At 57.3% G+C, this 57,671-nt stretch carries 52 protein-coding genes, 1 tRNA gene and 1 pseudogene (1 of these 54 running past the window's edge); 36 read left to right on the top strand and 18 right to left on the bottom strand.

Annotation, left to right across the window (positions count from 1 at the left end; genetic code table 11):
- The 3 genes from D9K61_RS23990 to D9K61_RS23980 all read right to left on the bottom strand — a co-directional run.
- A protein-coding gene (locus tag D9K61_RS23990; RefSeq protein ID WP_120635744.1) for a cbb3-type cytochrome c oxidase subunit I crosses the window boundary here: on the bottom strand, positions 1-7 show its 5' end (the start). The gene continues 1,361 nt to the left of window position 1, outside the view; the window shows 7 of its 1,368 coding nt (coding positions 1-7); it begins with the start codon at positions 5-7; its stop codon lies beyond the left edge, outside the window.
- A 15-nt stretch (positions 8-22) separates the two neighbouring features.
- Complete coding sequence (locus D9K61_RS23985) at positions 23-472, bottom strand: cytochrome c (RefSeq protein ID WP_120635743.1); 450 nt, start codon at positions 470-472, stop codon at positions 23-25.
- Between the two features lie 105 nt (positions 473-577).
- Complete coding sequence (locus D9K61_RS23980) at positions 578-1,774, bottom strand: NnrS family protein (RefSeq protein WP_120635742.1); 1,197 nt, start codon at positions 1,772-1,774, stop codon at positions 578-580.
- Positions 1,775-2,016: 242 nt separating this feature from the next.
- On the opposite strand from D9K61_RS23980, the gene D9K61_RS23975 reads away from it, so the two are divergent.
- The 22 genes from D9K61_RS23975 to D9K61_RS23870 all read left to right on the top strand — a co-directional run bounded on the left by D9K61_RS23975 (position 2,017) and on the right by D9K61_RS23870 (position 25,524).
- The gene (locus D9K61_RS23975; RefSeq protein ID WP_120635741.1) at positions 2,017-3,693 is read left to right on the top strand and encodes a cytochrome D1 domain-containing protein; all 1,677 of its coding nucleotides are present in this window, start codon (positions 2,017-2,019) and stop codon (positions 3,691-3,693) included.
- Between the two features lie 141 nt (positions 3,694-3,834).
- Positions 3,835-5,625: a NapC/NirT family cytochrome c gene (locus tag D9K61_RS23970; RefSeq protein WP_120635740.1), complete on the top strand. Its 1,791-nt coding sequence runs from the start codon at positions 3,835-3,837 to the stop codon at positions 5,623-5,625.
- Between the two features lie 56 nt (positions 5,626-5,681).
- Positions 5,682-6,089 carry a plastocyanin/azurin family copper-binding protein gene (locus tag D9K61_RS23965; RefSeq protein ID WP_120635739.1) on the top strand — a complete coding sequence of 136 codons (408 nt, stop codon included), beginning with the start codon at positions 5,682-5,684 and terminating at the stop codon, positions 6,087-6,089.
- A 214-nt stretch (positions 6,090-6,303) separates the two neighbouring features.
- Positions 6,304-7,065: a uroporphyrinogen-III C-methyltransferase gene (gene cobA / locus D9K61_RS23960; protein WP_120635738.1), complete on the top strand. Its 762-nt coding sequence runs from the start codon at positions 6,304-6,306 to the stop codon at positions 7,063-7,065.
- A complete protein-coding gene (locus D9K61_RS23955; protein ID WP_254055859.1) occupies positions 7,058-7,432 on the top strand; it encodes a cytochrome c in 375 nt (124 codons plus the stop codon). Before cobA ends, D9K61_RS23955 begins: the two co-directional genes overlap by 8 nt.
- Positions 7,429-8,574, top strand: coding sequence for a cytochrome D1 domain-containing protein (locus tag D9K61_RS23950; RefSeq protein ID WP_120635737.1), 1,146 nt, complete (start codon positions 7,429-7,431; stop codon positions 8,572-8,574). The genes D9K61_RS23955 and D9K61_RS23950 overlap by 4 nt, the downstream gene beginning before the upstream one ends.
- Before the next feature lie 3 nt (positions 8,575-8,577).
- Positions 8,578-9,567, top strand: coding sequence for an AsnC family transcriptional regulator (locus tag D9K61_RS23945; RefSeq protein WP_120635736.1), 990 nt, complete (start codon positions 8,578-8,580; stop codon positions 9,565-9,567).
- On the top strand, positions 9,564-10,013 hold the full coding sequence (locus tag D9K61_RS23940; RefSeq protein ID WP_120635735.1) for an Lrp/AsnC family transcriptional regulator: 450 nt from the start codon (positions 9,564-9,566) through the stop codon (positions 10,011-10,013). The genes D9K61_RS23945 and D9K61_RS23940 overlap by 4 nt, the downstream gene beginning before the upstream one ends.
- On the top strand, positions 10,010-10,504 hold the full coding sequence (locus D9K61_RS23935) for an Lrp/AsnC family transcriptional regulator (RefSeq protein ID WP_120635734.1): 495 nt from the start codon (positions 10,010-10,012) through the stop codon (positions 10,502-10,504). The genes D9K61_RS23940 and D9K61_RS23935 overlap by 4 nt, the downstream gene beginning before the upstream one ends.
- Before the next feature lie 4 nt (positions 10,505-10,508).
- On the top strand, positions 10,509-11,723 hold the full coding sequence (gene nirJ / locus D9K61_RS23930) for a heme d1 biosynthesis radical SAM protein NirJ (RefSeq protein ID WP_120635733.1): 1,215 nt from the start codon (positions 10,509-10,511) through the stop codon (positions 11,721-11,723).
- Between the two features lie 76 nt (positions 11,724-11,799).
- Complete coding sequence (locus tag D9K61_RS23925; protein ID WP_120635772.1) at positions 11,800-13,323, top strand: nitrite reductase; 1,524 nt, start codon at positions 11,800-11,802, stop codon at positions 13,321-13,323.
- A complete protein-coding gene (locus tag D9K61_RS23920; RefSeq protein ID WP_120635732.1) occupies positions 13,280-13,543 on the top strand; it encodes a hypothetical protein in 264 nt (87 codons plus the stop codon). Before D9K61_RS23925 ends, D9K61_RS23920 begins: the two co-directional genes overlap by 44 nt.
- A gap of 146 nt (positions 13,544-13,689) precedes the next feature.
- Entirely contained in the window at positions 13,690-14,154 is a 465-nt protein-coding gene (locus D9K61_RS23915; protein ID WP_254055858.1) for a DUF2946 family protein, read from the top strand.
- A gap of 44 nt (positions 14,155-14,198) precedes the next feature.
- Positions 14,199-16,322 (top strand): NosR/NirI family protein, encoded by a 2,124-nt coding sequence (locus D9K61_RS23910; RefSeq protein ID WP_254055861.1) that lies wholly within the window; start codon positions 14,199-14,201, stop codon positions 16,320-16,322.
- A 12-nt stretch (positions 16,323-16,334) separates the two neighbouring features.
- Positions 16,335-18,242, top strand: a complete 1,908-nt coding sequence (nosZ, locus tag D9K61_RS23905; RefSeq protein WP_120635730.1) for a TAT-dependent nitrous-oxide reductase — start codon at positions 16,335-16,337, stop codon at positions 18,240-18,242.
- A gap of 3 nt (positions 18,243-18,245) precedes the next feature.
- Positions 18,246-19,502: a nitrous oxide reductase family maturation protein NosD gene (locus D9K61_RS23900; RefSeq protein WP_120635729.1), complete on the top strand. Its 1,257-nt coding sequence runs from the start codon at positions 18,246-18,248 to the stop codon at positions 19,500-19,502.
- Entirely contained in the window at positions 19,492-20,385 is an 894-nt protein-coding gene (locus tag D9K61_RS23895) for an ABC transporter ATP-binding protein (RefSeq protein ID WP_120635728.1), read from the top strand. The genes D9K61_RS23900 and D9K61_RS23895 overlap by 11 nt, the downstream gene beginning before the upstream one ends.
- On the top strand, positions 20,382-21,203 hold the full coding sequence (locus tag D9K61_RS23890) for an ABC transporter permease (protein ID WP_120635727.1): 822 nt from the start codon (positions 20,382-20,384) through the stop codon (positions 21,201-21,203). The genes D9K61_RS23895 and D9K61_RS23890 overlap by 4 nt, the downstream gene beginning before the upstream one ends.
- Positions 21,200-21,715: a nitrous oxide reductase accessory protein NosL gene (locus tag D9K61_RS23885; RefSeq protein ID WP_120635726.1), complete on the top strand. Its 516-nt coding sequence runs from the start codon at positions 21,200-21,202 to the stop codon at positions 21,713-21,715. The genes D9K61_RS23890 and D9K61_RS23885 overlap by 4 nt, the downstream gene beginning before the upstream one ends.
- Positions 21,712-22,614 carry an FAD:protein FMN transferase gene (locus tag D9K61_RS23880; protein WP_120635725.1) on the top strand — a complete coding sequence of 301 codons (903 nt, stop codon included), beginning with the start codon at positions 21,712-21,714 and terminating at the stop codon, positions 22,612-22,614. Before D9K61_RS23885 ends, D9K61_RS23880 begins: the two co-directional genes overlap by 4 nt.
- 482 nt (positions 22,615-23,096) lie before the next feature.
- Positions 23,097-24,395: an MBOAT family protein gene (locus D9K61_RS23875; protein WP_216825844.1), complete on the top strand. Its 1,299-nt coding sequence runs from the start codon at positions 23,097-23,099 to the stop codon at positions 24,393-24,395.
- 55 nt (positions 24,396-24,450) lie between these two features.
- Positions 24,451-25,524 carry a hypothetical protein gene (locus tag D9K61_RS23870; protein ID WP_162947010.1) on the top strand — a complete coding sequence of 358 codons (1,074 nt, stop codon included), beginning with the start codon at positions 24,451-24,453 and terminating at the stop codon, positions 25,522-25,524.
- A 637-nt stretch (positions 25,525-26,161) separates the two neighbouring features.
- Here D9K61_RS23870 and D9K61_RS23865 read toward each other — a convergent pair.
- Positions 26,162-26,251 (bottom strand) — tRNA-Ser (locus tag D9K61_RS23865).
- A gap of 252 nt (positions 26,252-26,503) precedes the next feature.
- Between D9K61_RS23865 and D9K61_RS23860 the strand changes: the two genes are divergently transcribed.
- The 4 genes from D9K61_RS23860 (at position 26,504) to D9K61_RS23845 (ending at position 30,786) form a co-directional block, all read left to right on the top strand.
- A complete protein-coding gene (locus D9K61_RS23860) occupies positions 26,504-27,553 on the top strand; it encodes a patatin-like phospholipase family protein (protein WP_120635722.1) in 1,050 nt (349 codons plus the stop codon).
- A 104-nt stretch (positions 27,554-27,657) separates the two neighbouring features.
- On the top strand, positions 27,658-28,671 hold the full coding sequence (locus D9K61_RS23855; protein ID WP_120635721.1) for a catalase: 1,014 nt from the start codon (positions 27,658-27,660) through the stop codon (positions 28,669-28,671).
- A 4-nt stretch (positions 28,672-28,675) separates the two neighbouring features.
- Entirely contained in the window at positions 28,676-29,392 is a 717-nt protein-coding gene (locus D9K61_RS23850; protein WP_120635720.1) for a hypothetical protein, read from the top strand.
- Entirely contained in the window at positions 29,389-30,786 is a 1,398-nt protein-coding gene (locus D9K61_RS23845) for a hypothetical protein (RefSeq protein WP_120635719.1), read from the top strand. The genes D9K61_RS23850 and D9K61_RS23845 overlap by 4 nt, the downstream gene beginning before the upstream one ends.
- Before the next feature lie 8 nt (positions 30,787-30,794).
- On the opposite strand, the gene D9K61_RS23840 is transcribed toward D9K61_RS23845, so the two are convergent.
- The 9 genes from D9K61_RS23840 to D9K61_RS23800 form a co-directional block, all read right to left on the bottom strand.
- The gene (locus D9K61_RS23840) at positions 30,795-33,980 is read right to left on the bottom strand and encodes an AAA family ATPase (protein ID WP_120635718.1); all 3,186 of its coding nucleotides are present in this window, start codon (positions 33,978-33,980) and stop codon (positions 30,795-30,797) included.
- Positions 33,981-34,115: 135 nt separating this feature from the next.
- Entirely contained in the window at positions 34,116-35,039 is a 924-nt protein-coding gene (locus tag D9K61_RS23835; protein WP_120635717.1) for an SMP-30/gluconolactonase/LRE family protein, read from the bottom strand.
- A gap of 175 nt (positions 35,040-35,214) precedes the next feature.
- Complete coding sequence (locus D9K61_RS23830) at positions 35,215-36,009, bottom strand: hypothetical protein (protein ID WP_162947009.1); 795 nt, start codon at positions 36,007-36,009, stop codon at positions 35,215-35,217.
- Positions 36,010-36,129: 120 nt separating this feature from the next.
- On the bottom strand, positions 36,130-37,023 hold the full coding sequence (locus D9K61_RS23825; RefSeq protein ID WP_120635715.1) for an RDD family protein: 894 nt from the start codon (positions 37,021-37,023) through the stop codon (positions 36,130-36,132).
- On the bottom strand, positions 37,020-38,015 hold the full coding sequence (locus tag D9K61_RS23820; protein ID WP_120635714.1) for a stage II sporulation protein M: 996 nt from the start codon (positions 38,013-38,015) through the stop codon (positions 37,020-37,022). The genes D9K61_RS23825 and D9K61_RS23820 overlap by 4 nt, the downstream gene beginning before the upstream one ends.
- Positions 38,015-39,277 carry a DUF58 domain-containing protein gene (locus tag D9K61_RS23815; RefSeq protein ID WP_254055857.1) on the bottom strand — a complete coding sequence of 421 codons (1,263 nt, stop codon included), beginning with the start codon at positions 39,275-39,277 and terminating at the stop codon, positions 38,015-38,017. The genes D9K61_RS23820 and D9K61_RS23815 overlap by 1 nt, the downstream gene beginning before the upstream one ends.
- A 17-nt stretch (positions 39,278-39,294) precedes the next feature.
- Positions 39,295-40,251 carry a MoxR family ATPase gene (locus tag D9K61_RS23810; RefSeq protein WP_120635713.1) on the bottom strand — a complete coding sequence of 319 codons (957 nt, stop codon included), beginning with the start codon at positions 40,249-40,251 and terminating at the stop codon, positions 39,295-39,297.
- Positions 40,241-41,545 carry a hypothetical protein gene (locus D9K61_RS23805; protein ID WP_120635712.1) on the bottom strand — a complete coding sequence of 435 codons (1,305 nt, stop codon included), beginning with the start codon at positions 41,543-41,545 and terminating at the stop codon, positions 40,241-40,243. The genes D9K61_RS23810 and D9K61_RS23805 overlap by 11 nt, the downstream gene beginning before the upstream one ends.
- On the bottom strand, positions 41,542-42,240 hold the full coding sequence (locus D9K61_RS23800) for a DUF4129 domain-containing protein (RefSeq protein WP_120635711.1): 699 nt from the start codon (positions 42,238-42,240) through the stop codon (positions 41,542-41,544). Before D9K61_RS23800 ends, D9K61_RS23805 begins: the two co-directional genes overlap by 4 nt.
- A gap of 317 nt (positions 42,241-42,557) precedes the next feature.
- Here D9K61_RS23800 and D9K61_RS23795 point away from each other — a divergent pair, with 317 nt between their 5' ends.
- Together D9K61_RS23795 and D9K61_RS23790 are read left to right on the top strand one after the other, a co-directional pair.
- A complete protein-coding gene (locus D9K61_RS23795) occupies positions 42,558-44,555 on the top strand; it encodes a hypothetical protein (RefSeq protein ID WP_120635710.1) in 1,998 nt (665 codons plus the stop codon).
- Between the two features lie 152 nt (positions 44,556-44,707).
- Positions 44,708-45,955, top strand: coding sequence for a hypothetical protein (locus D9K61_RS23790; RefSeq protein ID WP_162947008.1), 1,248 nt, complete (start codon positions 44,708-44,710; stop codon positions 45,953-45,955).
- Between the two features lie 7 nt (positions 45,956-45,962).
- Here D9K61_RS23790 and D9K61_RS23785 read toward each other — a convergent pair whose 3' ends face one another.
- Complete coding sequence (locus D9K61_RS23785) at positions 45,963-46,904, bottom strand: YcaO-like family protein (RefSeq protein ID WP_162947007.1); 942 nt, start codon at positions 46,902-46,904, stop codon at positions 45,963-45,965.
- Positions 46,905-46,972: 68 nt separating this feature from the next.
- Here D9K61_RS23785 and D9K61_RS23780 point away from each other — a divergent pair, with 68 nt between their 5' ends.
- Together D9K61_RS23780 and D9K61_RS23775 are read left to right on the top strand one after the other, a co-directional pair.
- Complete coding sequence (locus D9K61_RS23780; RefSeq protein WP_120635707.1) at positions 46,973-47,284, top strand: hypothetical protein; 312 nt, start codon at positions 46,973-46,975, stop codon at positions 47,282-47,284.
- Positions 47,285-47,316: 32 nt separating this feature from the next.
- Entirely contained in the window at positions 47,317-48,936 is a 1,620-nt protein-coding gene (locus tag D9K61_RS23775) for a hypothetical protein (protein WP_120635706.1), read from the top strand.
- A gap of 10 nt (positions 48,937-48,946) precedes the next feature.
- Here the strand turns inward: D9K61_RS23775 and D9K61_RS23770 are convergent, their stop codons facing one another.
- The 3 genes from D9K61_RS23770 to D9K61_RS23760 form a co-directional block, all read right to left on the bottom strand.
- Positions 48,947-49,330, bottom strand: a complete 384-nt coding sequence (locus tag D9K61_RS23770; protein ID WP_120635705.1) for a carboxymuconolactone decarboxylase family protein — start codon at positions 49,328-49,330, stop codon at positions 48,947-48,949.
- Positions 49,331-49,445: 115 nt separating this feature from the next.
- Entirely contained in the window at positions 49,446-50,537 is a 1,092-nt protein-coding gene (locus D9K61_RS23765) for an aromatic ring-hydroxylating dioxygenase subunit alpha (RefSeq protein WP_120635704.1), read from the bottom strand.
- Complete coding sequence (locus D9K61_RS23760; RefSeq protein ID WP_120635703.1) at positions 50,534-51,421, bottom strand: MurR/RpiR family transcriptional regulator; 888 nt, start codon at positions 51,419-51,421, stop codon at positions 50,534-50,536. The genes D9K61_RS23765 and D9K61_RS23760 overlap by 4 nt, the downstream gene beginning before the upstream one ends.
- Before the next feature lie 68 nt (positions 51,422-51,489).
- Here D9K61_RS23760 and D9K61_RS23755 point away from each other — a divergent pair, with 68 nt between their 5' ends.
- The 6 genes from D9K61_RS23755 (at position 51,490) to D9K61_RS23730 (ending at position 57,393) form a co-directional block, all read left to right on the top strand.
- A complete protein-coding gene (locus D9K61_RS23755) occupies positions 51,490-53,943 on the top strand; it encodes an FAD-dependent oxidoreductase (protein ID WP_120635702.1) in 2,454 nt (817 codons plus the stop codon).
- Positions 53,943-55,025 carry an alcohol dehydrogenase family protein gene (locus D9K61_RS23750; RefSeq protein WP_254055856.1) on the top strand — a complete coding sequence of 361 codons (1,083 nt, stop codon included), beginning with the start codon at positions 53,943-53,945 and terminating at the stop codon, positions 55,023-55,025. The genes D9K61_RS23755 and D9K61_RS23750 overlap by 1 nt, the downstream gene beginning before the upstream one ends.
- Positions 55,022-55,600: a dimethylsulfonioproprionate lyase family protein gene (locus tag D9K61_RS23745; protein ID WP_120635701.1), complete on the top strand. Its 579-nt coding sequence runs from the start codon at positions 55,022-55,024 to the stop codon at positions 55,598-55,600. Before D9K61_RS23750 ends, D9K61_RS23745 begins: the two co-directional genes overlap by 4 nt.
- Before the next feature lie 100 nt (positions 55,601-55,700).
- On the top strand, positions 55,701-55,985 hold the full coding sequence (locus tag D9K61_RS23740; RefSeq protein ID WP_254055855.1) for a cupin domain-containing protein: 285 nt from the start codon (positions 55,701-55,703) through the stop codon (positions 55,983-55,985).
- Positions 55,982-57,088 carry a mandelate racemase/muconate lactonizing enzyme family protein gene (locus tag D9K61_RS23735; RefSeq protein WP_120635700.1) on the top strand — a complete coding sequence of 369 codons (1,107 nt, stop codon included), beginning with the start codon at positions 55,982-55,984 and terminating at the stop codon, positions 57,086-57,088. The genes D9K61_RS23740 and D9K61_RS23735 overlap by 4 nt, the downstream gene beginning before the upstream one ends.
- Positions 57,085-57,393, top strand: a complete 309-nt coding sequence (locus D9K61_RS23730) for a hypothetical protein (RefSeq protein ID WP_254055854.1) — start codon at positions 57,085-57,087, stop codon at positions 57,391-57,393. The genes D9K61_RS23735 and D9K61_RS23730 overlap by 4 nt, the downstream gene beginning before the upstream one ends.
- Here the strand turns inward: D9K61_RS23730 and D9K61_RS23725 are convergent.
- Positions 57,374-57,601 (bottom strand): annotated as a pseudogene (locus D9K61_RS23725) (IS5/IS1182 family transposase); the annotation flags it as partial. The gene D9K61_RS23730 and the pseudogene D9K61_RS23725 sit on opposite strands and share 20 nt — an antisense overlap.
- Positions 57,602-57,671 lie beyond the last annotated feature (70 nt).

Raw genomic sequence — 57,671 nt, 5'->3', positions numbered from 1 at the left:
ATTTCATTGTCTCGTTCCCTTCTCAGCCGGCGTCGTTCGGCGGCCAGTCCTGAGCGTCGATATTGTCCGTCCAGATCAGAAAGTTGGTCAGGTCGCGAATTTCTTCGTCGCTGAGGTTGAATTGCGGCATCTGCCGGCGACCGGGAATTTCGGTCGGCTGCGCCTCCATCCAGCCTTTCAAGGCTTCAAAGGCCGATTCCGGGTCGTCCAAAACGTCCCAACGTGTCATCACGTTGCCGACCTCGGGGGCAAAGTAAGCCCCTTCACCCAGAATCGTGTGGCAGTTGATGCAGGCGCGTTTTTCCCAGACATGCTTGCCGCGGATGACGCTGTCATCCAGTTTCGCCGCGTTCTCGGAATTGACGATATACAGATGGGAATGGGCCGATAGGGCCACAAAAATTAGAATGAAGAACAGTGACCCGCCATAGAAAATATTGCGAGCCATGCTCTTTGTCATGACTTCTCGCATCGCGCTCTCCTTTGCGCCGATTAGCTATTAGAAGCACAATGGCGACGGGGTGGCGTGACCGCCTTAACGAAAGTCAAGACAGGTCGCAGGAAACCAATTGTCCGGTCAGGACTGCGAGGCCAAGCGCGATCCGGTCAGTGCCGGCCACATGGCAATCAGGTACAGCGTGATGGCCGCAATCCACAGCCCGTCTGCCATCAACATTGCGGTCAGGTAGCCATTATCCAACCCCGATCCAACCCACCTGAGCACAGCCGCGGCAGCCATCAGCCCATATGCTGCGGCCATCGGCGGCGGCGCGACCAAAGATCGACCCGTATGACCCAGCGCGGCGCGGCTCATCATGGCCAGGGTCATGCCGCCAACGCAGCCAATGCCAAGAACATGCAACGCAGCGACTTCATTGCCATAGCCTAATACTGCCAGCCCCCACAGCACCAACCCCAGCGCCAACATGCCAAGACCCAGATGCAGAGCGATCAGAATCGGCTGACTCAGGGCCCAACCCACTCGCCAACGCGCCATTCGCACCGCTTGAACCGTTCCCAGCGTTACAGCCAGCACGCCGGTAAGACCGGCTGTACCGACCATCAGAGCGCTCAGTGGCAGGACCAAGGCCAGCACCATTGCGGGCTTGTTCAGACGTGCCATTGATACCGGCCAGCTTGCTTCGGGTTCACCAGCCCGCTTCATCGCGTTGCGGGTAAATGCGGGTGTGATCCGACCGCCCAGAATTGCGATCATGGCGCAAAGCGTCAGCAACCCGGCGCGCAGGCCGGTCTGTAGCGTCTCATCCGTTGCACCGATCCATTCCAGATGGGTCATCAGATTGGCGAGCCATATGAAGGTGAGAAAAGCCAGAAACACCAAGTTCTGCGGTTTTGGTCGGCGGATCAGCTGGCTGGCGATTTTGGCAGCGAGAACCGGCACAAATGCCAAATCGATAACAGCCACCGCCGCCGGTGGCAAAGACGCCGAAAACCACATCGCAAGCCGCCCCGCGAACCAAAGCGCAGCGGCCAGAGTGATAAAGCCCACGCGCGCCTCGGGGCTGCCGGTCCAATTAGGGACGGCGGTTAGAAAGAACCCACCCAACGCAGCGGCGGCATATCCAAAAATCATCTCGTGGGCGTGCCACATCGGTGGGGTCATTGCAAAAGGCGCCGCCTCGAAGGGCACCGTGCCCGTCTGCATTGCCAACCACAGACCCCAGGCACATCCGGCAAACAAACCGTAAAGCCCGGCAGACAAGAAAAAAATGCGAAAGCCTTCTGAGAAAAGGCGTGAGATTGCCGCTGGCATATCCGCTCTCCCTGGGTCGGAGTGTGTTTGATCCAGACCTAGCAGCGCAGGTTCGCCCGGCACTTAACCAAAATCAAAAGGGCGAAAATATGTGTTTGAAACACAGGTTTTCGCCGCCTTTTTCGCGCAATTGATGGGGTTTCTTCGCAGGTTTCTGCCCCTCTCGTTGACTTTGGTCAAGGAGCGGGCGCTGCGCCTGCCGCACCTTCTGCCTTGCCTCACCACGCAAATGGAGAGTGATCATGTCACTTGGAATCAGCTACAACAAAACGGGCCGCGCCTTCGGGGTCGGTTTGGCAATGTTGCTGGGCAGCGTCGCTGCGCCAGCCTTAGCCGAAGAGCCAGCATTGAGCGACGAAGCCTTTGAATCGTCCAAACAGCTTTACTTTGAACAATGCGCAGGCTGTCACGGCGTTTTGCGCAAAGGTGCCACAGGTAAAAACCTGGAACCACATTGGAAAAAGACCGCAGCCGACGGCACTGTGACCGAAGGTGGGACCCTTCAGTTGGGTCAGGAACGCCTTGAAAAGATCATCGCCTGGGGAACCGAGGGCGGCATGAACAACTTCTCGGACATAATGTCCGAGCAGGAAATCAAGGATATGGCGACATACATCATGATGGATGCGCCCAAGCCGCCAGAGATGTCGCTTGAGCAAATGATGGCGACCCGCAAGGTTTATGTCGAAGAAGAAGACTACCCGACCGAGCCACTGCATGGCCGCAACTGGGAAAACTTCTTTGTCGTTATCGAACGTGACGTGGGCAAGGTGGCCGTGATCGACGGTGACACCAAAGAGGTGCTGACGCATATCCCGACCGGCTATGCGGTGCATGTTCTGAAAGCGTCCGAACACCATGCGCTGGAAGAGCCCGAACAACCCGGTCGTTTCTGGTACACCATGGGTCGAGACGGCAAGATGACCAAGATTGACCTTTGGCAAACGCCGGACAAGATGTTGGTTTCCGAGGTCAAGATTGCCTATGACGCCCGCGATGTCGCGGTGTCCGGCGACGGGAAATACGTTATCGGTGGGGGCTATTGGCCACCTCATTTCGCCATCGTTGATGCCCAGACAATGGAACCGGTCAAGGTTGTATCGACCCGCGGCGTGAACGTGGACGGCGATTACGTGGAAGAGGCCCGCGTGGCTGCCATCTACACCACTCCGAACGAGCCGACATGGATTGTTGCGGTCAAGGAACTCGGCCAGCTATGGCAGGTGGATTACACCGACCTCGACAATTTGCGGATCGACAAGATCGACAGCGCCAAGTTCCTGCATGACGGGTTTTTTGATCCCACAGGACGGTACTTCCAGATCGCGGCAAACGCGTCGAACAAGATGGTCGTCGTCGATACCGAGACCCACAAGCTTGAGGCGATGATCGACACCGCTGCGTTGCCACACCCCGGTCCGGGCGCCAACTGGAATGATCCGAATTGCGGTCCGGTCGCTGGCACGACGCACCTTGGCGTCGGCACCGTGACGGTCTGGGGCAATGATCCGGAAAACCGCCCGGATGATGCCTGGAAGATCTGTTACGAGGTCGAAACCGACGGACCCGGTCTGTTTGTCCGCACCCATCCGAACTCGGACTACATCTGGGCGGATCAGACCAAACACCCCGAGCCTGAAGTACAGCAATCGGTGCAGGTCATCTCGAAAGAGACCGGCGAGATAGTGAAAACCATCCAGATCACCGAAGACGAAGGCAGCGCCGCTGTTCACTTCGAATTCAATGCGGATGGCACCGAGGTCTGGGTCTCTAAATGGAACCTGTCGGATTCGTTGGAACCCAACGGTCAGATCGTGATCTTCGACGCCAAGACACTGGAAGAAATTGGTCGCATCGAAGGACTCTACGCTCCGACCGGTAAGTTCAACGTCTACAACCGGTCGAACCACGTCACCTGACGGGTTTGAAAGTAACACCGGAAAGGGCGGGCCCATCGCCCGCCCTTTCTTTGATTTCTGGGCCCAGTCCCGGCGAACCATCAGCCCAATCCACCGGTATGCCAATCACGGCAGCCAAGACAGCCAAAACGGAGCCCGGATATGACCCAGCCCGAACCGGATAAGAAAAAACCGATCTGGCGTCGGTATTTCCTGTGGGGAATGCCCGTGGCCGGGATCGCCGCGGCTTTTGCCGCTGGCATCATCTTCTGGGGCGGTTTCAACACCGCCATGGAAGCCACCAACACCAAGGAATTCTGTATCTCGTGCCACGAGATGCGCGATTTCGTCTACGAGGAATACACCGGCACGATCCATGACGTGAACCGGTCTGGCGTGGGTGCGGTCTGTTCCGACTGCCACGTGCCCAAGGACTGGACCCACAAGATGATCCGCAAGATCAAGGCATCTAAGGAGCTGTATGGCAAGATGGTCGGCACCATCAACACCCGCGAGAAATTCGAAGCCAAGCGCGTGCATCTGGCGATGAACGAATGGGAGCGGATGAAAGCCACCGACTCGCGCGAGTGCCGAAACTGCCATGACTTTGAATCGATGATGCCCGAGTTTCAGAAACCGCGCGCCCGTCAGCAGCACCTAAATGCGATGCAGGTCGGCCAGACCTGTATCGACTGTCACAAAGGAATTGCGCATTCGGACGCCCGTGAACGGGCCGACGAAGAGTATCTGGAACAGCTTGAGACCCCGAACCCAGACTTCATCCGCGAAATCCCGGCCGAATATCTGGCCAGCCTTGAGAGGATCGAAACCAAAGAGGCTGCCGCAGCCGAGGTGGAAAAAGCAGCAAAACAAGCACAACAAGAGGCTGTGCAGGCTCAGATCGCAGCTGCCGTTGATGCGGCAGTGGCCGAAGAACGCGCCAGTGCTGCTGGTGAAGAGGCCGCAGCACCCGCAAGCGGTGGCGACGGTGATGTTGGCGTTGATATCGACTGGAGAGCTGTGGTCAGCGCGGATCTGAAGTTGTTTTACCCCGGTCAGGCCTCGTTTGAATGGGTGCAGAACGGCAAGTTCCACGGTGGCGCGCGTCCGTTGACCAAAGGTGGCGACCAATGCACCACATGTCACGCCAAAGAGCTGGATATGATCGGCAACAAGATCGTTGCAGGCGGTGAATTGGAACCGACCCCGATCCCTGGCAAGCGCGGTGTGATCGACGCGACGGTACAGGCGGCCCATGACGACGAAAACCTCTATATCCGTCTGCAATGGCCCGATGCGGGTCACAACCCGGCGCCTTTTGTCGATGGCGGCAAGATGGACCCGGACAACCAGATCAAGGTCGCCATGATGATCTCTGGCACCGGGATCGAGATGGGCGATCAGGTAGGTTGCTGGGCTTCGTGTCATGCGGACAACACCTATATGCCCTTCGCGCCCGAGGCGGACGCAATTGCTGCCAATGGTGATGTCGCGGGTCGCATGACGGCTCAGGACACGGTGACCAAATACATCAGCGAAAGTCGTACCGAGGTTGAGGTCAAAGGTCGCCGTGGCAAGGCGCTGGGTGGTTGGGACAAACTGCAGGCCGAAGCGCAGATTGAGCAGTATCTGACGGACGGCACATTCCTCGACCTGATGCGCGTTTATGCAGATGGTAGCGCCTCAAATGGCTATCTGCTGGAACAGCGCGTGGTCAATGAGGGCGAGATTGCCGCTTCCGCCGAGCTGTCCGGGGGGATGTGGACCGTTGTGTTTACCCGTCCGTTGATCTCTGGCGCGCCCGGCGATGTGCCGCTGGAACCCGGGCAGACCTACACCGTTGGCTTTGCCATTCACGATGATTTTGCCGCTGCGCGGTTCCACCACGTGACGCTGGATACCAGCCTGGCGCTGGATGACGACAGCGCCTTTGTCAATGTGATCAAACAATAACGGATTGGGGCCAGACCATGCGGCCCCAACCCATTTTCGGAACGGAGACTTGGACCATGACACCCCACCGGCTTCTTTCGGCGTTGCTGCTCGTAGCTGCCCCCGCCTTTGCCGCGGATGACGACGCGGCGGCCATCTGCACCGAAGCCGAAGAACGTTATGCCGAGATGTTCGGCCAGCCCTCGTCAGCAGTTGGCGAGGCTGAGGTGGTATTGATGTACAAGTACAACTTCTGCCCCGCCGAACTGACGGTGCAGGCAGGGACCACGGTGCGCTGGGTCAATGTGGACAAACGTACCAGCCACAGCGTGCTGTTGAAAGATGGAAGCGAACCCGAAAGCGATCGGCTGTTCCCGGAAGAATTCGTGGAAATGACCTTCCTTACACCCGGTCAGCAGAACTATCTGTGCGGGCCGCATTGGGAGACGCAGAATATGATCGGGATGATCACGGTCGAACCCTGACCATAGGGCAAAATGACATGCAATATCAAAGGAGCGCGGGTGCAAATCCGGCGCTCCTTAACTTTAGTCAAGGAGGCCGCGCAGATATTGCGCCACCCTCAGGCCATGACACGCCCGGTTCACCCAGCAACGTCCCAGTTTCGCATCGGATCCGCAGGTGGGATCTGCCGGACCTCCCGGGTTCAGAAGACATTCAGAACAAGCGAGTTTACACATGAGTGGTAAGGTTTTTCTGATCGGTGCCGGTCCAGGTGACCCCGAGCTTTTGACCCTGCGCGCGCTGCGGATGCTGCAACAGGCCGATGTGGTGGTCTATGATCGTCTGGTCTCGGACGACATCCTTGCCCTGCATGCGGACGCGGCGCAGCTGATCCCCGTTGGGAAAGCCCCGAAATGCCACACCGTCCCGCAGGATCGCATCAACGAGATTTTGCTGGAACAGGCCCGCGCTGGGCACAATGTAGCCCGTCTGAAAGGCGGCGATCCGATGGTTTTTGGTCGTGGTTCGGAAGAGGCCGCGTATCTGATCGCGCGCGGTGTCGCAGTCGAATATGCCCCTGGCATTACGGCCGCGCAGGGAGCCTCCAGCTCGACCGGAGTGCCTTTGACACATCGTGGTCTGGCAACATCGGTTCAGTTTGTCACCGGGCATCGACAGGCTGACAAGGTTCTTGATCTTGATTGGAAGCGGTTGGCTGATCCCGACTCGACGGTTGTGATCTATATGGGCGTCGCTAACATCGGCCAGATTGCCGTGGGTTTGATGACGGAAAACCTGCCCGGGTCCACCCCGGTTCTGGCCGTCAGCAACGCAACGACCCCGGATGAATGCCGCCTGGTGTCGCGTCTGGACCGGATCGCCACGGATGCACGCACGGCCGCGCTCAGGGCACCAACGCTGTTCATCATTGGTGATGTGGTCTCGCTATATGCGCAACAGCCTGTTGCCCGGATTTTGGAACAGGCCCATGGCTAGCCTTGCTCATATCCAGTTGGGGTTGCGCTCTGCCGCGCCTGCCGGTGGCACTGGCTGGACCCTGCGCGCCTTTCTAACAACAGCCGTGCTTGTCGCGACCTCGGCCTTTGCCGCTGACGCTTTGGATCCCAACGCCCTGAAGCGACTTGTTCATCAGGATTGTGGGTCATGCCACGGCCTGTCCCTGAAAGGGGGGCTTGGCCCTGACCTTCGGGCTGAAACACTGGGTCACTATGACGCCGAGGTACTGACCGGAGTGATCCTGGACGGCATCCCTGACACTGCGATGCCCCCATGGCGACCTCTGATCAGCCCGGAAGAGGCTGAATGGATCGCACGCTACCTTCTGCAACCGGAGGCACAATGAAACATCTTATCCTTGGCCTTGTCACAACCCTGATGATGACTGCCGCCCATGCAGAACCCACCGCGACCGGAGATCTGGGGCTGGTGATTGAACGCGCCAAGGGCTCGGTCCTGCTGGTTGATCAGTCCGACCGCGCAGCACTGGCGCGCATCAAGGGCTTGGGCGACCTGTCCCATGCCTCTTTGGTCTATTCACCCGATCAACGCTTTGCCTATGTGTTCGGGCGCGATGGCGGGCTAACCAAAGTCGATATCGTCACTCGGCAAATCGCCAACCGTATCGTGCAATCCGGCAATGCCATCGGCGGCGCCATTTCGGATGACGGCACGTTGGTCGCGGTATCAAATTATGAACCCGGCGGGGTCCGTGTATTTGACGCCGATACGCTCGAAATGGTGGCTGACATCCCGACCGGAAGCAAAACTATTGGCTTGGTTGATGCGCCGGGCCGTCGCTTTGTGTTCACCATGTGGGATACAGGCGAAACTTGGATCGCCGATTTTGCCGCGGGCAAACCCGAGATCACCAAGATCACGGATATGGGCGAACACCCCTATGACGCGCTGATCACCGCCAATGGCCGCACCTATATCACCGGCCTGTTCGGTGAGGATGGTCTGACCGCGCTTGACCTGTGGGCGGATAGTCCTGAACCGATCCGCGTGCTGCCCGGCTACGGACGCGGACAAAAGGAAATGCCCGTCTACAAGATGCCCCATCTGGAAGGTTGGGCGCTGACCGGCCGCGAATTCGTTCTGCCCGCCGTCGGCCATCGCGAAATCCTCTGGATCGACGCTGGCACATTGACGGAAACCGGGCGCACTCAAACCCATGGACAGCCGGTCTTTGCCATGGCCCGCCCCGATGGGCGGCAGGTTTGGGTCAACTTTGCCCATCCTCTGAACGACACGATCCAGGTGATCGATTCCGTCAGCAAGAAGATCATCCATGAGTTCAAACCCGGCCCCGCTGTGTTGCATATGGAGTTCACGCCGCGTGGTCATGAGGTCTGGATCAGCGTGCGGGACGCCAACAAGGTCATGATCTACGACACGCAAAGCTTTGAAAAACTGCGTGAAATTGAGGCGGACAGTCCGTCCGGCATATTCTTCACCGCCCGCGCGCACAGAACGGGGCTATAATCGATGCATCATATCACCGACCCGATCGACCGCCGCCTACTGGATGAATTCCAGCGCAATTTCCCTGTCATTGAGCGCCCTTTTCAACCGTTGGCTGATGCCCTCGGTTTGGATGAAGTCGGTGTTCTTGATCGCCTCGCCCGTATGCGTGCGACGGGGCGGATCACGCGAGTGGGCGCAACGATCGCACCGGGTGCCGTTTCCGCCAGCACTTTGGCCGCCGTCGCCGCGCCGGATGAGCGGCTGGAAGAGGTCGCCGCTCTGATCGACGCCGAACCAGGGGTAAACCACAACTACCAGCGCGAGGATGATTGGAACCTTTGGTTTGTCGCCACTGGCCCGGACCGGGCGCATGTGGATGAGACGTTGGCGCGGATCGAAGAAAGGACCGGGCTGCATGTTCTGGATCTGCGGCTGATACGCCCGTTCAATGTGGATCTGGGCTTTCGCATGTCCGGCACATCCCATGATGTACCGCGGCCGCGCAAGGTGGATCGCACTGTCATGCAGGACGGCGACCGTTCGTTGTTGCAGGCGCTCAGTTCCGGTCTGCCTTTGGTCGTCGATCCCTATGCCACGCTGGCCCGGTCATTGGAACGGAACGCAGATGATGTGATGGGACGGATCAAAGCGCTGCATGTGGCGGGCATCGTCTCGCGCCTAGGCGTGATCGTGCGACACCGCGCCTTGGGCTGGTCGGCCAATGCGATGGTAGTCTGGGACATGCCATCCGAACAGGTCTCGGTCGCGGGACCCGTCCTTGCGGCACATCCCGGTGTCACACTGTGTTACGAGCGGCGTCCGGTCGAAGGCGTCTGGCCCTATCGATTGTATTCCATGATTCACGCCCGCTCGCGCAGCGAGGCGCGGCAGGTGCTCGCAGGGGCCGCCGCCCTGCCAGAGATGTTCGGGGCGCAGCACAAGGTCCTGTTCTCAACTCGTTGCTTCAAACAGACCGGCGCGTTGATCAAACACGATGAGGCTGCAGCATGACGTTAGACAGAACCGACCGCGCGATCCTGAACCGGATGCAGGATGATCTGCCGCTGGTATCTAACCTGTATGGTGCTATTGCCCAGGAGCTGGGCATATCCGAAAGCGAGCTGCTCAGCCGTCTGACTCGCTTGCGCGAAGATCGTGTGATCACCCGGTTTGGTCCGTTCTTCGATGCCGCTGCGATGGGCGGCGCGTTCTGCCTGTGTGCCATGGCGGTGCCCGATGAAGATTTCGAAACCGTCCTGACCAAAGTCAATGCGCATCCCGAGGTGGCGCATAATTATGAACGCACACATCGGTTGAACATGTGGTTCGTACTGGCCACCGAAACCGCCAAAGGGATCGGAGATACAGCCAAAGCAATCCAAATGGAAACAGGGATAGAGGTTCTGCAATTCCCCAAACTTCAGGAATTCTTCATCGGCTTCAGGGTAGCGGCATGATCGACGCGAAAGACAGACAGATTATCGAGGCGCTACAGGGCGGTCTGCCCTTTGTACCCGCGCCTTTCGCGCAGGTGGTCGAAACACTTGGAATGGCCGAGGACGCGCTGCTCAGTCGTCTGGCAGAACTTAAGGCGCGTGGCGTAATCCGTCGCATCGCTGCCGCACCCAATCACTACAAGCTGGGCATGACCTCGAACGGAATGACCGTTTGGGACGTGGCTGACGACCAGATCAGCGAATTGGGCACGCATATCGGCGCGTTGCCCTTTGTCACCCATTGCTACGAACGCCCGCGCGCTTTGCCGGACTGGCCCTACAACCTGTTTGCCATGGTGCACGGCACCAACCGCGCCGAAGTCGAAGAGAAACGCAACCAAATCAGCGCCATTTTGGGCGGAGCCTGTCGCGCCAAGGACATTCTTTATTCCACGCGCATCCTGAAAAAGACCGGGTTGCGCCTGAAAACAAACGAACAAGTGAAAGGCTGAGACCATGTTCCGCCTGACCGAATACATGCATCAGCTGGTTACCCCGACCCCGGTGCGCAAGCGCCGCCCCGGCCCGGTGAAACCGGTGGTGATCTGGAATCTGACCCGACGCTGCAACTTGAAATGTCGTCACTGTTACACCGTCTCGGCGGATGTGGCGTTCCCGGGCGAGCTCAGTCATGAGCAAGCCATGGAAACCCTTGAGGATCTTGGCCAGTTTCGCGTCCCGGCCTTGATCCTCTCGGGTGGGGAACCGCTGGACCGGTTCGATTTCTTTGACATCGCCAATCGTGCCCGCGATCTGGTGCCGATGCTGGCGCTGTCGACCAACGGCACGCGAATTCACGGCGAAACCGCCGATAGGATCGCCGAGATTGGCTTTAACTATGTCGGCATCTCGCTGGACGGGATTGGGGCCACCAATGATTGGTTCCGAGGTGTCGAAGGTGCTTTTGCCGACGCCTTGCGTGGCGTGCGCGAATGCAAAAAGCGCGGCATCAAGGTTGGCCTGCGCTTTTGCCTGACCGGGGGTACGCAACATCACCTGCCTGATCTGCTGCAGCTGTGTGATGACGAAGGCGTTGACAAGTTCTACCTGTCCCATTTGGTCTATGCCGGGCGTGGCGACAAGAACCGAGGCGAGGATGCCGAACACAGGCGCACCCGTAAAGGTCTGGATCTGTTGCTGGAACGCGCGTGGGAGGCCGCCTCGGGCGGGCGACCACTGGATATCGTGACCGGCAATAATGATGCTGATGCAGGCTATTTCCTGAATTGGGTCCGCGCGCACTTCGATGCCGAGAAAGAGGCGCATGTGCGCGAACATCTTGCCCGTTGGGGCGGCAATTCCAGCGGCCTGGGCGTGGCGAATATCGACAATCTGGGCCGGGTTCACCCGGACACCTACTGGTCGGATTATACCGTCGGCAATGTGAAGACCGCTTCGTTTTCCGAACTTTGGACCGGTGATGACCCGATGCTGGCCCTGCTGCGCACCCGTCCACGTCCGCTGAAAGGGCGGTGCGGGGCCTGTCAGCTCAGGGATGTTTGTGGCGGCAACACCCGCATCCGGGCCTTGAAATTGACCGGAGATCCCTGGGCCGAAGACCCGGCCTGTTACCTGTCAAATGATGAAATCGGTGTGGATGATGCAGATGAGCGTCTGCAGGTCACGCCTTTCCGGGGGAAACGTCATGATCCGGCGCATCAGTTCTTTTGACACCGTCTGCTCCGTTCGGTCTACTGCCATGCGTGTGGCGCGCGCAGGAGCCTCCGGCGGGAGTATTTTCAAAAAGATGAACGTCGGGGCGGTGTGCGCGATCCTGAGTGCGGGCGCTGTCTGGGCGGATGCGCCGTCAGATTTTGCCGAGCACTGCGCCTCGTGCCATGGGGAGAATCGTTTGGGCGGTGTTGGCCCGGCGCTGATCCCTGAGACGTTGAAGCGGATGCGTGGCCCTCGTGTGGCCTCAGTGATTGCAGAGGGGCGTATCGCCACGCAGATGCCTGCGTTTTCGCATGAGTTGGACGTGCTGCAAATTGAGGAACTGGCAGGCTGGTTGAAATCGCCGTTGGAAACCAACCCTGAATGGGGCGAGGCCGAGATCATGGCAAGTCGCATTCTGGACGAAGATTACGCTTTGGTGGATGCGCCGGTCTGGACTAGTGACCCGATGAACATAACGCTGGTGGTTGAAACCGGAGATCATCATGTCAGCGTTCTGGACGGCGACACGTTCGAGGTTCTTGACCGGTTCGAGACGCCCTTTGCCGTCCATGGCGGGCCGAAATTCAGCGCCGATGGGCGCTATGTCTTCATCATGTCGCGCGATGGTTGGGTGCAGAAATATGACATCTGGGCGCTGCAACAGGTGGGCCGTGTGCGTGCGGGCCTGAACAGCCGCAACATCGCCATGTCGGGCGATGGCAATTGGCTGGCTGTGGCGAATTACCTGCCCAACAGCCTGACATTGCTGTCGACCGAAGACCTCTCCGTCGCCGAAGTCATCGACATCAAAAGCAAGAAGGGCAAACCCAGCCGTGTCTCGGCTGTTTATCAGGCACCGCCGCGCGAGAGTTTTGTGTTGGCGTTAAAGGATGTGCCCGAGATTTGGGAGGTTTATTACGGCGACAACCCACCTCAGTTCGGGCTGGGCCATGATTTCCGCATTGAGGGGCAGTTCAAGAACCCAAATCCCTTTCCAGTGCGCAAGATCACCACGCCCGACTATCTGGACGATTTCTTTTTCGACCAGAGTTATGAATACGTCATGGGCGCGTCTCGCGACGGAAATGGTGGGCAGGTCATCGATCTGGTCATCGGCCAGAAAGTGGCTGATCTGGACCTGCCGGGTATGCCGCATCTGGGATCGGGCATCACATGGCGATATGGCGATACCACCGTGATGGCCACGCCGCATCTGAGCGATGGCACCGTTTCCGTGATCGACATGGAGACATGGGAAACCGTCAAACGGATCAAGACTTTAGGGCCCGGGTTCTTTATGCGCAGCCATGAAAACTCACCCTACGTCTGGGCTGATGTGTTCTTTGGTCCCAACAAGGACGCGATGCACGTGATCGACAAGCAGAGCCTTGAAATCGTCAAAACGCTGCGCCCTGCGCCCGGCAAAACCGTGGCCCATGTGGAATTCACCAAAGATGGTCGCCACGCGCTTGTGTCGATCTGGGAAGATGACGGCGCGGTGATTGTTTATGACGCACAGACGCTGGAAGAAATCCGCCGTCTTCCGATGCGCAAACCGTCTGGAAAGTACAATGTCTGGAACAAGATCACATTCTCAGAAGGCACCAGCCACTGAGGGCAAATGGCCGGTCTGGAGATTGGCCATCTTGCTCTATCCGGCGACGGCATTGACCGTGGCCATCAACCTGTTTCTGGCGGGGCTCATCCTGCATGGCTTGGGGTTCAGCGTGCTCGCTCCGATCACCGCGCTGTGGTGGTGCCTACCCTTGGGCGTGCCTGCATCCTGGCTGGCCGGGCGTTGGGTGCGTGGGTTGATGGATGAGGCTGACGAGTAGGCCTGCGCTCGCGGTGCCCTGCGATATGGCACTCGCAAAACCCGTTTGCATAAAAAACCGGTGATTTGAAAACACCTGACCTAAGTCAAGTTAGCCAAAGCAAGAATCCCTTAGGACTCGGGAACAGTTACCGAGTTGGATTCTCAATGCTGGCCAATGCCACAATACATGACCTCTCTGTCCGTGCCTTTCATGCGGCGTGTGGTTTGGCGGGCATCTTCCTCTTGCTTTTGCAAACGTTTGGCCCGGCGCTGGCGAGCCCCGGGGAAAGCATGTGGATAGAAATCTGCTCGGAGGCAGGTGCGGTCTGGGTTGAGGTCGATCTTGATGAAGAAGGCCAGGACCCGACTAAGCCCTGCCCGAAATGCGCCGACTGTACTTTATGCGCTGTAACAGGGGTTGTTCCGGTCCCGGACGTCCCTGATTTGGCGCGTATTGAGTTTATACATCACGTGCAAAGCCGGCATGAGGACGTGTTCGTCTCATACAATTCGGCTCGGCTCTGGCCCGAAACCCGCGGGCCCCCGCGTGAGCCAGAAATCAAAACCGAACGCGCCTCGCGCGCGTCCAAGGCGTTTACCCAAGTTTCCGGAGGTGCGCCGTGGTCGTAAGTCGCGCAACCCATTTTCTGCTGGCCTTCATCTTGTCCTGCCTGATGGCGCTTGGTGCCCATGCCGACAGCCTCGCCAGCTTCCTGCCCGAGATTGAACCCGTCGATCTGGCCCCCGGTGCCGATGCCTTTGGTCCCGTGCGCGAGGATGTGCCCGTTGCGCCCGTTCTGAAGGCAGGTGAAACGGTTGCCTGGGCTTTCCTGACTTCTGATTTTGTCGGCACCACCGGGTATTCGGGCAAACCGATCCATGTGGTCGCTGCGATTGACGCAGATGCTGTTCTGGCCGGTGTGCAACTTGTCAAACATTCGGAACCTATTGTTCTGATCGGTATCCCCAATTCGCGCATGGTTGAGTTGACCGAAGGCTATGCCGGGCTCGACCTGAAAGTCGAAGCCGAGACCGGCGGTGAGGGGCATGACCTCGACATCATCTCGGGCGCGACCGTGACGATCATGGTGATTGATGACAGCCTTGTGCGCGGTGGCATCAAAGTGGCCCGCGCGCTGGGTCTGGGGGGGTTGTCCCCGTTGCAGGCCGATGGGCCGAAGCGCGAAATCGACACGGCGCAGGATGCGACCTATGACTGGGCGACGCTGTCAGGGGATGGATCGATCCGGCGGTTGACGCTGGATGTCGGACAGGTCAATGCCGCGTTCGAGGCTACGGGCGATCAGCGGGCCATCAAACGTCCCGAACCGGGCGCGCCGGACGACACCTTCATCGACATGCATCTGGCATTGGTTTCTATCCCCTCGGTCGGGAAATCCCTGTTGGGTGAGGCCGAGTATCAGAACCTGACCGAATGGCTGGACGACGGTGAGCAAGCCATTCTGGTGCTGGGGCGCGGGGCTTACAGCTATAAGGGCTCGGGTTATGTGCGCGGTGGGATCTTCGACCGCATACAGCTGATCCAGGGCGACAATTCGGTGCGATTTTTTGACAAACAACAAGAGCGTCTGGGCAGGGTTTCTGCCCCCGATGCGCCCAGTTTCACCGAGCTGGATATTTTCAAGATCCCCACCGAGGCGGAGTTTGATCCGGCCGAGCCATTCCGTCTGCAACTGCTGGTGCAACGGGCCGTGGGCGCCGTTGAAAAGACGTTCCTGACCTTCGATCTGGGTTACAAATTGCCCGAGCAATATCTGTTGCCCGTTGCCGCCCCCACTGTGGTGGATGATGCCACCAGTGAAGCCGCCGCCAAGGCCGCCCTATGGCAGCGCATCTGGAAAGATCGCACGGTCGAGATCGCCGGTTTGGGCGTCATGTTGTTGGTGTTGTCTGCCACTTTCTTCTTTCAGTTCCACGCGACGATGAATGCGCGGGTCTTCTACTGGTTCCGCATCGGATACCTGACGATGACCCTGTTCTTCATCGGCTGGTACGCCAATGCCCAGCTGAGCGTGGTGAACCTGATGGCGCTGGCGGGCAGCTTGCGCACGGGGTTCTCATGGGATGCCTTCCTGCTGGATCCGCTGGTCTTCATCCAATGGTTTGCTGTGGCTGCCGCCTTGCTGTTCTGGGGGCGCGGCGCCTATTGCGGCTGGCTGTGCCCGTTTGGTGCCCTGCAAGAGCTGACCAACAAGATTGCGCGGGCGTTGCGCGTGCCGCAATGGACGCTGCCATGGGGGCTGAACGAACGCCTGTGGCCTGCGAAATACATGATCTTTCTGGGGCTTTTTGGGTTGAGTTTTGTCTCGATCCCGCTGGCCGAAAAATATGCCGAGATCGAACCGTTCAAGACCGCGATCATCCTGAAATTCATGCGCGACTGGCCTTTTGTTGTCTTTGCGCTGACCCTGCTGGGGATCGGGTTGTTTGTTGAGCGTTTCTACTGCCGCTACCTTTGCCCGCTGGGCGGGGCGCTGGCGATCCCGGCCCGCATGCGCATGTTCGACTGGCTGCGCCGCTACAAGGATTGCGGCACCCCCTGTCAGACCTGCGCAAATGAATGCCCCGTTCAGGCGATCCACCCTACCGGTGAGATCAATCCGAACGAGTGCGTCACCTGCCTGCATTGTCAGGTGCTCTACCAGTCCGAGGACAAATGTCCCGTCGTTATCCGCCAGCTCAAGCGGCGGGCCAAGACAGGGTCGGTCGATCTCAAGACCCCACTCGGACAACCACCGGCGAACCATCCGAACGCCAAACCGCAATCCGTTTCCTAAAGGAGAAACACCATGTCGGAACATGACAAGAAACTGAACGTCACACGCCGGGGCATGCTGGGTGCAACCGCAACCGGCGCTGTGTTGGCCGGGACCGGTCTGGGGTCAACCCTGATGACCGCAAAGGAAGCCAGCGCTGCCGCCAATGCCAATCTGGAGCCCGGTGAGTTGGACGAGTATTACGGCTTCTGGTCCTCGGGTCAGACCGGTGAACTGCGTATCCTTGGCTTCCCTTCCATGCGCGAGCTGATGCGGGTGCCGGTCTTCAACCGCTGCTCGGCCACCGGTTGGGGCCAGACCAACGAGTCGTTGAAGATCATGACCGATGGTCTGCTGCCGGAAACCAAGGAATTTCTCGCCAAGCGTGGCCTGAAAACCTATGACAATGGCGACCTTCACCACCCGCATATGTCGTTCACCGATGGCACCTATGATGGCCGCTATCTGTTCATGAACGACAAGGCCAACACCCGCGTTGCCCGCGTGCGTTGTGACGTGATGAAATGCGACAAGATCACCGAGATCCCGAACGCCAAGGCGATCCACGGTCTGCGCCCGCAGAAATTCCCGCGCACCGGCTATGTCTTTGCCAATGGCGAAGATGAAACGCCGCTGGTCAACGATGGCACCGTGCTGGACGATCCGTCGCAATACGTGAACATCTTCACCGCGCTGGACGGTGACACCATGGAAGTGGCGTGGCAGGTGATCGTGTCGGGCAACCTGGACAACACCGACTGCGACTATCAGGGCAAATACGCCTATTCGACCTCATACAACTCGGAAATGGGTATGAACCTCGCCGAGATGACCGAGAACGAGCTGGACCATGTCGTTGTCTTCAACCTTGCGGAAATCGAAGCGGGGATTGAGGCCGGCGACTATCAGGAGCTGAAAGGCGTCAAGGTTCTGGACGGCCGTAAGGGGCAGAACAAGAAGTACACCCGTTACATTCCGATCCCGAACTCGCCGCACGGTATCAACACAGCGCCGGATGGCAAGCATGTCTGTATCAACGGTAAGCTGTCGCCGACCGTTTCGATCATGGACGTCACCAAGCTGGACGCGCTGTTTGAAAGCGATGCCGATCCGCGGTCGTGTATTGTCGGCGAACCGCAGCTGGGTCTTGGCCCGCTTCACACCGCCTATGACGGTCAGGGCAACGCGTTCACTACGCTGTTCCTGGACAGCCAGATCGTGAAGTGGAATCTGGAGGACGCGATCAAGGCTTATGGTGGCGCGGATGTGGATCCGATCATCTCGAAGGTCGATGTGCATTATCAGCCTGGTCACAACTCGACCACCATGGGAGAAACCAAAGAGGCTGACGGCAAGTGGCTGATTTCGATGAACAAGTTTTCGAAGGACCGGTTCCTGAACACAGGCCCGCTGAAGCCCGAGAACGAGCAGCTGATCGACATCTCATCCAATGAGATGAAGGTGGTTCACGACGGGCCGACCTTTGCCGAGCCGCATGACTCGATCATGGTGCGCGCCGACATCGTCAACCCGGTCAACATCTGGGATCGCAACGACATCACCTGGGAAGACGCCCGCAAACAGGCCGAGGCCGATGGCGTCGATCTGGAGGACGGCGCCGAGGAACCCATCCGGGACGGCAACAAGGTGCGGGTCTATATGACATCGCAGGCCCCAACCTTCAGCCTTGAGAAGTTCACCGTCAGACAGGGTGACGAGGTCACGGTCTACATCACAAACCTGGATGACGTGGACGATGTGACCCACGGCTTCTGTCTGGGCAATTACGGTGTGGCGATGGAAGTTGCACCGATGGCGACCGCTTCGGTCACCTTCACCGCAGACCGTCCGGGCGTGCACTGGTTCTATTGCCAGTGGTTCTGCCACGCGCTGCACATGGAAATGCGCGGCCGGATGCTGGTCGAACCGCAGGGAGCATAACCCATGCGTTGGCCCCTGCTCATACCGCTCCTACTTGGCTCGCCCCTTTGGGCGGCGGATTGGGATGTGCCCAACCGGGCGGGGGCCATCAATCAAACACTGGCGCAGACGGCGGATGGGGACACCCTTCGCCTGAGCCCCGGTGTTTACACCGAAACGCTGGTTCTGGACCGGCCCGTCACCATCGACGGGTTGGGACAGGCCACCATCGACGGACAAGGCGCGGGCAGTGTCATCACCGTGACCGGTCCGGGCGTGACCCTACGTGGTCTGACGGTGGTCGGCTCAGGCTCTGGCCATGACGGGATCGACAGCGGTATCCAATTGACCAAGACGGCCACAGCGCCGGTGGTTGAGAACAACGTGCTGCTGGGCAATCTTTATGGCGTCGACGTGCACGGGGCCAAGGACAGCATCGTGCGTGGTAATCGGATCGAAGGGCGCCAGGATCAGCGGATGAATGATCGTGGCAACGGCGTCTATGTCTGGAACGCGCCGGGCACGGTGGTTGACGGCAATGACATTCGCCATGGGCGTGACGGGATCTTTGTGAACTCGTCTAAAAAGAACACATTCACCGGCAACCTGTTTCGCGATCTGCGGTTTGCGGTGCATTACATGTATGCCGACGATTCAACCGTCAGTGACAATGTCTCGATCGGCAATGATCTGGGCTATGCGGTGATGTTTTCGACCAATGTGCGGATCGCCGACAATGTCTCGATCGGGGATCGTGAACATGGCGTGATGCTGAACTATGCCAACAAGAGCGTGATCACCGGAAATGTGGTGAAAGGTGCAAAAGAGAAATGCACCTTCCTGTATAATTCAAACAAGAATGAGTTTACCGACAACTGGTTCCAGGGATGCGGCATCGGCATCCACTTTACCGCCGGGTCCGAGCGGAACCACATCATCGGCAATGCCTTTGTCGGCAACCGGACACAGGTAAAGTACGTCTCGACCAAATGGGTCGAGTGGTCCGAAGAGGGGCGTGGTAATTACTGGTCCGATTTTGCCGCGCTGGATGTGGATGGCAACGGGATCGCCGATGCCCCTTATCGCCCCAACGACAGTATGGACCATGTGCTGTGGACCCAACCCGCAGCCAAACTGTTGCTCGGCTCGCCTGCCGTGCAACTGGTGCGCTGGTCGCAATCGGCTTTCCCGGCCCTGCTGCCGGGGGGTGTGATTGACAGCAACCCCCTGATGCAAGCCCCTGAACCCCCAGCTATGAAAAAGGTGCCTCATGACGGATAAGGCCCTGACGATAAACCATGTCAGCAAGACCCGCGGCCCGCTTAGCGTTCTTGACGATATCACCCTGTCGCTTGCCCCCGGTCAGCGCGTTGCGCTGCTGGGCCATAACGGCGCGGGCAAATCGACCCTGATCAAATCCATCCTTGGGCTTACACCCATTCAGGACGGCGCCATTCAGATTGGAACAGCCCGCCCCGGCAGCGCCCAAGCGCGTCGGGATACAGCTTATTTGCCTGAGGCGGTCTCGTTTCATCCTGCGCTGACAGGTCGCGAGCAGTTGACGCTGTTCGCGAAACTGTCCGGATCAAAAGCGGATGTGACCGGCCTGTTGGAGCGTGTTGGTCTGAGCGATGCGCTGGACCGTCGGATCGGAACCTATTCCAAGGGGATGCGGCAACGTCTGGGTCTGGCGCAGGTCCTGCTGGGTCAGCCGAAAGTGGCGCTGTTGGACGAGCCCACGTCAGGGTTGGACCCGATCTCGCGGCAGGACCTTTACGCCATCATCGACGAACTGGCTGCCCAAGGCACTGCGGTGCTGATTGCCAGCCATGCGCTGACCGAAGTTGAGGCCCGCACCGACCGGATCGCGATCATGCGCAAAGGCCGGATGGTGGCTGATGACACGCTGAACAATCTGTCGGCGCTGGCTGGTCTGCCGATCCGCCTGAAGGTGCGTGCCAGCGCCAATCCGGATGCTTTGGCTGCTGAACTGGGCGGCAGCCGGATCAACGGCGCCTCGGTCGAGTTGCTCTGCACCCCAGATGACAAGATGGTGGCTCTGCGCCGGATCGCCGGGTTGGGCGACGCGGTGGCGGATGTGGAAATGACCCCGCCCAAGCTGGAAGACCTCTATCGCCACTATGCACAGGAGGAGAGGCTATGACCCGCTTTTTCGCCATAACCCGCACCGAGATGCTGATCCTGCGCCGCAACCGCTGGCTGCTGGTCGCCACGCTGATCATGGTGCTGTTTGCCTTGGCGCTGACCTTTGCGGGGAGTGCGCCAACCGGCACCTTGGGGGTCGATATGCTGACTGTCTCGGTCGCGTCGATGACCACGCTTTCGGTCTATCTTGCGCCTCTGCTGGCGCTGATGATCGCTTTCGACGCCATTGCAGGCGACGTGGATCGGGGTAGCCTGTCGTTGCTGTTGTCCTATCCTGCGGGACGCGGAGAAATCCTGCTGGGCAAGTTCACCGCGCATTTGGCGGCGCTGGCCTTTGCTATGACTGTCGGCTTTGGCTCTGCCGGTGCGGTGGCCGCGTGGTTCGGTGGCGCGGGGCCGGAAAGCCTGATGGCTCTGGCCCGTCTCATCCTTACATCCATCCTGCTGGGCGCCGTGTTCCTGGCACTGGGATACCTGCTATCCGCCTTGGCGAGGGGTGCCACGGCAGCGGCAGGTTTGTCGGCCGGGCTGTGGCTGGTCTTTGTCGTTCTCTATGATCTGGGGTTGTTGGGAGCCGTGGTCATGGATGAGGGCGGCACCTTCACCCAATCCGTCTTTCCATGGGTGATGGTGGCGAACCCAGCCGACGCGTTCCGTTTGTGGAACATCGCAGCAACCGAGGGCGTTGCGATGGCCTCGGGCATGACCGGGGCCGCGCAGGCCCTGCCGGTCTGGGCCGCGCCCGCCTCGCTGCTGATCTGGCCTGTGCTGGGGTTTGCGCTCGCCCGCCTCGCGTTCCGGAAGGTTGAGCCATGAAACACGTTGCCCTGATCGCTTTGGTCATGCTGGCGGCCTGCAAAGAGGAGAAGACCGCTGCGCCTGATCCCGTTGATCTAACTCCAGATGCGCTGAGCTTTTTCTGCCAGATGAATATTGCCGAACATGGCGGGCCAAAGGGTCAGATCCATCTTGAAGGATATCCACAGCCGCTATTCTTTGCACAAGTGCGCGATATGTTGGCCTATTTGAAAAGCCCCGAACGCGATGCAGATATCACGGCTGTTTATGTCAGCGACATGGGTATCGCACCCAACTGGCGGCAACCGGGCATCTCCAACTGGATTGCCGCAGATGAGGCCAGCTTTGTTGTCGGGGCAAATGTAGCGGGGGGTATGGGCGCGCGCGAAGTTGTACCGTTTGCCGATCCAGAGGATGCCTTAGCATTCATCGACCAGTATGGCGGAATTGCTCTGCCTTTGTCCGACATTCCCAATGCCGAAGTTCTGGGTCCAGTGGACTTGGATTTGCAGTTGGAGACACCCGCATGATTCACCTGTCCCGCCGCCGTTTCCTGTTCATGTCCGCGGCTTGTGTCGCCTTTCCCGCAGGCGCCACGCCAGCGCCAACCGCCCGGTGGCGAGGGACTGCGTTAGGTGCATCCGCCAGCCTGCGGCTGGACGGTCTGACCGAGACCCAGGCCGCACCGATCTTTGCAGCGGTCGAGGCCGAAGTGACCCGTCTGGAAAACATCTTCAGTCTGTACAGGCCCGACTCAGAGCTGTGCCGCTTGAACCGGGATGGTCACTTGCTCGCTCCAGCGCCGGAACTGCTAGATGTATTTGGTCTGTGCACTGCATTGTTTGAGGCCACAGACGGTGTTTTTGACCCCACAATTCAACCCCTCTGGGCTGCATTGGCAACCGGAGCGCACCCGGACCGGGTTACCGCGGCCAGAGATACAGTTGGCTGGAATCGCATGTCTGTTCAGACAGATCAGATCCGTCTACCGCAACCTGGCCAATCGGCACTGACTTTGAACGGCATCGCGCAAGGCGCAATAACCGATCGCATCGGCGCACTGCTGTCGTCTTATGGCTTACGTGATGTTTTGGTGAACATGGGAGAGATCGCGGCCCATGGGCAGCGCGCTGACGGCCAAGACTGGCGCGTTGGACTGGCGGGACCCGAAGGCAAAGTTCAAAAGACAATCTCACTTCGGGACAGAGCCGTCGCAACTTCGGATCCCAGCAGCATGATGCTAGCAGATCATCAAGGCCACATACTCAACCCAAACGGAAACGAAGGTTCGAGACATGTTGTGTCCGTCTCTGCGCCCAATGCAGCCTTGGCTGATGGCCTGTCCACGGCCTTGTGCCAGCTTCGAAAACACAGGATGAAAGCTGTAATTGCGGCATTCTCCGGAACGACGCTGGAGATGGTTGTATGAGGATTGACTAGCATCCGAAGGTTGCGCATTTTCGCACCTGTTTTGTTCATTGACCCAAGTCAGCACAAGCGCCATATCTCCTCGCTCGTTGGTGCATTGACAGCGCAAACGTTCTCGGGTCAGCGCGAGCTGTCAGGCTGCTCCAGAATAACCAGAGTCACTACGTTGCCGCCATGATACAACCAGGCGAAGTATCCATACCGAGGATTAACTTATCGCTCGCCGTCCTTTAAGAGCCTGGTTTGGCAAATCATATACTCAGCGTGTCCTGATACACAGACTGGGAAATACTAAGGGCGAGAGTACCGGTGCTATTCAGTTCTCCAGAATTCATACTTGTGTTTCTTCCAATTTCGCTTGTCGGCTTCTACCTGCTTACAAATCAACGGTTAGTATTCGGAGCAAAGCTCTGGTTGGTTCTATGCAACTTGTTCTTTTACGGCTTCTGGAATCCGGTTTACTTGCCGCTGCTGCTTGGTTCGATGCTGGTCAATTATGTTCTGGGCGTCGAGCTTGGGCATGATCGTGCGCGCTTGGTTCTAACCCGAAAACGGCTTTTGGTTATCGGTATAGCGTTCAATTTGGGAGCGTTGGGTTACTTTAAGTATACTGATTTCCTCGTCGGGAATCTGAATGCGCTCGCTGGTTCGAACTATGCTCTGCCAGGCATTGTTTTGCCGTTAGCGATCAGTTTTTTCACGTTTCAGCAGATTGCGTATCTTGTTGACAGCTACCTCGGGGAAACGACGGAATTGGATCCGTTGAACTACATGATCTTTGTATCGTTCTTTCCGCAGCTGATAGCTGGGCCAATTGTGCATCACAAAGAGATGTTGCCGCAATTTCGGTCCATGCGGAACATCCGTCCAAAAGCCAAGAACATCGTGGCCGGGTTGTTCATCTTTTCCGTTGGGTTGTTCAAAAAAGTCGTGATCGCTGATACTTTCGCGATTTGGGCAACGGCAGGTTTCGATAGCGGCCAGGTGTTGGATTTTTGGGGGGCGTGGGCAACCAGCCTGTCTTACACATTCCAGCTCTATTTTGATTTCTCCGGCTACTGCGACATGGCGATAGGCGCGGCTCTGTTCTTCAATATCCGGCTGCCGCTGAATTTCAACTCACCGTACAAGGCACTGGATATACAGGATTTCTGGCGCAGGTGGCACATTACGCTCGGGCGCTTTCTTCGGGACTACCTCTATATTCCTCTGGGTGGCAATCGCGTGGCAGAAGTCGGTGTCTATGCAAATCTGATTGTTACATTTGTACTTGGTGGCATCTGGCATGGAGCAAGCTGGATGTTTGTTATATGGGGTGCGTTGCATGGGATTGCTCTAGCCATTCATCGGCTCTGGCACACACTGGGGTTCAAAATGCCGGCGGCGCTCGCCTGGCTAACGACTTTTGTGTTTATCGTGGTGTGTTGGGTCTTCTTCAGAGCGACGACGCTTGACGATGCACTTAGAATACTGTCAGGCATGGTGAATATCTCAGGTGCGTTCGGCGAAGCGAGCGCTTCGTTTACGACCGAGCAGCTATCTTGGGGCGGCACCTTCCTGGACAAAATCATGATGTTTCTGCCAGCAGGTCTGGCTGTTTATATCATGCAGTTCAGTGCGATCGGATTGGCTCTTTTGATCACAGCTCAGCGCAACGGGGTTGAGATGATGGACACAGGTATCACCACGAAAAAACTCGCTTGTGCCTCGTTGCTTTTTGCTGCTGGCCTCTACGCCAGCCTCATCGCCAAATCTTCTGTCTTCCTCTACTTCAACTTTTGATCAGGTGGTCCAAATGAATAGAGTAATTTGGTTTCTGGTATCCGTTGCACTGATGATGGCAGCGCTTCCAGCTTATAACATTTACTATTTCATCAATAATGAATCCGGGCAGTCATCCGGGCATTGGTGGGACAGATCAAACCTGTACAACATCGATGACTGGATCGGGCTTGTGTCACGCCCTCTGTATGAAGCTGGCATCAGTACAGATCCGGCGCAGGTAATTGTGGGGCAAAAGAACTGGTTATTTCTTGGGGATGGGTACGAAAATTCGGTGTCAACGCGCAGGAACGGCCCGCCCGAAGGTTTCCAAACACATGCCGAGGGCATCGTGGCAGCGCAATCCGCATGGAATGAATGGCTTTCGGACCAGGGTGTCGAGTACTTCCACACGATCATTGGGCCTAATAAGAATTCAGTTTATCCGGAGTACCTGCCGGGCTGGGCAAACACTGGTGAACCAACGTTGCTAAGCATCATCATGGCGACTGATGGAGCCGAGAAACATATCTACGATCCCACCGTATTGCTTGCTTCAACGGGACCTGTGCTGGGTGGAGAGCTATATTTCGCTCGCGATACGCACTGGACAGAAGCAGGCGCGCAACTTGCGACCAAAGCCCTTCTCGAACGTGCAAAACGTCGACTCCCCGGACTGGTGTTGCCTGTTTTGGATCAGGAAGAATCTGATCCCGTGTCATGGTTAGGGGATTTAGCCGCGTTCCTTCATCTTGAAGGGCATATTCCCAACCAAAATGTGTACATCCCACGTGTGATTTATCCTGAGTCGGTCGATACGGAGCAGTTCGATCTCGAAACCGGAGAACTGAGACAAAGTGGTGGAAACCCGCCTGTGGCCAATCAGCAAACGCCACTTCTTATCCAGTCAGACAACGCACTGAATAATAAACGCGTTCTTTGGATGCGAGACTCTTTCGGTCACGCCATGTCTCCTTACATGGCTACGGCCTTTTCGGAAACGGTTCAAGTTCACTGGGCGGCTGCGTTAGAGAACGACGCACAGTTATTGGTTGAGCTTGTCGAAACCTGGAAACCCGATCTGGTTTTTTTGACGGCTGTCGAACGATCTACGACCCATGAATTCTTGCTGACGATGCCACCGGACTAGTTCTGGATGCAATCATCATCTTCAGAACGCTAGACACAGTTTTTGTCCTTCAGCCTCCGCATTTGATTTGGTTCAAAGTTTTGTTTGGGGGTTGCGGGTAGTCCGGGTGCCACAACAAATTACGAACTGAGCAGCTATTGCACACTGATCGTGACCGTCTGGTGAAGGCGGTGGCTTTTCTACCGCCCTCAGAGCCTTCGAACGTCCACTTCTTTCGCCCGTTGGCCACGGATTTGATGGCTCGCTCGGCCGTGTCGTTGTCTGATTTTCCGGAGATTTTGGGTAATTGAGAGTGCGGCCATTCTTTGCGGCCATCGGAGATCGGCTTGGCTTTTGTTTACCGCAAAGTGACCCGCTCTGCTGGGAGCTTGCCATGCGCTTCTTTCTCTCGGAACAAGTTGTTAATCCTGAATAACCGCTCGCCTGCACCCACCCGTTGCAACCAGTGCGGTGGTTGATGGGATGTTCGCCGTTGAGTGCGTCTGTTTTCCTTGAACGTCCTCTCCATTCAGTCATCGCGAATGAAGAAAATGGACTCACCGGAGCTGCACACAAGTCGGTAGTGGTTTTTGGAGTGAACCTTGTTTGGTTTTGCTTCCATATTCCAATATGAAATCAATATCTTGCCATCGGTAGGTGGCGGAGACGAAGGGATTCGAACCCTCGAGACCCTTCCGGGCCTACTCCCTTAGCAGGGGAGCGCCTTCGACCACTCGGCCACGTCTCCGCCGATGGGTATATCCGCGCATGTAACCGAGATACAAGGTCGATTTTCCCGCCGCGTGTATTTTTCCGCGAAGCCGTAGCAGACCGTTTCGGTGACAGTCGCATTCAAGTATTCTTGCGTGGCGTTTCGTTTTCTTCATGATAGCAGCAAGAAAATGAATCGTAGCAGTCAGTTTGGTCCATCACATGTTTTCGCCGGAAGGGTGGCTTGGTGGAAGGATCGAGTTGGTGGACGTAGTATGGGGCATGTCGGATGGCATTCAAGCTGGTTTCCTGCGATGGGGGCGGGATTAGAGGGTACCTGACGTGTTTGATTCTGCAGAGCCTGCATGAAGAGACGCGTTTTCTGGATAAGGCGGATGGGTTCGCCGGGACGTCTACGGGTGGCATGATTGCAGTTGCTCTGGCGGATGGTCGATCACAGGGTAAGGACATGTCTGCGCTGGTGGGTAAGCTGGCTGCGCATTACCGCGACGATGCAGATAAGCTTTTCCGTGAGAACGAGCGGACCTTTCTGGACAAGGCTTTGGATGACGTTCTGCGAAAGCTCAAGCTGGGTGGCGGTCCGGGGATCACGGCGGCGCAGTACAACTCGACAGGTCTTGCAGAAATCGGAGAGAGCCTTGTCGCGCATCGAACGCTGGAGACACTGGACCCCGAGATTGTTCTGGCAGTCAATACTGTGTGCCTGCATCGGGACGATAAGGTTGGCTGGTCGCCGTTCACGGTAACCAATCAAGATCTAAGACACGAGCACTGGCTGGATATGAGTGCCGTCAAATTGTTGGATGTGGCCATGGCAAGCTCGGCGGCGCCGACCTACTTTCCGCCTCATCTGATCACTGCGGATGGCGTCGATTATGGCTATTTCGCGGATGGGGGCACTTTTGCCAACAACCCGGTGATGAATGGGATCAATGTCGCGATTGCCGCAAATCGCGCAGGTGGTTTGGAAGATATCGAGGCCCTGTCCATCGGGACCGGTCAGCAACCGACGGATATTTCAGAAGAAATGATCAAGGATCCAAATGACTGGGGGCTGCTCAAATGGTTTGGCATTACCTCGGGCGCGACCAAGGGTGCGCTGATTGAATTGCTGCTGACGACATCGGCAGAGAACCAGTACTGGATGGCAAATCTTGTATTGAAAGACCGGCTGGTACGTCTGAACCCACCATTGCCCAAAGTTGTCGGGTTGGCCACACACAAGCCCGCCTCTTATGACATGATGGATATAGCGTTTCAGGCCAGCAAGCAGACCCATCATTGGGAGAAAGCGGTCAACTTGCTGCACAGGTGGTGACTGCCCCAGGCTTTCCAAAAACAACCTCTCTGTTGCGTTTTTGAGCGCAGTCGTTAAGAATTAGTTGATAGATATTAACGAATTATCAGATTGAGAGTTGGGACATGGGGGATTCCGGCATTGCCGAAAAACTGGTGGAAGTTCTGCATCGTCCTGATGGCGATACAGCGCTGCGACCGGTTCACACGATTGGTATCAGCGCCACGGGGTATTTCAAGCCATCTCCGATCGCGCAAAATTTTTGTGTTGCCGAGCATTTTCGCGAAAAGAAAACAGATGTTATCGTGCGCTTTTCGAATGGATCTGGCGCTGCGGCGGTACGTGACGGTTGGTCCGATGTACGTGGTATGGCCGTTCGTTTTCATCTGTCGGACAAAAGCGATACAGATCTGATCGCGATGACTCTGCCAGAGTTCTTTTCGCCGACGCCCGAGGATTTTCTTGCCTTCGCAGAAAAAGCCAAGCCCAAGCCGTATAAAGGCGAGACCCCGTGGCAGAAGATCTTCAATTACTTGCACCTGATATTGCCAAAACGTGATCCCTATCCGGGTGAAACGATCAGCCCAGATGAAGGTGCCATCGAATTTGCGGATCAAAACGCGCATGCGCAACTGGGTGTGGTTCAGGCCGCCGCGATTGGCGCCCCGGTCAGTTACGTGCGTGCGGCGTATCACGCAGTACACACGTTCATAATAACCGACCCGAACAAGACCCGTCGCTGGGTGCGCTTTTCCTGGCAGCCCATAGCGGGTGTTCTTGAAACAAACCCCAATTTGCCGCCCGTGGATGACTTCCTGCAGCAAGAACTCAAAGATCGACTGAGCGTGGAAACCGCACGATTTTCACTGATGATGACCATCGGAGAGGTGGGTGACGATTTCAACAATTCAGCCCGACCATGGCCGCCGCATCGCAAACGGATCATGATGGGGACGTTGACGCTGAATGCAGTGCCCGAGGACCAGATCGAGCAGTCGGAAAAGCTCAGCTTTAATCCGGGATTGCTGACCGATGGTATTGAGATGTCAGACGATCCGGTGTTGAAGGTGCGCGTTGACGCTTACAAGGTCTCCAGTGCCTCGCGCAGCGGAACACCGTGCCCATTCTCGCAGAGGTAAACCGATGACACGCCAGAACAGTTGGTTCAATCGCTACGTCAACAGCTTGCCGGAACGGGGGTGGTTCAAGTTCCTGTCGCGCTATGTGGTTGTGCCCTATTGGGCCTGGCGAGATCCAAAACCAAAGCTGCCCGGCGGACCAAGGCCCTCTCCGCAGCCTAGTCAAAATGTGCAGCGGATGATGAACCTGATTATGCCGCTGAAAGACCCGTCACCTGCCGGGCGTGCGCATGCGACGTTGGCCATTGCCGAGAACGTTGATGAGATTTTTGCCGGGCTGGACAATGTCGGCACCGTCCACTTTGCGCGGTTCCTTCTGATCGACAACAATATCTGCATGATCTCTGTCTACGACGGTGATTTCAGCAACTACATCCGGGATTTCATCACGACGATCGGCAGCGTGTTCAACGATGTAATCTCGCTGGTGGATGGTGCCGAGCATCTGATCCCCACCGAACACAACGTCGAAGAGTTCATTGACTGGGTGCAAGAACACGACCTGTTTCAGGCGCCTGACTTTCCGACCGATCTGTTTGGTCTGCAGGATGCGGTCAAAGGTCAAACGCCGAACGAGCCGCCGCATATGTTGGCGTCATTGCCGCGAGAGTTCGTCCTGCAATTGCACGCAAATCGTAATATTTCGTTGGGCGGCGGTTATCGCGCCTATCCTGGGGTCTCGGCTGCGCAAGTGCGCCAGAAATTTGGACAAGGCTGGTGAATACGCATTTCAAACTCTCTGATATTCAGGGCAACATCCTGCGGGGTTATCGTCGCAACCTGGTGCGCCATCTGATCCTTGAAGTGAAAGACAAAAGCGCGGCGCGGCGTTTTTTGGCGGCAGCGGTCGACGATACAACCACCGACTCGCCCAAGATCACGCGTGATGTGACATGGGAGGTTAGGCCCCCTTACTGTTTCAACATCAGCATCACCTATGAAGGTCTGCGCGCCCTGGGAACATCTTCTCGGCACCTGAACACGTTCCCGACCGAATTCAAGCATGGTATGACCAAGCGCGCGATCAAGATCGGAGATTTCGGCGACAGCGCCCCCGAGAACTGGCCGGCGCCTTTTGATCAACCAGACCGCGTGCACCTGATCGCTTCCATTCACTCAGACGTTCCTGAGTATCTTGATCAAGTCGAGGCAGAGGTGGCCAAAGCCTTTACCGTTCTTGGTGTACGCAACGGCCGCAATCTGCCTGAGGGTCGGGTTTTCTTTGGATACGTCGATGGTATTTCGCAGCCACGGTTCAAGCGCATCATCGATCCGGAAATGGCCGATGTGGACGAACCCATGGACCCTCTGGGTACTGCGCTGCTGGGGTACCCAACCCGGCAGGAGGGTGTCTTGTACCGCGTTCCTACACCGCACGAACTGGGCTTTAACGGCTCATTCAACGCGTTTCGGGTATTGGAACAGGATGTGGTGGCCTTCGAAACCTATCTGGATCAGGCGGCCACAACCCTGATGGAGCATCCCAAAAAACACCTGCTGGCGGACCCGGACAATCTGGACCGCATTGGGGAAGGCCTGGATATGTTTGGTGCCCTGCGCGAGGTGGTCGCAGCGCAGATGTGCGGTCGGTGGCGCAACGGTGTTCCGTATGAACTGTCGCCGGATGCACAATTCCCCGAAACCGAAGTCTCGCTGACCAATTTTGACTATACACACGCGTCGCGCTGTCCGGCCGGCGCACACTTGCGCCGTGGTAATCCACGCGGCGGTCCAATCGTTCAACGTATTGCAAATTATACACGTCGGTTGATCCGACGCGGCATGTCTTACGGGCCCGATTTCGACCCTAAGAACCCCGACAACGCAGAACGCGGCCTGTTGGGCAGCTTCATCGGGGCCAATATCGCGGCGCAGTTCGAAGCCGTGATGTGCGACTGGATTAATTTGGGCCTTCAGGATCCAAATATCACCGGCGCGAATGATCCAATACTGGGTGCAAACACGCCGGAAACCAGCTGGTTTGATATGACTTTGCCCGACGGGGATACCATTCGCATCTATGGGTTCCCGCGCCTGATCTACGCGCGCGGAGGGGCATACACCTTCCTGCCAAGTATTGCTGCGATCAAATACCTGTCGGAACTGATGGACTAACCAAAACGTTACTTTAGTTCGGCCAGCGCCTTGTCGATGCGGGCCAGCATGGGTGTCTGACCGGCTGTTTCGACAACGACGCGGGCTTTGGTCAGGTGTTCGATGGCCGGCAATCTCTTTTTGTTTGCCTTGTAGAGCAATCCCATAATCATATCACAGCGCGCAACGTAATGCCCCTGATCGTCAAACTGCGGATTGCGTCGCACCTCATCAATCATCGCGATCAGTTCTTTTTTGCCAAACAACATGACACGCGCGATGGATCTGAAGTTTCTGAGAAGAACGCCGGGTGAGCCGCCTCCTTCACCCGTCAGGATGGCCAGATACATCTCACACAGGAAAAGACGGGCCCAATCGGCGGCAACTTTCGTCCCTTCGTCAGTGCGTTTCTGGATGGCGTTTTCGATCTGACGCAGGCCATCAGCGACCTGACCATTCAGGGCATAAGCAACGCCCAACATCGTTGCAGGACCCACAGTGAACAGGCTCCAACCTTTAGCATCGCAACTGCGAATGTGGCGTTGCACAGCTTCAATCGCATCCGGTTTCTCCAGCGGCACCATGGCGCCAATTCTGGCGGCTTCGGCAATCGCGAGCTCAAACTCGACCCGTGAGGCCGCGCGTGCCTCTTCCGCCATTGTCAGCGCCAATTCATAGTCGTCCGTGACCATTGCAATCAGGGCTTTCATCGCGGTTCCATAACCCAATGATCGCGGGTCGTTTTTGGCCTTGCCCAACTCGATCATCCGGTCCGAGGTCGCATGCGCACGGGCTACGCGCCCGCGGGTCAGCTCGTTCCAGCCAACGGTCGCCAGGAAGAAGTTCTGAATATAGGCGTCGTCGATCTTTTGAAGCTCGCGTTCAATAATGCGTTTCTTGGCGTCGAAAAGTTCGTTTTCGATCGGCGAGAAATAGATCGAAACCGAAAGCTCGTTCACCATCGCGTATGCTCTGGACGCCGGATCGCCCAGACGTTCGGCCATGCCCGTCAGTTCCTGCTGGATAAAATGTGCCTCGCGGTATTTGCCGTTGCAGACCAGGCAAGACACGTAGTGATGCAGGAACAATGCGTGATGCGGAGTATCTCCGACCTGCGCAAGGATTGGGCGGACAGTTTCGGCCAGGTCGATGATCGATTGCACGCGTAGGGAAATATTCGCGCACAGCGCAAAACTCGCCAAAAACTCGGTGAACTGTTCTTTCGAGGCGCAGCTTGGGTCATTTTGGTACAAGTTAAGCGCTGACACAAAATACCTGTTCGCCTCGCCCAGCGAATAGACACCCAAACTTTTGTCACCCGCCATGGCGCTGTACCGAAAGGCCTGATTGGTCCGATCCGTTTGCTTGTAGTGATAGGCCAGAGTTTCTGCTGTTTCGTGAAGACGATTGGCGTTGCGCGATGCCAATGCATCAGCAATCGCAAGATGTAATTCGGACCGGCGTGTCGAGACGAGGCTTTGATAAACGGAATCCCGCAACAAAACATGTTTGAAGACGTAATCTGACGAATTTGCCTCGCGGTAAATCACGTCCTCGGACTGTAGCCGTTGCAGGGTTGTCCCGGTTTCCTCGGTATTTTCGACCAGTTGAGACAACAATCCCGGATCGAATCTACGCCCAATCACAGAGGCCGCTTGCAACAGGTCGTGATCTTCTGGTTGAAGGCGCTCCATTCTGGCGGTCAGCAGGCTGCGCATACTATCGGGCAACCCGGTTTCCATCAACTGAGTGTCCAGAACCGCTTCGTTCTTTTCGACCCGCAATGTACCCTGATCCAGCAAGTAACTCAGGATCTCTTCGCCAAACAGGGGATTTCCCCCGGCGCGTTCGGTCAGCTGTAGGGCCAGACCATCAGGCAACGTATCGACATCCAGCCGCGCCCGCGCCAGCTGCGCAAAGTCTTCAATGCCCAGCGGTTTCAATTCGACGGTTGTGACACCGGGCCAGCCGACCCAATCTGGCGTGTACTCGGGGCGTCGCGTCTGAATGATCAACAGGTTCGACAGCGTCTCAACCTCGATCAGGTTGCGCAGCACTTCTTCTGATGCGCTATCGATCCAGTGGCTGTCTTCGAACAATAGAATGACTTTTTGCTTAGCGCATCTGGCCTTGAGCAGGACCGGCAGCAGCTCTCGGGTACGCAAGCCGATAAGAACACCGTCAAGTCCGTCCAGAACCCCCGGTGGCGGCGTAAGCCCAAACAGATTGAGCACCAACGCTTGGTTCTCGTGGGAGTAAACGTTCCAGGTTTTCAGGCCGGATTCAACCTTTTGCGCAACTCTGATGGGATCGTCGCGATCCCGGATCCTAAATGTGTTCTTTAGGATTTCAAGGATCGGAAGATACGGAGTTTGTTGACCATCGGCGAAACAATACCCGGTTAAGATCAGCGCGTCTTCGTGTCGTAATCGCTGCAGAAACTCAAAAACAAGGCGTGTTTTTCCCAGTCCGGGTTCTGCGACCAAATCTATGACAGAAAGCGCCCTATCTGCCCGGGTCAGCGCGTCAGACATGCCTTTTAGCTCAGGATCTCGCCCGACGTAACCGCTCAGACCTTTCGCGACGGATGCGTCAAACCGTGTCGCGTCCTGATGGATGGATTGCAACTGCCAGAGTTTTTGGGGTTTGGTCAGCCCCTTGACCTGATGCTCGCCGAAAAAGCTCAGGTCCGTCACCCATTCGACCAAACCGCGCGTTGTGTCGCAAATCAGGGGGTGGCCCGGCATTGCAAGGTTTTCGATTCGTGAGGCAAGGTTGACTGTGCTGCCGACGGCCGTGGCTGGGCTTCCATCCCCCTGGACTGTGGCCATAAGCACATTGCCTGAGCTGATGCCCACGCGCATGACGGGTCGGACGCCAAAGCGGGCCTCGATATCATTAGCGGCGGCTGCAAATGAGGCGTTGATCGACATTGCCGCACGGCAGGCGCGTAGGGCAGGGTCTTCCAATGCATCAGGAATACCAAACAGCGCCATGATGCTGTCGCCAGCAAAATCACGGACCGTACCGCCATGCTCTTCAACCGCGCCGACAAGTTTCTCGTAGGTGAGACGAACAAATTCCAGAGACTGCTCTTCGCCCAGTTCAGCAATGATTGCCGTGTACCCGACCATATCGGCAAACAGCACCGAGACCTGGCGCTTTTGCCCCAAGTCCGCTGTTGCCTTAGCTGATATCCCCGAAATGTCCCCCATATCGGCCAATGGTTTACAACACCGCGGCGCTCCTCACCAGCGGTAGCTGTCAAATTGACGTAAAGGTAAGCTCAAATGTCAGCTATTTTGTCACGCATTTCAGGCCCACACCCACATTGCACGGCTGAAAACAGGTCAGGCGGTATACTCAAGTTTCAAGCCGGGGCGCGGCCATCTGGCTTTGTAGATCTTTCCAGTGCTTGATGCGGTGATCCACAAATCGCGCATATCATCGCCGCCAAAACACAAGTTTGTCGTGAACAGATCCGGGATCGCTACATGCTCGGTTGTTCCATCCGGGCTGAACACCGTGATGCCGCCGTTGAAGATCGTTCCGACGCAGACGCGACCGCATTCTTCGACCTTAAGGCTGTCCAGCCATTGATATCCGGGCAGTGTTTGCACCACATTTCCCGGCATGCCGTGGATCGGACCGGGCTCCACCTGACCTGGACCAGTGATCTTCATGGCCCAAAGCCTGCCATAGACAGTGTCCGAGACGTAGACAGTTTTGCCATCGGGTGACAGCCCGACGCCGTTCGGCATTGGTATCGTTGCCGCTTTGATCAGGGTCTTCCCGTCGATTGTGGCATAATACAACCCGCCATACCGGGTCGATTCCTCATCCTCGATACCAGTATCGGTGAACCAGAAGCCACCCGCGCTGTCGAAGACAATATCGTCCGGTGCGATCAGACGCTTGCCTTCGTACGAGTCAAACAGTTGCGTGACCTCTCCTGTGCTCAGATCGACCCGATGCACAGACCCACCTTCGTAGTTTGGACGTATCGGTGCTGGGACTGTGATCTGATCGGGGCCAAAAGGAACAAAGCTGTAGACGCCGCCGTTGTTGCAAACATAGGCGGCGCCATCCGGTCCGATGGCCACGCCATTGGGGCCACCCGGGATTTCGGCGACGACGCTGACTTTCCCGTCTGTCCCCAAACGGGCAAGTGTCTCTTCCTTGATATCCACGAACAAAAGCGATCCGTCGTTCATGGCCACCGGGCCTTCTGGGAACCCTAAACCGCTGCACAGTTCCACCAGTTCCAATGTCATGTTGTCTCTCCCTCGGCCGTTGAATGTCAGGCAGCCTGCCTGGCTACGATTATGAAAACACGTCACCTTCCAACCCAAAGGGCTAAAAGGTCAAGTTTGGTTTTGAATTGGTAGGTGGAAATGTACTGCAACCTGCGGCAGGATCATCCGCCGCAGGTTATCTTTTTGATCGCAGTTACTTGAAGACGTCCGCTAGGTCAGAAACGCTGACGCCTTCCTTGATTTCTTTCAGGCGCGCAAAGATCAGCGCGATCGCGACACTGGTCCAGCCATAGGCAATCGCATTGAGGGCAGCTTCGAAAAGCAACCAGGGTCCAGGCGTTGGTGATAAAGCACCTTCGATTGGGTTTCCGCCCAACAGTGCGAAAACGAATCCCAGGACGAGCGAGACCAGTGTGACGCAAAGGAACACGAGAAGCAGTGCTCCGATGATTGGCCACCTATATTCTTTGGTCAGATTTGCGCTGCGCCGCATTGCACCAAACCCAGCCCCCTCGATCACAATCGCAGGAACAACGACCGAAAAAACAGCGTATAACCAGAGGCCGGGAATGATAATGAAGATCATTCCACCCAGGATAACGATTGCTGTGACAATCGACAGGACGGCGATTGCAGGCAGATTGCTTAGTGCAGCTGAAAAATACTGTCCAATACGCGCGGACCGCCCCAATTTTGTGTCATATGCCAACTGGATGACCATGGCCGTCGTCACGGCTGCGGCAACCAACGAGATTAACATGACGGCGATCAGGGTTACGGTGAAGCTGCCCCAGTCGAAATCGCTGCCGGGCGCGGTTTCGAATGATGTGTCCAGCGAGTAGGTGTTCAAAATGACGTCAATAAGTGCCGGGATGAACCCCAGCAGAATGACGATATGGATCTTTTTGAAGAAAATCGAAAACGCGTCACTGACGACTGCGCCGACGCCAAATGGCACATGTAGTTGGGGGTTCGTAGTATCCGTCATATCAAAACCTTAAACTGACAATTGCTTTTCTTGCTCCGATAAAGCCGCTTTGGAGGTATCGCCTGCAAGAAGAAAAAGTATGGTCGACCTCTCCCTTGGGTAAAATTGCAACATGACTTTCTATTCTCGATCACGCTGTACGGCGTGGTGTTTATCCTGGCGTTTGTCTCCGAACAACTGACGCTGTTCCAGAAACGCGCGCTGGGCCTTGTAGAAGGCTTCGAGAAAGGCTTGTTGATCCTGGGGTCGAACTGGCTCGGCGTAGTCGATCTTGCGCCGCACTTGCACGACGATTGCGGCCAGAGTTTCTTTCTGGCGTTTATAGGCGTCTGGCCCTTTGGCGCGGTTCGAACTGCGCAGGACGCCTTCCAGCGTTTGCAACTCGAACGCGCCGTAATGCTCCAACTGATGTGTAAGGAATTGAAACGACGGTTGCGCGGCTGATGGAGGGCGCACGGCCTTGGACATGTCCGGCAGCAGGAAGGGTTTCGGCAGGTGGATCACATAGGTTCCCGCTATTATGTCGCCCAAGCGTTGCCGACGCCTGTTGAACAACGGCACGGCCAGCACGCCCATCACCCAGATCAGAGACAGGATAGATGGCACAAGCGCCTCTGTGTTCAAAGTCAGCACCAGAGTGCCGGGCAGGAAGATTTCGGCCTCTTTCATCAGGTTGCGTACCACCAGAGATTGAGTGGTCAGCGCCTGACCATCGGCCGAAACGACTTTGACTTTCATCAGGCGCTTTCCCACCGTCTGGCCATTCCAAAGCAATTCAGACGCCGCGTAGTAGGGGATGCGGATGAAGAAAAACAGCATGCTCGCAACTGCAATCGCTGTAGTTGGAGTGGCCAAATCCGACGCTAGAACCAGCAGAAAGATCGCAATGGCGCCTGCACCTGTGATCAATAAATCCGTGAACTGGGCCGCAAGCCGTACGCCAACGCCGCCGACCCGAAAATACAGCGGGACGCCTTCTGGTGGTAGCAGGCGATCCAAGCCATGCTTGGTCATGACCGTTTTCTCCCACCCAGGACAAACCAAAGCAGCCAAAGCCCACCGATGCCCCAGCCAATCGCAATACGCGCCGAGCGATCCTGCACAAGCTGGCGTCCGAACCCTTCCAACAAGGCTGCAACCACCAGCATCATGGCGGCAATCAGCGCCAGCTTGACCGCTGTGTGGCCTGCCGCGCGTAACGCCGCGCTACGTGTCTGCTGTCCGGGAAACAGCACAGCCAGCCCAAGCTGCAGGCCTCCGGCACTGGCGATGCAAATCGCTGACAGCTCGGTCACACCGTGAATTGAGAGCCAGCCAAACATATCCCAGCCCAATCCGCGATCGATGTGCAACGCGTAAAACACCCCCAATATCAAGCCATTGTAAAAGGTCAGCAAAATCGTCGGGGCGCACAAGAAGGCACCCAGACCAAACACGAAAATCGCAATGCGCGTGTTGTGCGAAAACAAATAGGTGGCGAAAGCGCCAAGACCTGTGCTCGCGTCTTCGCCGTAGATCTGCGCCCGTAAGAACGCGGTGCTTGCATCCGGACCGCGCCCGCCAGACAGTTCAGTCGGCATGAACACGTAGAACCATTCAGGATTGTCAAAGTAGAAAAAATACCCGGCGATTGCCCCGGCTGTCATACAAAGAAAGCCCAATGCGACAACGCGCCACGATGCTCGCATCGCTTGCGGCCCACCCACGGTCAGAAATTTGCGGATGATCCCGCCAAGCCGTTGCTGTGGGGCGTAGACGCTCAGATAGGCGCGGCTGGTCAGTGCCTCGAGAAACTCGAGCAATCCCCGGTCCAGCGAAATCTCACGGGCGATCGACAATGATGTGGTGGCCTGCCGATATAGATCCGCAAGATCGCGGGCTTCTTGAAAGTTCATGCGATGCAGGCCCTGACCCTCGGCCTTGTCAACCAGATCAGACAGCTTTCGCCAATCACCTTCGCGTTCCTGCCGAAACCGGGCAGAGCGGATCAGATCGGTGTCGGACATCAGATCATCTCCCGCGCTTTGATTTCCAGATAGGTTGAAATCAGCCGGGCCGAGACGTTACCCGGTTCCGCGTCGATGACCGTAACCCCGATCTGGTGTAGCCGCTCCAGCACAAGCCGGCGTTCCTGCAGCAGCTGCCCAGTAGAAACGGTTTCAGCCACACCGTTCATATCCTGAGGCGCGGTGTTAACCTGTGTTTCAAGGATCGGGTCGCGCAGTGTCACAAAAACAATCAGGTGCCGTTTCGCCAGCACCCGGACATTTTCAACCATCAGCTCGGCCGATGTGGTGTCGACGAAATCGGAAAACACGATGATCAGACTGCGTTTGGGGGTGCGCCCATTCAACTCGGTCATGGCCAGGGTGTGATTGGTCTCAACGCTTTCATAGCTCAGTTCCGCAGTGCGACTGCGTAGGCGGGTAAAGACTGTGCGTCCGGGTTCGGGCGGAAGAAACAACCTCGGCTTGGCATCATAGGCATAAAGGCCAACCAGATCTCCACCGATGGTGGCTGCCCATGCGGTTGCCAGGGCCGCGGTGATGGCGTGGTCGATCTTGGGAAGTCCCGCGACTTCCTCACGCATCTGATACCCGTTATCCAATGCGATGATGACGTGGTGATTGCGCTCGGCGCGAACCTCTTTTGCGACCAGTGAACGATGCCGGGCCGAACGCTTCCAATCAATTGAGCTTGCATCCATGCCGGGAACAAAGTCCCGCAATTGGTGGAACTCTGTTCCTTCGCCGATGGCGCGGTTTTCCTTCACGCCGAACAATCTGGACTGAACCGTCGTGGAAATTCCACCCGATTGGATTTGGCGAATATTGGGAACGACCGTGATTTCAAGACCAAAGGCAATTTTCGGAACAAATTCGAACAACCTAAGCCGAGACGACCATGTCAGCCACAGATTGGAAAGCCGCCATGTCCCGCGCCGTATCGCTCGAAAGCGGATTTGCGAGTGCTGAATGGATAGATCGATATCCTTTGGGCCCTGCAGACCTTCGGGCCAGTCCAGTTGCCCACGCATGCCAGGGGCGGTGGGGCGAATGGTCATGTCGATCTGACTGTCTTCCCCGACAAAGATATCGCCCAAGGGTTCGACCGTAACCGACCGGCGGCGCGGCCAGGACAACAAAAGATCACAGATTGCCAGCAGACACAGAACCACCCACGGCAATCCAGCGATGGGGCGCGTCGCGTCCCCCATAACGACCGCAAGCAGACCGAGGCCAAGCGCCACACATGCCGCGATCAGCAATATGCGAGAGGGACGGATCAGCGGGGGGCCTCGATCTGGTTGAGGATGTTTTCCAGTACCTGACGCGCCCCGCGCCCCTCAATTTCAGCCGAAGGGCTGAGGACGATACGGTGCTGCAGGGCATGAATGATCAGGTTCTTGACGTCATCCGGGATCGCGAAATCGCGCCCGTTCAGGGCGGCCTTGGCGCGTGCTGCGCCCGCAATGGCATCCGCAGCCCGTGTAGAAGCGCCAAAGGCAATATCCGCGCTTTCCCGGGTCGCCCGTACCAGGCGCAAGATATAGGCCAGAATATCATCATCCAAGACGATGCCATCAATCAGCTTTCGTGCCTCTGCCATCATTTGACCGTCCAACAGGGGGTTCACTGTTTGGGTCGCGCTTAAGAAATCCAAAGGCTCGGCCGCGTGCTGGCGCAGGATGGACAGTTCCACGTCTTCCGGTGGGAAGGTCAGGTTCACCTTGAACAGGAACCGGTCAAGCTGAGCCTCGGGCAGGGGGTATGTGCCCTGCTGTTCAATCGGGTTTTGCGTGGCAACGATGATGAATTCTGCACCCAGCGAGTGATCGGTTCCGTCGATTGTCACCATGCGTTCATTCATCGCTTGCAGCAGGGCCGCCTGCGTTTTTGGGGGTGCTCGGTTAATCTCATCCGCCAGAAGGATCTGGCTGAAAACGGGGCCTTTGGTCAGAACGAATTCGCTGGTCTGAAAGTTATAGATAGATGTGCCCAGAACATCCCCGGGCATCAGATCCGGCGTGAACTGGATGCGCCCGAATTCGAGGTTCAGCGCGCCTGCAAAGCTGCGGGCCAGCAAGGTCTTGGCGGTGCCCGGCGGACCTTCGAGCAGAACGTGTCCACGGGCGAACAGTGCTGTCAACAACAGGTCAACCGCCTCTTGCTGGCCGTGGACAACTTTGCCGATCTCAACCCGCAGGGCTTCGGCATGGGCAAACAATTCATCAAGCGTCATCGGCAAGTTGCTCCAGTATCAATTCAAATTGGTCTACATATGCTATGGCGTCATCGGCGCTGATATGCGGTGGCAGTACCCGGATGGCCTGGATAAGGTTATCCAGCCGAGAGGCCAGCTCGGGCCGTCGGGCGCGAACGAATTTCAGATAGGCTTGTTCTGGTGAGTCACTTGTTTTGTGCGTCGTACCAAACACCTTTGCAGCCCGGGCGCGCAGTCTTGTGTCAATAAAATCGGACAGCAAGGCGCCGTCCTGATCGGTCAACCGCATGAGCCGGGCGCGGACCCTGTTGGCCGTTCGCTTTCCGGTGCCCAGCCCGGTTTGCGGATGGGCAACTGGTCCACTGCGAATACCGCCGCGCCATATCGCCAGTGCCAGAAGAAGACCGGCGCCGGCCCATAAAGCCAGAAAAGGGGGTTCAAACAGGCGTTTTAGATCATCCCAGGTGCGCTCACGCTCGATCACCTGTTCGGGCTCCGTCAGCCAGTTCTCGTCGCTGTAATCGATGATAATGCGGTGTTCACCGGCGAGCTCAGGCAAAAGCCGAGCGGCGATCCTGGCGTTATCCCCAAGGATCAGCCCGTGATTGTTCAGTAGATCGGGGTCGGATAGAACGTATATTTTTTCTCCGCCGCCCGACAACTGGCAGGCCCCAAGCAGCATTGCGCCGGGACGGCCCAACACAGGCTCGCATCCACGCCCCTCGAAGGTTTGTGCAGCGTAGATGCGCGCGACGAGGTTCTGATCCAATGCGAGCGAAAATTCTGAAAACGGAGTTCGCGCAAAAGACAACGGCCCTACTTCGGGCCCGACGACTTGATGCAGCACCTTTTGGGTATCTGAGCCGCGCACGATCAGAAACGGATGCGCAAGACCTGTCAGGCGCATCCCGCTGCGCCATTTCGGAAGGATCACCAAGCTGGGAACGGATAGCGCTTTGTCGCGGATGACATCGATCTGTTGATCGAATTCATCGGATTGCAACAACAGTTCATCCTTGGTCTTGGCTGCGCTGCGCTCAGCGTCCGGATGCGCGTCATACACTGGCTGGATCAGCAACCCGACGGTATCGCGATTCAGCGGCCATCCTCCAGCAAAGCTCTGGGCCGCGTGGCTCTGACTTTTGAGCCAGTACTCCAACCCATCGAACCCGACCGCCGAGTCCCGCAAGGCGTATTGTCGCCCCGCTGAGAAGTACAGGAAGATCCCAACACACAGAGTAACCACGACACCGATGATGATCCAATCGAGCCTGACCCGGCCTGCGGGTTCAAATCCGGTGACGCCTGTCACGCGCGCACCTCGCTCAGGATCGGCCGAACGCGATTCAGCAGGTTGCGGAAATCGACCTCGCTGATCGAACGGTGGCCGAAATTCACCCGTTCGCTCTCAAGTACCAAGGCGCGCAGATCTGCAATGTACCAAAGGTTCTGTGGCAGGCTGCGCAGCGCTTCACGATGCGTCCAGCTGCGTTTGAACAACACCTCATTGGCGGTCAGACAGTTGCCCAACGCGAGCTGCGCCAGCCCGGCAACGGCCTGATCGCGATTCTGCAGACGCAGGATGGCCTCCAGATCAGGTATTTCTTCACTATCGGGCCGTTCATCAGTGGGTTCGCGTCCACCCCTGCGCCGCGCGTTTTCCGAGATCGACCCGAAAGCCACAGACGTTCCACTGGCGCCGAAATAGACGAACAGCGCCAGAAAAATCAGAACGATTGCTGAAACACCACCCACAACCCAACGGTTGTCCAATGTCACCGACTGGCGCCGCTCGGTTTCTGGCGTAAACCGCGTATCCAGCGGTGGGGCAGGGCGCGTCGGATCAAAATAGACTACATCCGTGTCAATTCCGCGGTATCGGACGGCCTTTAGGTACTCTTGCCCGGATGCACTGATATCGGTTCTCGAAAGCGCAGCTTCTTGTGCGTTGGCGGGAGAAAATGCGCACAAGAAACAAGAGAAAATCGGGACCCAAAGAAACTTCATCGTGGTATCGTTAGTTTACTCTCGTTTTGCACGCAACAATCTCAGCACAATTCGCGCGGTGATTGTTGGCAGTCCACTGCATGGCACTTTTCAGAAATACCTTATCATCGGATTTGTGGTGACTTTTTGACGGATGACAGAATTGTCCGCTGCCGTGCTTGAGTGTCCCCGGTTGATTCTATCGGTTTGAATTTCTATCACCCGCGTCGATACTACATTAAATACAACAAACTTAATAAGTTACGATTCACTCCAGCTGCAGTCACGTTCTGGTAACGCAGCGATGGCACCTGTTCGATGTCGATCAGGAGGACATCATGCCGCAACCCACCGCCCCTACTCAGCCATCGCCTAAATCGGACGTATTCAATCTCGCGGCAGATCGCGGTCAGCACCGTATCGCGCCTTTGCTGAACAGGGCTTCGGCGGCCGTGGCAGCGCATAACGGCGAGACAGAGGCATTTGCCGGCTCCTGGCCCACGAGTTTCTCAAAAGGCCTGCCCCATGATGCGCACGGTATCGTTGATGCGCAGGCCTATTCTGAGTTTCTCGAAGAAGTCGCTGACCCGACTTATACGGACAACACTGGAAATCGGGTCGCTCTTTTTGACATGCCTGCTTACTCGGGGCCGTTTCGCACCAAACCAACAACCGGGTGTGCTGATTTTCGGTGGCGCGCGTGGGAAAACCCGATCTCGGGTCGTCCGTTTGGGTTCAAAGGGCCTGACGCTGGCGCATTGGGTATTGCGCCCGCTCCTCGTCTCGGCTCGGACGAACTGGCCGCTGAAATGGCCGAGCTTTATGCGATGGCGTATCTGCGGGATGTGCCATTCGAGGCTATCCGGGAGGGTGCCAAGGATGCAGACAAAGTGGTGTCGGCACTTGGGCAAATGGCTTGGTTCCAGAGCGACGCCAACCCAAAGGATGCCTGCGGTGAACGCCTTAGCAAGGTTTCTGAGGCACGGCGTGTTCGGGATGGTGACGCGCTGACAACGCAAAGCCTGTTCCGTGGGTCAAGTCAAGGTTGCGCTCAAGGGCCTTACGTGTCGCAGTTTTTGGTGCAAGGTCAGGAGCGGTTGGCTGATTGCAAAATGGCATCCGCGCAGCACCTATCTAATCAACCCAATATGTCACCTGTTCTGCCACGAACCGGTCTGTCTCCATTTGATGCGCTTCGGATCGATCAGCGGATCGAACCACAAACGGCTGGCGTGGACTATATGCGCGACTGGGCGGAATGGTTGGACGTGCAGAACGGTGCGGACACAACGGCCGAGCAAGCCTTTGGTGCCGAGGGTCTGAAGTTCATCGAAACGCCCCGCGATCTTGCGAGCTATGTTCATTCCGAGACAACTTGCCAAGCCTACCTGAACGCATGCCTGCTTTTGCTCAGCTGGGGTGCAGCCACAGATGAGGGTTTGTTTGCGACCGGAACTGATTGTCGTCGTGATGCCGCCGCGACCTGGGTAGGGCCGCATATTCTAACCCTGCTAACCGAGACTGCGACTCGGGCGTTGCGCGCCGTTAGGAACCAGACGCTCCAGGTGCACAATCGGGCACGTCCAGAGAAGCTGGGCAGCATCGCAAGCCTTGTGGCGAATGGACATGGTGCGGTCCTTGGACGCTCTGAACCGCTGGCCGACGCGCATCTGAGCAAGCTTGAGAGCGTCGCATGTGAAGGGTTCAGCTTGATGAACGCTATCGCCAAAGCGCCGTCTGAACCGCGGTTTTCGCATAACGCGATTTCGCAAAACGGACTTCCAGAGAACGAGCGTAACTTGCTGTTGCCCATGGCTTATCCCGAGGGGTCGCCAATGGATCCTTCTTTCGGTGCAGCCCACGCAACGGTTGCCGGGGCCTGCGTAACAGTGCTCAAAGCCTATTTCCGAACGCATACTTTGGATGGAACCCGTCTGACTTTGGCTGATGCAGGTGCGTCCGCTGTCTATGTGCTTAAATCTGGCGGCAAGACCCTTGAGCCGACAAAGCGGGCGGAAGACGCCGCATATAGGCTTACGCTGAATGGTGAGCTGAACAAGCTGGCCGCCAATATTGCAATCGGACGCAGTATGGCAGGTGTGCATTACTATAGCGACTATTTCGATAGCGTTCGCATGGGTGAACGGATCGCAGTCGGCATGCTGGCCGAGCAGTTGGCGACGCAATGCGAAAATTCGAAAGTGTCTGTTGAGACCTTTGATGGTGATCGGCTCAGCATCATCGGTAGCGGTGAACACGGCAGTGAAATTCATGTCCAGAACAGCACGCCCGAACTGTGGTGGACCCGTCACCTGCCCGAGCAGGCTGGGTGGTGATCAATGTCAGTGCTCATCATCTTCGCAGGTAGGTTCTGATGGTTGTCGCGAATTCGCCCCGAGCCATTTCCATACCGACGGCTGCTGAGTGCGTTTGGGCCACTTCTGCGAACCTGCGGTCGTGCCTTTCTGAAATCAAACGGAATATCGAGATGCCTGTCTTTCAATCTCCGGGCCTAGCTGATCAGGGTGTGAATGACGCTGCCCTGGCGGCCTGGAATGCGCGGGTCCAGACCCTGTTTAATGATCATGACGTTAGCCCGTTTTTGGTGTTGGACCCGCGCGATATCGAAGACACACAGACATCTGATGAATTCAAATGGCCGGGCAATCCGCGTGAGCCGTTGGATTGCTTGGGTGCAGAATTGGCAGAACGCTTGTCAGACTTGGGGTGGTCCAGCCGGGTCGAGCTGCACAATGAATACCTCGAATACGCGCTGGTGATGCGCCCAGATCTTACCGGCAGAATACGACCGAAACGTTTTGTTGCCACAACCGAGCTGATGGAATGGTGGATGGCCATGGCGGTGCATGATCTGGAGCATTTCCTGCATGTCGTAGCCTCGATCACGCGGCGCTCGTATGGCTCGGAAGAGCTGTTTGGCGTTCCAGCCGAGCGTTGGAAGGCGTTGGACATATCCGCACGTATGGCCTGTTTTCATCGGCGATTGGTTGGTACGGGCCGGGCGCAGCCGCCTGAGCATCCAATAAATGTTGAGCACGTCTTGTTTATGTCCGCAGGAACGAACAGCTTGAGTGACCTTACCTCAGTTATGCATTTTGGGTCTTTTCCCTATCTTGTCTCGCAAGAGGGCCAAAGTCGGCGGGCACGGCTTGATGAGATGTTTACCCATGCAAACAGGAAGGACCTGTTCTGTCGCAACGCGCTGTCACAGGTCGCGCGAAACGCGAATGAGTTGGCTTTGATCGAAGGATCAGGGCCACCAAAGGGTCGGGCGATGGCTTTTGCCGATCCACTGGGAATGTATATCCGATCCTTCCAGTCATCCGGATTGTTTCATGACGAAGCCAATACCCCTGCCGATTGGGTTCGGTTCTCGCGCGGGGTGGATGGGATGCCAATGCGTCTGGAGTTCGGACCTTCTGACGACGATCCCAGTTTCCTGGACGAAGTCCGCTTGGACACCGGTGCTGCAGCCCATCCGGTTTCAGGGTACACCCTTGCAAGCAGGATTGAGGTTGGCCCGTTAGTAAAAATCGCTGCCACGTCGCGTCCGATTACGAAGGTTGAGTTGTCTGAGATACCTGCCGCTGAACCGGATGGGATTGTTTGTGGATTGCCCGGAACACAGAGGTGCAGGCAAATTTCAGAATTTGCAGATCAGTGCGAAAACGTGTCTTGTCGCAACGAGAAAGCCGTAAAGCAGAGTGATGGCTAAAGTGTGCCTAGACCGGCACAGCTTTGACCACTGGCAGAGGTATTTCAGGCGCGGTCATATCGAATATGGCAACGGGTTGCCCCAAAGCCTTGGCTGCCGCATTCAAAACCTCGCCCAAGGTGGGATCCGGTTGCGCCCAGCCGCCCATATCAAATTGAGCTGGCGGGTCAGCTGGTCGATCTATGCGCGCGCCTCGGTAAAGTTGAAACAGCCGCTTTTGTTCCGCATCCATCCCCCGTTGGGTGACGCCTGTGTGGTCCAGCGTGACCATATTGCGCCACGACACGACGGCCTCGGATGTGGCGCGCCAGATACCGCTTTCCAGATCGGTGGCGAATGCCGTTCCATATGTGGGACGGCCGCCATCCGGATCGGCGCAGACCGCGCGAAACAACATGCCAATGCCCGGGACCTCTGCCAGATGAATGTGCAGGTTACGCAGGTAGCTGCCAAGCCAGTCAGTCAGATCTTGTGGCAACGAAGACTTAGGCAGAGTAAAGGCGTAATCCAGTGGATCAAGCGCGTGTTCCAGGCATTCAAGAACCGCGCGCAGGGCTGCCGCCTCATGCGTCGGGCCAGCCGCCGCGCCCTTGGATGTGATTGTCCCATTGGTGCCCGGTGCACCCAGCGCCAATGCCTGAGTTTGCAGGGTGTAGGTTTCTCCGTCCGACGCGATCAGGCTTTCGCTTGCTTGGCGCGCATCCGAACTGAATTGCAGGGCATAACGTTCAATGGCTTCATAACCTGCCAACCGAGCCGCGTCCTTGGCGGTGCGTGCGGTCCCGAAGGATACGCGATGATCCATCGCGCCTTCTGGCGGCTGGGCTCCCGGACGCAATTTAATCAGGCGAAAGGCCGTATGGATCGGCGCGCCGTCAGGAAATTCGGCAAAGGATGGTTTGGAAATGAGCCTTGCCGTCTCGGCCCGTGCAATCAGCGAGTCAGTCATTTTCATTTCCAGATAGCAACACAAGGAGATATACAGATGATTGTGGTTCTAAGGGAAGGAATTTCGAAATGGCTCGATTGAAGCTTAAGCAAGATTTTTCAGTAAAAGACATAGGTTGCGAGGTTCTTCGGGCAGCACGCGCCCGTGCGCTGGGCGAGCGGGGCGAAGAGGAAAAAGCAGAAGGCAAAATCCGCGAAATGATAGCCGAGGGCGAACATCTGGACGTTACTTTTGTTTATGACTCGCAAAAGCGCATCAACATCATAATTCCTGATCTGAGCGACAAGATCACTGGTGACAAGCCCGACTACGACTGCTGGTGCGACGACTTTGCATACGAAGCGATGGGTGGCATCGTCGTCTACGGTTGCGGTAAGTAAGAGAGGAATCTCAGCTTATCCAAGGAACCTTCGTGGCAACGGCACGGACCAAGATATTCCTGACTGGCCCGTTCCAGGTGATTTGCGACGATGGTCGGGATGCGACACCGCGTGGCACCAAGGCGAAGGCAATTGTCGCCTTGGTGCTTTTGTCCAAAAACGCGATCCGCAGTCGGACTTGGTTGCAGGACCGGTTGTGGAGCCGAAGCTCTCCTGCACAGGGTGCTGCATCCTTGCGCAAGGAACTCAGCGTTCTGACAAAGCACTTTGGCAACTTCGACCTGACAATTCTGGATATCGGACGTGAAAACGTTTCGATCGATCTCAATTCACTCGAAGTTGATTTGTTTGACGAACAGTTGCAGCCGGACCGGTCGGAGTTGCTGGAAGGGCTTGATGTTGCGGACCCGGAGTTCGAAGACTGGCTTGCCGTCGAACGGCAGGCCTATTGGGACATCGATACAGGAGAAGACGGTCCCGGACCGCTCACCGGTCGAGCTCCATCGCATTGGGGACGCCAGCGACCGGCAGTCGTGGTCGAACCGATGGAGGTGGTTGGCGACACCCCCGACATCGCCGTCGCTGCGGCCTCTATCCGCGACGAACTGCTGTTTCTGTTGGGCACGCTATCCGATGTGATTGAACTGCGGGATGCCCGCCGGCAAGAGGGGCCGGTTGACGGTTATGTCCTCAGCGGCAGCGTTGTTGGGGCCGAAGGGTTGCGGGTTGCGGCGCAGTTGACCTCAACGTCAGATCAAATCTGTCTCTGGACCGAGCGGTTCCGGTTCCGCAAGCAAGATACATTCGACGCGGTTGAAGAGATCGCGATGAAGGTGGTCGAGGCCCTGCAATTGCGCTTGCGCGACGGCCATTGGTCAGAAATCTGGTCGGCCCGCGCCAGCTCAACCGAAGTTTGGACCGCATTTCAGAATGGTCGCATTCAGGAAAGCCACACAACTGAAGGCGGGCTTTTCCGAGCGATCCGGCAATACGAAGCGTGTCTGGGCCGCGACCCGGACTATTTGCCTGCCAGTGTTGCCATTGGGTTCTGTCGGTTGGATCTGATCCGCCTTGGAATTGACAATGCCCCCGAGCAAACGCTGACCCAAGTGGACGCGGAATGCGCTCAGTTGCGTGCCAAACATCCGACAGACCCGTATTGCGCGGCTCTTGAAGCGTTTACGCGCAACGTGGCAGGCAAAACCGAAGAAGCCTGCCAGTTGATGCGCAAGGTTGTGGACAGGTTTCATAGCAGCCCCGAGCTTCTGGGGTACTACGCTGGTTTGCTTGGCTACGACGATCAGCTTGAAGCTGAAATAGCCGTTTACCGTCAAGCGCTTGCGCTGACGCCTCACCCGCCAATCTGGATCGAAGCCAATCTGGCCATGGCGATGGCATTGATCGAGGACAAGGCGGCATGGCAGCACGCGCATAACGTGCTGCGCGTGGATCCTGGTAGCGTGCGCGCACGGGTGGTCTTGTGTATGCTTTCTGTCGCTGGCGGAAACGAGTCCTTAGCGCGTCGCCACGCGCGCAGGATTCTTGAATTACAGCCGGGCTTTACGGCTAAGCGCTGGGCTTGGCCCAGCTGTTTCAAAAACCAAAACCATTACACTGATGTCGTGCAGCTCTTGTCCGAGGCCGGATTGTAAAGGACTGGAACTAGGCCTCCGCAAGCACTTTGCGGGCGACGCGAAAACACTCCAAAGCCTGCGGAACGCCGCAATAGATACCGACGACATGAATGATGGCGCGGATTTCTTCCGGTGTCACACCGTTGTTGATCGCGCCTCTGCAGTGGATTTCCCACTCATGCATTTTCCCAAGCGCCCCTATCATCGACAGGTTCATCATCGACCGCGTCTTGGCATCGATCACATCATCGCCCCAGCCGAAACCCCAGCACCAGGCGGTCATCGCCTCTTGAAACGGACGGGTGAAATCGTCTGCGGCCGCAAGGTTCTTTTCCACATACTCGGCGCCAAGCGTGTTTTTGCGTTGCTCCAGCCCTTTCAGGAACAGGTCTTCATCAAAAAGGTCGGCCATTGAAATCTCCGGTGTTTCTGTCTGTCAGGCGGGGCAAATAGATACTGCGGTTTGGGGATTATCAAGCGTAAGACGCGGTTTCCGATTGCCTGTTTTCAGGCACCAGCAACCCTGATCAAGGATCGACCGCCGCGCGCATCCACTGTTGCAACCGGGCGATCGAGTGTTCCGACATCACGCCGCACCCAGGGTCCAGCACCAGCGGGCCGGGCCGATAGCCGCGGGATTTCAGGCCGCGATGGACGGATTCCACAAGGCGGATATCTTCCTCGACTGTGGTCGCTCGATCCTGAATGGCCAGTTGTCGGATCACGGCGCTTTCTGATCCACCCTCGGTGTACCAGCCGCGCCAGACAGTGCAGTGGTCGGCGTCGTTCGCGCGCCAATGATAGGTGTTCAGCACATTGCCAGGATAGCATTGGAACGAGAACATTGGCCACAGGAACCATGACTGGTAGTCGCCCGCGTGCGGCACCGACAGGTCGATCGGATAGGTCATCTTGTCGAGGCTTTGGCATTCGGTGGTGTGGCGCAGCACATAACCGCCCCTAGGGTCGGGTTGAATGTCATAGGTTTCCGGTTTGACCACGCCCTCGGCAAAGGTCTGGTGATTGAGGGGGCAGTGATAGCATTCCGAGTAGTTTTCGATACTGACCTTCCAGTTGCAGTTTTCCGAAATCTCGACCCATTCCAGCGGCTCCAGATCGTCGACATGGGGGACGAAAGCGCGGGTTTCTTCGCGCACGCCGGGGTACCAGTCGTCCATCGGGGCGGCGTCCTCGTCCAGATTGACGAAGATGAAACCGTTGAAGATTTCAGTACGCACGGATGCCAGGCAGATGGCGCTGCGGTCAAAACCGGGGACGGATTTGATGTTGGGCCCGGCACGTAGCTGGCCGGTCAGCTCATAGGACCAGGAATGATAGGGGCAAACGACGACGCGGGTATTGCCCGCACCGCTGACCATCTCATGCGCGCGGTGCTGGCAGACGTTGTAGAAGGTGCGGATCTCACCATCGCGGCCGCGGATGCAGAACAGGTTTTGTCCAGCGATCTCAAACGTGAAGTAATCCCCTGTGTCCCGCACCTGCGCCACGTGACCTGCGAATTGCCAAGTTCGCGCCAGAAGGCCCTGCATCTCTTGTGCGAAAACCGCAGGGTCGGTGTAATACCGCGCATCCAGAGATCGGGTCAGGGGGGCGTTCATTCAGGCTCCTCTGCATAGAGGCCAAGTTCGTGACGACGACGATGAAACCGTTCGACACGCTCGACGATCTCGTCGCTGGACACTGCGATCACAAAGGACAGAAGCGTTTCCAGTAGCGCGATGGTTGAAACGGAGGACGGGAAGAATTGCGGGGTATCCGCAGCAACAACAAAGCCATGTTGCGCGTTCAGGACCACCGGGCTGGCTGGACTGTCGGACAGGCCGATGACGGTCAGACCCTGACGCCGGGCTAGTTTTATCGCGTCGATCACTTCCGTGCGATACGGGTGGCAGGTGATCGCGATCAGCACGTCCTGCTCGTCAGCCCAAGCCAGATCATCCACTGGCGTTGATCCGGGGCGGGGGATGGCGTGGAATTGCTTCATGCCTGTTGAGGCTAGGTAGGTAAAGTTACGCGCGTTGGAATTGTTGACGCCAACCCCCAGCGTGAAAATCTGACGGCAATTCCAGATATCTTCGGCGGCGGCTTTCAGGCGGTTGGCGTCAATCCCGGCAAAGGTGTCTTCGATGTTTTGGATCGCGGCACCAATCACGTCGGCATACAACTCGCCCAGTTCGCCCGATTTTCCGATGGTCTCCAACCACCGGGCGCGGTCGGGGAAAGAGACGCTGCCCTGCCGAATCGCATCGCGGAAAGGCGTGCGGAAATCTTCATACCCTTCGAACCCCACCTGCCGAGCCATGCGCACAAAAGTGTTGGGTTTGACCTTGGCGGCTTCGGCAATCTCGCGCACGGTTGAAACCCCTACATCCGTTGGGTTTTCCAGCACGTATCGCGCAGCTTTCTGCGCCTCGGGGGTCAGGGCGTCCCATTCTTCGGACAGGCGGTCGAGAACGATTGATGATACATTTGTGTCATTCATGATTGATGATGGTACAAATGTGGAATTAGCCTGTCGAGCAGAAACGCGACTCGGGAAGAGGAAAAATCATGTCCGAGAAGAGCCTGCCCTCTCATGTCCGCGTGGTGATCGTAGGGGGTGGTGTCATGGGGGTTGGTCTGGCCTATCATTTGGCGCATGAAGGCTGGGGCAGCGAGACTGTGCTGCTGGAAAAGGCTGAGCTGACCAGCGGCAGCACCTGGCACGCGGCGGGTCAGATCACGCATTCGACCTCAAGCTTTGGTTTGGGCAAATGCGTCGGTTACAACATAGGTCTCTATTCCGGCGCGTTGGAGGCTGAAACCGACCAGCCTGTCACATGGCATGGCTGCGGCTCTTTCCGTCTAGCCTACACCGAGGATGAGATGGACTGGCTACGCCACAGCCTGTCAGTGGGCCGGTCGCTGGGGTTCAACATCGAGCTGGTCGGACCGGACAAGGTGGCCGAGCTTCACCCATTCTATAATCTCGAAGGCGTGTTGGGTGCGCTCTCTACGCCAGATGATGGCCATGTCGACCCCACCAATGTGACCATGGCCATGGCCACTGGCGCGCGTCAAAAGGGGGTGCGCATCGTCCGAAACTGCCGGGCCACAAACATCACCCAAGCCGAGAATGGTGAATGGGTGATCGAAACCGAGAAGGGCACCATCACCTGCGAGCATGTGGTGAACGCAGGCGGCACCTATGCGCGGCAGATGGGTGAATGGTCGGGTCTGCAACTGCCGATGACCTCGATGACGCACCATTACTTCGTGACCGAACCGGTGCCGGAATTTCAAGGTCTGGACAAAGAACTACCGGTGATCCGCGATGACCGTAAGGTCTCGGGCTATATCCGGATGGAACAGAACCGCGGCCTGATCGGGATTTACGAGAAAGAGAACCCGAACTCGGTCTGGCATGATCATTGCCCTTGGGAATACGAAAACTGGCTGTTCGATGCGGATTACGACCGGGTGATGCCGTGGCTTGAAGAAAGCCTGAACCGGATGCCGATTTTTGCTGAACTTGGCATTCAGCGCGACGTGCACGGGGCGATTTCGCATCCCCCCGACGGCAATCCTTTGATCGGGCCTGCGGCGGGTGTGCGGAACTATTGGTGCTGTTGCGGAACACAAATCGGTATCGGCTGGGGACCGGGGTTAACCCGCGAACTGGCACGTTGGATGGTTCATGGGGCCGCCGATATCTCGATGCGCGAGTATGACCCGCGCCGGTTTGGCAGCTACGCCACCAAAGATTGGCAGGTGACCAAGGCCGAGGAAGACTACTGCCTGCGCCATGAAATTCCCTTCCCGCATTTCAACCGTCCGGCCGGGCGTCCGATCAAGCCGTCACCCTTGTATGACCTACTGAAATCCAAAGGCGCGGTGCATGAAGAGGTCTATGGCTTTGAACGTCCCCGCTGGTTCGCGCGCGATGGTGTTGAGCAGCGCGATTACTATTCCTTCCGCCGGACGCCGGTGGATGACATGGTCGCGGCCGAGGTCAAAGCTGTGCGCGAACGCGTGGGCATCATGGATGTCACCGCCTTTACCAAGGTCGAGATGTCGGGGCCCGACGCCTATGCCATGCTGGACCGGCTGACCGCCAACCGGATGCCTCAAAAGACCGGTTCAATCACGCTGACCCACATGTTGAACCGGCGTGGGCGTATCGAATTGGAGACAACCATCGTCCGCATGGCCGAACAGCGGTTCTATCTGGTTTGCGCTGCCTTTTTTGAACAGCGCCTGCTGGACCATCTGGGGCAGCAGCGCTGGGATGAGGATGTACAGATTACCGCCCTGTCTTCTGACTGGTCGGCCCTTTCGTTGAACGGCCCCCGAGCGCGCAAAGTTATGTCCCGCTGCACCGATACCGATCTGAACAATGCGGGATTCCGCTGGTTGTCCGCGCAACAGATCATGATCGCGGGACATCAGGTGTGGGCTCTCCACATGTCCTATGCCGGTGAACTCGGTTGGGAGTTACATATGCCGAACGCAGCTTGCCTGGATGTCTATCAAGCGCTTTGGGCAGCGGGGGAACCGCATGGCATTGCCGACTATGGCAGCTTTGCGATGAACGTGATGCGGATGGAGAAGGGCTTCAAAGGCGCGGGCGAACTGACCAACGAGGTCACGTTGGCTGAGGCTGACGTGCTACGCTTTGCGCGCAAGGACAAGGGTTATCTGGGCCGCGACAAGACGCTGAACACCGACCTTCCCTGGATCTGCGCCTATCTGGAAATCGAACCGGATGGAGAGATTGACGGCCATGGCGGCGAGGCGGTTCTGTTGGATGGGTACGTTGTCGGGTCAACCGCCTCGGTGGCTTATGGTCACACAGTCGGAAAGATTCTGGCCTTTGCGTACATCAAGCCAGTCGCCGCGAAACCGGGGACAGAGCTGACGGTAGTGATCCATGGCCAACCCCGCGCAGCCCGCGTGTTGGGCGAACCCGCATATGACCCAGACAGCCTGCTGCCGCGAACCGATGCAATTCTGGAGACAATCTGATGGCGCTGCCTGAAACAATGAAGGCCATGGTCCTGACCGGCCATGGTGATCTGGACAAATACGAATGGCACGACGACTGGCCAACGCCGCAAGCTGGCCCGATGGAGGTGGTGATCAAGGTTGGTGCCTGCGGTCTGAACAATACGGACGTGAATACGCGAACGGGATGGTATTCCAAGGCCGTGGATGAGGCCACAACCGGCGGCGCCTATTCGCAGGTTGATGACGGAGACAGCACATGGGGCGGTGCGCCACTGACCTTCCCGCGCGTTCAGGGCGCGGATGCAGTGGGAACCGTGGTGGCTGTTGGGGCGGGGGCTGATCCGTCCCTGATCGGTGGACGCGTCATGGTGGCCGGGTGGCTGCGCGACTGGGACGATCCGATGAACCGCGACAAGGCCGGATATTTCGGGTCGGAATGCGATGGCGGATTTGCGGAATACACCAAGGCTGATGTGCGCGGCGTCGCGCCAATCGAGACTGATCTGAGCGACGCGGAGCTGGCCACGTTCATCTGCGGCTATGTCACCGCCGAAGGCATGGTGGACCGCGCCAATGTTGGCGCGGGCGATACCGTTCTGATCCCTGGCGCTTCCGGCGGGGTTGGCGGCGCGTTGATCCAACTGTCCAAGCTGCGCGGTGCGCGGGTGATAGCCATGGCGTCCGAAGCCAAACATGAAGACGTCGCCAAGCTTGGGCCCGACCGCATTCTGCCGCGCAGCCCAGAGAACCTGAAAGCTGCGCTGAAGGGTGACAAAGTGACAGTGGTTGCAGATGTCGTTGGCGGGTCGATGTGGGCCAGCCTGATTGATGTGTTAGAGCGAGGTGGTCGTTATACCTGTTCCGGTGCAATCGCAGGCCCGCTGGTCGAACTTGACCTGCGCACCTTCTATCTGCGCGATCTGACCTTCACCGGGTCGACCGTAAACAGGCCGGAAAACTTCACGGATGTGGTGAAATACATAGAGGATGGCAAAATTAAGCCAGTCTTGGCAGCAACCTATCCACTAGCTGATCTGCGTGAGGCCCAGCAGGCCTTTATCGACAAAGCGCATACCGGCAACATTGTGGTCGTCCCGTGACCCTCGACGACCTCCTTGAAGCAGCCCGTCAGCTACACAAATCACACCCCGATCTATCGAAGTTCGGGGCCTGGCCGACCGATCTGACACGGTCGGGTTTGCTGCCGACGCCCATCCCCGCGTTGGATTTGGTCAAAAGGTTTGACGAGGCTGGAACAGATTTGACCGCGCCCATGGTCGACGCGGTTCGCGCAACAGCGCATCTAGTCAACTGGCAGCTTGCCTATTCCGAGGAAGAGGTCGGTGCCGACTTTCTGAACAGGTATGGGTACTTTGAGTTGTTCGGTCCGAACGGTCACTTTCATTCGACCCAGCTGCGTGGATACATTGCTTTTTGGGAGGCGGGTTTGAAATACGATTGGCACAGTCATCAGGCTGAGGAGTTGTATCTGAACCTCGCCGGAAATGCCCTGTTCAAAGTCGCCGGGGATGAAGCCCAGATTGCACCGGGACAAACGCGTCTGCACGGCAGTTGGCAAAGCCATGCGATGGATACCTACGACAAATCGATCCTGACGTTCGTCCTATGGCGGGGCGAGGGTATTGAGGATTTTCCGCAAATGGATCTCGCATGATGTGACCTGACCAACTGACGGTTCGGATCATTGACGTGTGTGGGGCAGATCTGATGCGCAGATTAGGCGGAACAAGACAACCAGAAGAGGATTGATTGAAATGAGACCACAAGCCGTTGCAACCCAGATGATCGACGACGCGCGCGTCCGGGTAACCCGTTTCGATTTCGAGCCCGGAGCGCAAACAGGATGGCATCGCCACGCGATGGACTACGTCATTACAGCTGTCACCGAATGTCACATGCGTCTGGAGCTGCCGGATGGCACGATCAACGAAGTCACCGTTCCTGCTGGCGCAGCGTATCGCCGGGATAAGGGCGTCCAGCACAACGTGATCAATGCGGGGGATGCCCCGATGTCGTTTATCGAATTGGAGCTGAAATGAAAATCACCCGGATCTCGGTCTATCACGTCGATCTGCCGCTCGAGCATCCCTATTGGCTGTCCGGCGGTCGTCTGAAGTTCGAGGTTTTGGACGCAACTCTGGTGAAAATCGAAACGGATAGTGGCCTGATCGGGTGGGGTGAGGGGACGCCATGGGGCCATACCTATGTTGCGGCCCACGGGCCGGGCATCCGGGCCGGGATTCAAACGATGGCACCTTTTGTTCTGGGTCTTGATCCGCGCCACGTGCTTGAGGTCGAGCGGGCGATGGACACTGCCTTGCCCGGACATCTCTATGCGAAAAGCCCGATCGATATGGCGTGCTGGGACATCGCAGGGCAGGCGGCGGGCCTGCCGATCGCTGATCTGATGGGCGGGGGGTCACGCACACCGCGCCCGATTGCGTCCTCGGTGGGGACCAAGACGGTGGAGGAAACACGTGAGGTCATTGAGCGGTATCGAAGCCGTGGTTATGTTGCCCATTCAGTCAAAATTGGTGGAAATGTGGAGCGAGACATTGCCCGTGTCCGCGATGTCGAAAGCATCCGAAAACCGGGTGAGATCGTCCTTTATGATGTGAACCGGGGGTGGACTCGGCAGCAGGCCCTGCGGGTTATGACGGCTTGTGAGGACCTGAACGCGATGTTCGAACAGCCATGTGAAACGCTGGATGATATTGCGGGGATCTCGGGTCGTCATGCCTCGCCCGTTTCAGTCGACGAAAGCCTTGTGACCTTGCAGGACGCCGCCCGGATTGCCCGTGACGGGTTGGCCGAGGTGTTTGGGATTAAGCTGAACCGGGTAGGTGGGCTGACCAAGGCCGCACGGATGCGGGACATCGCGCTGGCCCATGGCATCGATATGTTTGTGATGGCCACAGGCGGTTCGGTTCTGGCCGATACCGAGGCGCTGCATCTGGCGGCCACCATTCCGGATGAAAACTGTCACGCGGTCTGGGCCTGTCAGGACATGATCACCGTTGACATCGCCGCAGGCCGCGGCCCGCGCAACAGCAATGGCCACCTGCACCTGCCCGAAGCGTCGGGGCTGGGCGTGCATCCGGACGAAGATGCACTAGGTGATCCGGTGGCAATCTACCGATGAAGGTCACCAAGATAGCGCTCTGGTCTGTCGATCTGACCAGTCATGAGACCTATCACATGGCCGAAGGCAAGACCTGCGCGACGGTGAAAACCCATATCCTGTGCCTTGAAACGGATACCGGGTTGAAAGGCTGGGGCGAGGTCTGTCCGATTCCGCATTACCTGCCCGCCTTTGCAAATGGCGTCCCCGGTGCAGTGATTGAGATGGGTCCCGAAATTTTGGGCATTTCGCGGCTTTGTTGCACAAATCGGGGTCTGAACGCACTTCCCCTTTCCGCGGACAGACTCATCCTACGGGCTCTGTGATGGGTATGCCAAGAGCGGTGTAGCGGTTGAGCACCGCGATCCGGATCTGTAGCTCAGCGACCTGCCGGTCGAAGTCTCGGGCCATGAGGCCTTGGCCCAGGAGTTTGAGGCAGTGCATCTTCGTCTCTGCGCGACTTCGGCGGTGATAGCCGGTCAACTTTCGCCAGAGTGCCCGTCCAAGATATTTGGACGCCCTGACAGCTTCGTTTATACACAGCTGACGCTGCCGACGATACGCAGTGGGTAGATCTCGGTGGTAGCGGTACCCTTAAAAAAAA

The organism is Ruegeria sp. EL01, from assembly GCF_900313035.1.
In the GTDB taxonomy this organism is placed as follows: Bacteria; Pseudomonadota; Alphaproteobacteria; order Rhodobacterales; family Rhodobacteraceae; genus Ruegeria.
Note: the sequence above shows the minus strand (reverse complement) of the source record. Positions and strands in the feature narration are given on the sequence as shown.

Coding starts and splice junctions, on each gene's coding strand:
- D9K61_RS23985 (WP_120635743.1), bottom strand. CDS start 472: ATGCGAGAAGTCATGACAAAGAGCATGGCTCGCAATATTTTCTATGGC.
- D9K61_RS23850 (WP_120635720.1), top strand. CDS start 28,676: ATGACACGCCAGAACAGTTGGTTCAATCGCTACGTCAACAGCTTGCCG.
- D9K61_RS23760 (WP_120635703.1), bottom strand. CDS start 51,421: ATGAATGACACAAATGTATCATCAATCGTTCTCGACCGCCTGTCCGAA.
- D9K61_RS23810 (WP_120635713.1), bottom strand. CDS start 40,251: ATGACGCTTGATGAATTGTTTGCCCATGCCGAAGCCCTGCGGGTTGAG.
- D9K61_RS23820 (WP_120635714.1), bottom strand. CDS start 38,015: ATGTCCGACACCGATCTGATCCGCTCTGCCCGGTTTCGGCAGGAACGC.
- D9K61_RS23935 (WP_120635734.1), top strand. CDS start 10,010: ATGATCGACGCGAAAGACAGACAGATTATCGAGGCGCTACAGGGCGGT.
- D9K61_RS23955 (WP_254055859.1), top strand. CDS start 7,058: ATGGCTAGCCTTGCTCATATCCAGTTGGGGTTGCGCTCTGCCGCGCCT.
- D9K61_RS23915 (WP_254055858.1), top strand. CDS start 13,690: ATGCTGGCCAATGCCACAATACATGACCTCTCTGTCCGTGCCTTTCAT.
- D9K61_RS23925 (WP_120635772.1), top strand. CDS start 11,800: ATGAACGTCGGGGCGGTGTGCGCGATCCTGAGTGCGGGCGCTGTCTGG.
- D9K61_RS23755 (WP_120635702.1), top strand. CDS start 51,490: ATGTCCGAGAAGAGCCTGCCCTCTCATGTCCGCGTGGTGATCGTAGGG.
- D9K61_RS23735 (WP_120635700.1), top strand. CDS start 55,982: ATGAAAATCACCCGGATCTCGGTCTATCACGTCGATCTGCCGCTCGAG.
- D9K61_RS23890 (WP_120635727.1), top strand. CDS start 20,382: ATGACCCGCTTTTTCGCCATAACCCGCACCGAGATGCTGATCCTGCGC.
- D9K61_RS23835 (WP_120635717.1), bottom strand. CDS start 35,039: ATGACATTGGAACTGGTGGAACTGTGCAGCGGTTTAGGGTTCCCAGAA.
- D9K61_RS23730 (WP_254055854.1), top strand. CDS start 57,085: ATGAAGGTCACCAAGATAGCGCTCTGGTCTGTCGATCTGACCAGTCAT.
- D9K61_RS23975 (WP_120635741.1), top strand. CDS start 2,017: ATGTCACTTGGAATCAGCTACAACAAAACGGGCCGCGCCTTCGGGGTC.
- D9K61_RS23740 (WP_254055855.1), top strand. CDS start 55,701: ATGAGACCACAAGCCGTTGCAACCCAGATGATCGACGACGCGCGCGTC.
- D9K61_RS23900 (WP_120635729.1), top strand. CDS start 18,246: ATGCGTTGGCCCCTGCTCATACCGCTCCTACTTGGCTCGCCCCTTTGG.
- D9K61_RS23780 (WP_120635707.1), top strand. CDS start 46,973: ATGGCTCGATTGAAGCTTAAGCAAGATTTTTCAGTAAAAGACATAGGT.
- D9K61_RS23940 (WP_120635735.1), top strand. CDS start 9,564: ATGACGTTAGACAGAACCGACCGCGCGATCCTGAACCGGATGCAGGAT.
- D9K61_RS23770 (WP_120635705.1), bottom strand. CDS start 49,330: ATGGCCGACCTTTTTGATGAAGACCTGTTCCTGAAAGGGCTGGAGCAA.
- D9K61_RS23920 (WP_120635732.1), top strand. CDS start 13,280: ATGTCTGGAACAAGATCACATTCTCAGAAGGCACCAGCCACTGAGGGC.
- D9K61_RS23885 (WP_120635726.1), top strand. CDS start 21,200: ATGAAACACGTTGCCCTGATCGCTTTGGTCATGCTGGCGGCCTGCAAA.
- D9K61_RS23855 (WP_120635721.1), top strand. CDS start 27,658: ATGGGGGATTCCGGCATTGCCGAAAAACTGGTGGAAGTTCTGCATCGT.
- D9K61_RS23765 (WP_120635704.1), bottom strand. CDS start 50,537: ATGAACGCCCCCCTGACCCGATCTCTGGATGCGCGGTATTACACCGAC.
- D9K61_RS23870 (WP_162947010.1), top strand. CDS start 24,451: ATGGCAGCGCTTCCAGCTTATAACATTTACTATTTCATCAATAATGAA.
- D9K61_RS23790 (WP_162947008.1), top strand. CDS start 44,708: ATGCCTGTCTTTCAATCTCCGGGCCTAGCTGATCAGGGTGTGAATGAC.
- D9K61_RS23970 (WP_120635740.1), top strand. CDS start 3,835: ATGACCCAGCCCGAACCGGATAAGAAAAAACCGATCTGGCGTCGGTAT.
- D9K61_RS23800 (WP_120635711.1), bottom strand. CDS start 42,240: ATGAAGTTTCTTTGGGTCCCGATTTTCTCTTGTTTCTTGTGCGCATTT.
- nosZ (WP_120635730.1), top strand. CDS start 16,335: ATGTCGGAACATGACAAGAAACTGAACGTCACACGCCGGGGCATGCTG.
- cobA (WP_120635738.1), top strand. CDS start 6,304: ATGAGTGGTAAGGTTTTTCTGATCGGTGCCGGTCCAGGTGACCCCGAG.
- nirJ (WP_120635733.1), top strand. CDS start 10,509: ATGTTCCGCCTGACCGAATACATGCATCAGCTGGTTACCCCGACCCCG.
- D9K61_RS23965 (WP_120635739.1), top strand. CDS start 5,682: ATGACACCCCACCGGCTTCTTTCGGCGTTGCTGCTCGTAGCTGCCCCC.
- D9K61_RS23825 (WP_120635715.1), bottom strand. CDS start 37,023: ATGACCAAGCATGGCTTGGATCGCCTGCTACCACCAGAAGGCGTCCCG.
- D9K61_RS23875 (WP_216825844.1), top strand. CDS start 23,097: ATGCTGGTCAATTATGTTCTGGGCGTCGAGCTTGGGCATGATCGTGCG.
- D9K61_RS23795 (WP_120635710.1), top strand. CDS start 42,558: ATGCCGCAACCCACCGCCCCTACTCAGCCATCGCCTAAATCGGACGTA.
- D9K61_RS23860 (WP_120635722.1), top strand. CDS start 26,504: ATGGCATTCAAGCTGGTTTCCTGCGATGGGGGCGGGATTAGAGGGTAC.
- D9K61_RS23895 (WP_120635728.1), top strand. CDS start 19,492: ATGACGGATAAGGCCCTGACGATAAACCATGTCAGCAAGACCCGCGGC.
- D9K61_RS23840 (WP_120635718.1), bottom strand. CDS start 33,980: ATGGGGGACATTTCGGGGATATCAGCTAAGGCAACAGCGGACTTGGGG.
- D9K61_RS23910 (WP_254055861.1), top strand. CDS start 14,199: ATGGCGCTTGGTGCCCATGCCGACAGCCTCGCCAGCTTCCTGCCCGAG.
- D9K61_RS23785 (WP_162947007.1), bottom strand. CDS start 46,904: ATGACTGACTCGCTGATTGCACGGGCCGAGACGGCAAGGCTCATTTCC.
- D9K61_RS23750 (WP_254055856.1), top strand. CDS start 53,943: ATGGCGCTGCCTGAAACAATGAAGGCCATGGTCCTGACCGGCCATGGT.
- D9K61_RS23950 (WP_120635737.1), top strand. CDS start 7,429: ATGAAACATCTTATCCTTGGCCTTGTCACAACCCTGATGATGACTGCC.
- D9K61_RS23980 (WP_120635742.1), bottom strand. CDS start 1,774: ATGCCAGCGGCAATCTCACGCCTTTTCTCAGAAGGCTTTCGCATTTTT.
- D9K61_RS23830 (WP_162947009.1), bottom strand. CDS start 36,009: ATGACGGATACTACGAACCCCCAACTACATGTGCCATTTGGCGTCGGC.
- D9K61_RS23880 (WP_120635725.1), top strand. CDS start 21,712: ATGATTCACCTGTCCCGCCGCCGTTTCCTGTTCATGTCCGCGGCTTGT.
- D9K61_RS23945 (WP_120635736.1), top strand. CDS start 8,578: ATGCATCATATCACCGACCCGATCGACCGCCGCCTACTGGATGAATTC.